The organism is Roseibium sediminicola (assembly GCF_023156505.1).
Lineage (GTDB): Bacteria > Pseudomonadota > Alphaproteobacteria > Rhizobiales > Stappiaceae > Roseibium > Roseibium sediminicola.
In genome coordinates, this window is the sequence record NZ_JALNMJ010000007.1 from 1 (window position 1) to 57,671 (window position 57,671).

The following is a 57,671-nucleotide window of genomic DNA, read 5'->3' on the forward strand; positions in this document are numbered from 1 at the left end:
GAATTCGCCACGGGCGGCGAATATACCGGTGTGACCGCGTTTGCGGACGATCCGGATGTCACTGATGTCGTTTCCTACGAAATCACCGGTGGAGATGACCGTTTCGAGATCGACCCGGATACAGGTGAGATCACGGTCAAATCCGGCTCTTCGTTTGATGCCGAGACGGAAAGCTCTGCCGACGTCCAGGTGACGGCGACCTCGACCGACGGCTCAACGTCAGTTGGCACCTTCACCATTACTATCGGCGACGAGAATGAATTCCCGATCGGCCCGGTTGCCGACGACGACGCCGCCGTCAATCATGTTTCCGAGTTTGCGACCGGCGGCGAATATACCGGCGTGACCGCGTTCGCGGACGATCCGGACGTGACCGACGTTGTTTCCTATGAAATCACCGGCGGCGACGACCGTTTCGAGATCGACCCGGATACCGGAGAAATCACGGTGAAGGCGGGTTCCAGCTTCGATGCGGAGACGGAAAGCTCTGCCGATGTTGAAGTGACGGCGACGTCGACCGATGGTTCGACCTCCGTCGGCACGTTCACCATTTGCATCACCGACGAGAACGAGTTCCCGATCGGCCCCGTGACCGACAGCGACACAACGACCAATGCGGTCTCGGAATTTGCTACGGGCGGGGAATATTCCGGCGTGACCGCGTTCGCGGACGACCCGGACGTGACCGACGTGGTTTCGTATGAAATCACCGGCGGCGACGATCGCTTCGAGATCGATCCGGACACAGGTGTCATCACCGTGAAAGCCGGCTCGGCCTTCGACCACGAGACCGATGACAGCGTCGACGTCCAGGTCACCGCGACATCCACCGACGGCTCAACGTCGACCGGCACCTTCTCGATCGACATTACCGACGGCAACGAACCGCCGGATCTGGTGATCTGTCTGGAAGATGGCCAACTCATCATCAACGGCAGCTTCGAGACCTACGACGGGCCTCACGGCGGCGGTGCAGGCACCGGCTGGTACGAGAACCCGAATTCCATCGACGGCTGGACCTATAACAATGTCGATGTCCACGAAGCCGGTCACAACAATTTTGGTGCGACTGACGGTGGCCATCACCTGGATCTCGCCGCGCGGACCAATGGCTGGATCTCGCAGCAGATCGAAGGCCAGCTCGATGGTCAGGTCTATCAGCTGTCCTTCGACATGAAATCGCGCGGCAGCGAAGGCCAGAGCGTTGCGGAGGTCTACTGGAACGGCGAGCTGATCGATACCATTGATCCGGCAACAACCGGCGACGGCTGGCAGACCTTCACATTCAATGTGGTCGGCGGCTCCGGCGACGGTTCCAACACGCTGACCTTCGTTGAAATTGGCTCCGACAACAATGGCGGCACGCTGATCGACAGCGTCGCGATGGTGCCTGACAACCGCATCGCGGTGGTCGAGGAATTCTATGGTGCGGAAATCGCGCCGATGCAGGTCTTTGACCCGGATGTCGGCGACACCCACACCTTCTCCCTCTCCGACGACCGGTTCGAAGTCGTGGTGTCCGGCGACAAATACGTCCTGAAACTCAAGGACGACCAGGCCTTTGATTACGAAACCGAAACCCAGGTGACCGTGGATGTGACCGTGACCGATTCCGGCGGTCTGTCTGATACGGAAACCGTTGTCATTGATGTGCTCGACATCGACGAGAATGTCGGCCCCGTCGGTCCTGTCATCGACAGCGACAACACACTCAACAGCGTCGCCGAGAACGGTGCGGGCGGCGAATATGTCGGCATCACGGCCTTTGCCGAGGATCCCGACAGCGGCGACACGGTGACGTATTCGATCACGGACGACCGCTTCGAGATAGACCCGGATACTGGCGTGCTCACCGTCAAGGATGGTGTCAGCTTTGACTATGAAGCCATTCAGAGCGTCGATGTCGAAGTCACAGCGACCTCCAGCGATGGCTCTACCTCGACGGGAACGTTCACGGTTAACATCACCGATGTGAACGAGGCACCGGATCTGGACTTCGATCCGGAGCTTGGCCCGGGCACGTCCGTGACCCTGACCTTCGTCTCGGAACAGGCAGGCTACAGCAACTCGCTCGGCGTCTTCTACATGGATGGCAACGGCAATCCGATCGGTGGCGAGATTGTCTGGGTGAACCAGAACGAACTCACTCCGGGCGACACCGCGACCATCTACCTGGAGGGCGTGGAGGCCAGTGAAATCGGCTATTTCATCATTCCGGACGGTGCCGACTACAACACTCTGGCCAGTGGCGATGAGGTGACGTTCCAGAAGGACGGCGACGGCAACTGGCAGGCGGTTCTGAACGGCACGCCGCTGACCGGCAAGGACGGCAATGTGTTCTTCTCCGGAGACGGTTCGCTCAATCCGGATGGTTATGACTACACCGTGGAAAGCGGCATCAGGATCGGCTTTGAAGATCTGGCCGGCGGCGGCGACGAAGACTTCGACGACGTCGTATTCGACCAGACCAGCCAGGAAACCGATGCCCATGCGGCGGTTTATGAAGAGCAGTTCGGTGCCGAGGTCGGCGGCCTGTCCGTATTCGATCCGGATGTCGGCGACACGCACACGTTCACCGTTTCCGACGACCGCTTCGAAGTCGTCGAGCTGAACGGCGAATATGTCCTCAAGCTGAAAGACGATCAGAAACTCGACTACGAGACCGAGACCCAGGTCACCGTCGACGTGACGGTGACGGATGCCGGCGGTCTGTCGGATACGGAAACCATTGTCATCGACGTTCTGGATGTCGATGAGAACGACGGGCCGGTCGGTCCGGTAAGCGACACGGACAGCGACCAGAATTTCGTCCAGGAAAATTCCGGTGGCGGCACGGTGGTCGGCGTGACGGCCTTCGCGGAAGATCCGGATGCGGGCGACACGGTGACCTATTCGATCACCGACGACCGCTTCGAGATCGATCCAGACACCGGCGTGATCACGGTCGCGAACGGCGCGGTGATCGACCAGGAGACGACGCCGCATATCGATATCGAAGTCACGGCGACCTCGAGCGACGGCTCCACCTCGACCGGCACCTTCCGTGTCGAGATTGGCGATGAAAACGAGTTCAGCATCGGTCCGGTCACGGATATCGACGGCGACCGGAATTTCGTCCAGGAGAACTCAGCTGGTGGCACGGTGGTCGGTGTGACGGCGTTTGCGAGCGATCCGGATGCGGGCGACACGGTGACATACTCAATCACCGACGACCGCTTCGAGATCGACCCGGATACCGGCGTGATCACCGTTGCGGACGGTGCCGTCATCGACCATGAGGCAACGCCCTTTATCGACATCGAGGTCACGGCAACCTCGACGGACGGCTCGACCTCGAGCGGAGCCTTCCGGATCACGGTGGGCGACGAATGCGAGTTCAGCATCGGTCCGGTCACCGACATCGATGCCACCGGCAATTCCATCTCGGAAACCGCGACCGGCGGCGAGCTGGCCGGGATCACGGCCTTCGCAACCGATCCGGATGCGAGTGACACGGTTACCTATCAGCTCAGCGGCGACGGCCGGTTCGAGATCGATGAGACAACCGGCGTCATCAAGGTGGCGGACGGTGCCAGCTTCGACGCGGAAACGGAGCCGTCGATCGACCTCACGGTCACGGCGACCTCGACCGACGGATCGTCTTCAAGCGCGACCTTCACGGTCGATGTTGTCGACGGCAACGAGGCGCCAGACCTGATCGTGCACCTGGAAAACGGTGCCAGGCAGTTCGTGGTCAATGGCAGCTTCGAGATCTTCGACGGCCCGCATGGCGGCGGAACCGGTACCGGCTGGTACCAGAACCCGAATTCCATCGACGGCTGGACCTACAACAATGTCGACGTCCACGAAGCCGGTCACAATAATTACGGTGCGACGGACGGTGGCCATCACCTGGATCTGGCAGCACGGACCAATGGCTGGGCGTCACAGCAGATCGAAGGTCAGCTGGACGGCCAGGTCTATCATCTGTCCTTCGACATGAAATCGCGTGGCGGCGCAGGCCAAAGCGTTGCGGAAGTCTATTGGAACGGCGAGTTGATCGGCACGATCGATCCGGCAACCACGGGCTCCGGCTGGCAGACCTATGACTTCGACATTGTCGGCGGCTCCGGCGACGGCTCCAACACGCTGACCTTTGTCGAGATCGGCTCCGACAACAACGGCGGCGCGCTGATTGACAGCGTCTCGATCGTCTCCGACAACCGCACCGCGGTGGTCGAGGAGTTTTACGGCGCGGATATCGCACCGCTGTCGGTAATCGATCCGGATGTCGGCGATACCCACACCTTCACGGTCTCCGACGATCGCTTCGAGGTGGTGGTTTCCGGCGACAAGTATCTGCTGAAACTCAAGGACGACCAGGCCTTCGACTACGAAACGGAGACTCAGGTCACCGTCGAGGTCACGGCGACCGATCAGGGCGGCCTGTCCGACACCGAGATCGTGGTCATCGACGTCATCGACATCGACGACACCAACACGCCGATCGGTCCGATCACGGATACCGACGCCACAGCCAACATGGTCGTTGAAAACGCGGCCGGCGGCACGGTGGTCGGCATCACCGCCTTCGCGGATGATCCGGACGCCGGTGACACTGTGACCTATTCGATCAACGACGACCGGTTCGATATAGATCCGGACACTGGTGTGATCACGGTCGCGGACGGCGCCGTCATCGATTATGAGGCAAATTCTCATATCTACGTTGACGTCACGGCGACCTCGACGGACGGCTCTTCGACCTCGAAGACCTTCCGGATCGACATCGACGACGAAAACGAGTGCAGCATCGGTCCGGTGACCGACAGCGACAACACGCTCAACAGCGTTGCCGAGAACGGTGCAGGCGGCGAATATGTCGGCATTACGGCCTTCGCGGAGGATCCCGACAGCGGCGATACCGTGACCTATTCGATCACGGACGATCGCTTCGAGATCGATCCCGATACCGGTGTGCTCAGCGTCAAGGATGGTGTCAGCTTCGACTATGAAGCCATTCAGAGCGTTGATGTCGAGGTCACAGCGACTTCCAGCGATGGTTCCACCTCGACGGGCACGTTCACGGTCAACATCACCGATGTGAATGAGGCACCGGATCTGGACTTCGATCCGGAGCTTGGCCCGGGCACGTCCGTGACGCTGACCTTTGTCGAGGAACAGGCCGGTTACAGCAACTCGCTCGGCGTCTTCTATATGGATGGCAACGGCAATCCGATCGGCGGCGAGATCGTCTGGGTCAACCAGAACGACCTTACCCCGGGCGACACCGCGACCATTTACCTGGAGGGTGTGGAATCGGCTGAAATCGGATATTTCATCATTCCGGACGGCGCCGACTACAACGCGCTGGCCAGTGGCGACCAGGTGACATTCCAGAAGGACGGCAATGGCAACTGGCAGGCAGTGCACAATGGCACACCGCTCACCGGCAAGGATGCCAATGTGTTCTTCTCCGGCGACGGCGCGCTCAACCCGAACGGCTACGACTATACGGTCGAGAGCGGCATCAGGATCGGCTTTGAAGACATTGCCGGCGGCGGAGACGAGGACTTCGACGATGTGGTCTTCGACCAGACCACCCAGGAGACCGATGCGCATGCGGCGGTCTACGAGGAACAGCTCGGCGCCGAGGTCGGTACGCTCTCGGTGTTCGATCCGGATGTCGGCGACACGCATACCTTCACCGTCTCCGACGACCGCTTTGAGGTGGTCGCGCAGAATGGCGAATACGTGCTCAAGCTGAAGGACGATCAGGCCCTCGACTACGAGACCGAAACCCAGGTCACGGTAGATGTGTCGGTGACGGACGTCGGCGGCCTGTCGGATACGGAAACCATTGTCATCGATGTTCTTGATGTCGAGCCGGAAGACGGTCACTCACCGCCGGACTTGATTGTTGGTGATGCATGCAACGATCACAACTACATCAAGAACGGTTCGTTTGAGGTGTTTGAATCCTCGGGCAAGGAAAGTGGTTCCGGTGACGCCATTTGGTATGGCGACGCCGATGTAGCCTACTGGAAAACAAGCTACACCGACATTCACAGCTCAGGCTGGGAAGGTCTCGGGACCACCGATGGCGATCACCGTCTTGATCTCGCCAACGACAAGAAAAACGGCAAGGCCTACCAGAAGATCGAGGATCTGGAAGAAGGAGATACCTATACCTTGTCTGTCGACATCAGGCACCGCGGCGAAGACGGTGATGCCGCTGTCGAGATTTACTGGAGCGGTAAACTTATCGATACCGTTGTTCCTCTCGAGCAAGGAGAAGGTTGGCACACCTACACTTACCAGGTAGTTGCGAGTGACAAATACGACAAGCTCGAGTTCAAGGAAGTTGGCGAGAGCAATTACAAGGGTACGCAGATCGACAACGTTTGCCTGACGGATGCTGAAGGTATCCACGTGACGGAAAACGTGGCAGGCGCCCAAATTGTTGAGCTTTCCGTGGTTGATCCCGATGTAGGAGACACCCACACCTTCAGTCTGACGGACAATCGGTTCGAGGTTGTCGAAGACGGCGCGGGCTATGTTCTGAAACTGAAGGACGGCATTTCGCTGGACTACGAAACAGAGCAATCCGTCACGTTGGACGTGACTGTTACAGACAGCACGGGTCTTTCGGACACTGAAACTGTAACGATAAAGGTCATTGATGTGGAGCCGGAAGACCCGGTCAACAACAATGCGCCGATCGGTCCGGTGCGCGACACGGACACCGCTCAGAACCTGGTGGCTGCGACAGCGGCAGCAGGCATGGTGGTCGGTCTGACGGCGTTTGCCCAGGATGCGGATGCCGGCGATACGGTGACCTATGCCATCGATGACGATCGCTTCGACATCGATGAGGATACGGGCGTCGTCACAGTCGCGGATGGGGCAGCGCTGATCCAGGGCGAAACCATCAACGTCACCATCACGGCGACGTCGAGCGATGGTTCTGAGTCCAGCGCGGTCTTCCCGATCGAGGTCGAATCCTGCGGTACGGACAATTCGCCGCCGGATCTGATTGTCGGTGCAGCGATCTACGAGCCGCCCAAGTCCGGTGGTCACTACGACGATCATCACGATGATCACCATGGCCATCACCACGACGGAAAGAAAGGAAGGCATGACCATGACGATGATGATGTCAAACCGCATGGTCATACCGACGACGAGGGTGGTTACTTCGTACCGGAAAACGAGGCCGGGGTGGAGCTTGTGCAGCTGTCCGTCGTCGATCCGGATGTCGGTGATACCCACACCTTCACGGTGTCCGACGAGCGGTTCGAGGTTGTCTCCGACGGCGACAATTACCTGCTGAAACTGAAAGACGACGCCGCGGTCGATTACGAAACCGAGCAGAGCATCACCCTGGACGTCACGGCGACGGACAGTGGCGGTCTCTCCGATACGGAGACGATCACGCTGGATGTCTTGGATGCGGATGAAAATGCCATTTGCGAAACCGGAACCCGCGGTGGCGACACGATCGTCGGTGGCGATTTCGGCGACGCGATCTATGGCCTCGGCGGAAACGACATTCTGCTTGGACAGGGTGGCAATGACAGTCTCCACGGCGGATCCGGCGACGATATCATTCGCGGCGGCACCGGCGACGACCTGATGGTTGGCGGAGACGGATCGGACCTGTTCACCTATATGCTCGGCGATGGCCACGATTCGGTCTATGGCGGTGCAGGCGGCAACTGGATCGACATTGTCGACCTGGCCAACGCACCGGACGGAACGGCACTCGGCGACTATGGAACCGACTGGTCGATCACCATGACCGAAGGATCGATCGAAGAAGTGAATGCCCTTGGCGGCGAGATCACCCTGTCGCAGGATGCCGGCGGTTATATCGAGCTTGCCGATGGCGGCCGGATCGATTTCTCCGACCTGGAAGGCATTCAGTACTAACCGGCTCGCCGGCAACACAAAAAAAAGGGCGGGTCCGACTGGGCCCGCCTTTTTTGTTGCCTTGGGGGCGTTACTGGATCGGGGGCAGAGGCTGGGTGTCGATCACCACGACGGGCTCTCCGACCGGTTCCGACGTTGCCACCTCGATCACGCCGGACTGGAACGGATCGTTTTCGGTCGGCCCGAGGCGCAGGTCCCAGGTGTTGAATTCCGGCATGATGCGCGGAATCGGGTCCGGACGTTCCTCGACAATCGAGAAATGTTGCGGGGCAAGGCGGCCAACATTGGCCAGAAGGAAAAAGTCGGCGATACGGGCATCATAGCGGGCACGGACATAATCGACCTGGCTGAGCAGCAGCTCGCGTTCCCCGTCCAGGACATCCAGAAGAGAGCGCTGGCCGCTGTCGAATTCCACCTGCAGGCCCTTGACCGCGCGGCGGTTGGCGTCGATGGCGCGCTGGCCGGCCTTGGCGCGCAGGCGCGAGGCGGCCCGTTGTTTCATCGCCCGGATCACGTTTTCCTTGATGATCTGCTGCGTGTCGTCCAGCTCGTATTCCGTTTGCGAGGCGGTGTATTTGGCGCGCTTGACCGAGGCGATGTTGCGCCCGCCGGTAAAGATCGGAGCGGTAACCCGGACACCGAAGCGGAAATCCTCTTCATCTCGGTTGCCGAGATTGCCGCGATAGCCGTTTTCCCATTCGCTTTCGAGGGTCACGCGCGGCAGCATGTCGCCGACCGCGGCGCGGGCCGCGTAGCGGGCGGCGCGGGCGTCATTGGTCGCCGCCCGGATGGACGGGTTGTTCTGATAGGCGACGGAGATGGCGTCGTCGAGGCCGGCGGGCTCTATCGATTTGGGGATCCCCGGCCAGCCGAGCTTGCCGGGTTTTTGTCCGGTCAGGCGCTCATAAAGCGCCTCGGAAGCTTCCAGGTCGCCCACCGCCTGGTCCTTGTTGCCTTGTGCTTCCGCCAGACGGGCCAGGGCCTGTTCGATGTCGGTGCGGGTGGCGTCACCCGATTTGTAGCGCGCGCGTGCGGCTTTGACTTCGCGATGCACCACGTTGGTGTAGTCTTTCAGGCGCGCAAGAATGCCCCGGTCGCGGACCACGCGGAGATAGGCATCGGCCGTGTTGAACAGCAGGGTCTGTTCGACACCGATCAACTGATTGCGGCCGGAATTCGCTTCTTCATGAGCCTGGTTCAGCCGGTTGACCCCGGCAAAGCCCTGGAACACGGTCTGGGACATGGAAATGCCGAGCTCGTGGAAGAAGGCGCGGTCGCTTGTGCCGCTGCGTGTCTTGAAGGCGTTGTGCTCGCCGAGATAGTTCCCGGTCACCGTGGGCAGAAACTCCGATCTTGCCGTCCAGATGCCCTGGTTGGTTGCCTGGTATTTCGACCGTTCCGCCTTGAGGCCCGGATTGATGGCGTAGGCTGCCGCCATGGCCTCTTCAAGGGACGTCGCGGATGCAGGCACACTGGCAATGCTCAAACTGATCAACGAGGCACCCGCCAGGAGCCTGGCAAGGCCGGTCCGGGCGATGTGCATCAGTTTGGTTGTGGCAAAGAAGGTTGTCATTGCAGCACCTGTTTGTTGTCTGCTCTTACGGTAAATTTTTATAGTTAATCAAAGGTAAGTTGATGGCAGGTTTTATGGTTAATATTTGTTAGTAATTACCAAGCGGAAGTTTGCGTTTTACTCGAATTGTGCGTTTACTGGTATTAATTACAAGGTGTAAAACTACAATGCGTCAAGACGTGCTCGTGGGGCTGTCAGCTTCCGGTCTGTTGTAAACCGGCCTGGTTCTTTTTTATCTGTGACGGCAGAAGATGTTTGCCGAACAGGAAACCCTGAACCTGCAGACAACCGGCCTCCTGCAGGAATTGCAGCTGCCGGTCCGTCTCGACACCTTCCGCGATGACCGGTATGCCGAAACTGTGGCCAAGAAGAATGGCCGAGCGCAGGATGGCCCTTGCATGCGGGTTGGTTTCCAGGGACTGCGTGAAGGCCCGGTCGACCTTGATCTTGTCAAAGGGGAAAGCCTGGAGCGTGTTCAGCGAAGAATAGCCCTTGCCGAAATCATCCATGGCCACCCGTACCCCCATCTTGTGCAGGGACTGGATGGTCTCGTGCACCCGTTCGTGGTCCTCGATCGGTGTCGATTCGGTGAGTTCGATCTCAAGCCGATCGGCTGGCAGACCGGTTTTGATGAGAACAGTGGACACCAGGCCGGCGAAATCGCTGCGCGAAAACTGCAGCGGCGAGGCGTTCACGGCCAGGGTCAGTGGTTCCGCCCATGTGGCGGCTTCGACGCAGGCCGCCTCCAGAACCCAGTTGCCGATGTCGAGAATGATGCCGGATCTTTCCGCGATCGGGATGAAATCCTCCGGGGCAATCGGTCCCTTTTCCGCATGCCGCCAGCGAACCAGGGCTTCGTAACCGATCAGATCGCCGGTCCTGGCGAGATTTTGTTTTTGGAAGACCAGGCTCAGCTGGTTCTCCAGTGCGGCGTTGCGCAGGTCGGAGGCCAGACTGGCTTCCCAGCGGTTGGATTCCTCCATGCCGGTCACATAAGGCTGGATGAGATTGCCGCCGATGGATTTTGCCTGTTTTGCCGCGAGATTGGCACGTTGCACGAGCTTGGTCAGGTCGCTACCGTCCCTGGGGAACACTGCCAGGCCGATGCTGGAGCGGATGGAGAGGCGGTAGGAGCGCCATTGGATCGGCCGGCGGGCAAGAGACCGGACCAGCCGCGCGAATTCGACCGCTTCGTCGATCGAGTCGAGCGCGGGATTGATGACCAGGAATTCATCGCCGTAGAAGCGGCAGATCAGAACCTTGTCGTTGAGATTGTATTTCAGCGTTTCCGCCATGCTGCACAGAACCGTGTCGCCGACCTCGTATCCATGCAGGTCGTTGATGGCTTTGAACTGATCGAGGCTGATCAGGACGACGGCGCAGGCCTTGCGCTCGTGATCCGCCGATTTCAAAAGATCCGCGGCGACTTTCTGCACATAGTGCCGGTTGGGCAAGTGAGTCAGCGAATCCTGAAGCGACAAATGCTGATAGGCCCGGCGGGCCGATTCCTTTTTGTGTTTTTCGAGCCGGACGCCCGATGCGGCAAAGGCAGTGGTCAGGCCGAAGATCGTCAGGGCAATCGCAATCATCTGGCCTTCGGACAACAGGCCGGCATTAGGCTGACGGCTGAAGTGTCCGGCGGCGTCGTCTGGCATGGCGGTAGACAGGTGCAAAGTGAGCACCGACAGAAACAAAAACAGTGTCGCGCTGACGGTCGCGCGCCGTGATCTGAGCTGCGGTACGAAGCTGAGCGCAATGGCGCCGAGGCACGCGCTTAACAGCAGCGACCAGAGGCTCACGGTGCTGAAAGATCCCGCCAGGCCCGCGCGCTCGTGCGCAGCCGATGTGATCGCGCCCATTGCGGCGACTGTCAGACCGAAAAGGACACCGCCGAATTCAGGCGCGAGCCGGATGTTGCGCCTTGTTGACAGGGAAAAGCCCGCCAGGACACCGGCAAAGGCCACTGCGAGCGCGAGCAGCGCGGTCAGGAGCTGAAAGCTTTCATTGACGGCGGAAACGCGAGCCCCGAGCGCGACAAGATGCGCCGCCCAAATGGCACTGGACCCGACCATGGCGGACCAGACAAGCCAGATGAACCGTGTTGCACTGGCATCACGGTAAGCTTTTGACAAAAGAGAAAGAGAAAACGCGCTTCCGCCCAGGCACAGTGTGGCTGCGAGCACAAGAAGGGCAAAGTTATGCTCAGTAGTCAGACTTGCCGCAACTCGTTCCATAAAAGCCCCCGCCAACGGATGCTTCTATTAGAGCGTAAAAACCATAACAAACAGTATTTCTCCGGAATGGTTTGGTGATTGTTCTTGGGGGTGCTCAGTATTGTAGTTAATGCGCATGCTCGAAGTAAGCAATCAAGCTTGAGCACTGTTATTTTTTACCCTGCTGGTAAATAATTCTATGTCGGTTCCACTGTCATGCCGAACGCGCAGCTCCCGGTTCGATGATTCCCAGGTCATAGAGAGCCGCGAATCCGTTCATGCCACATGAATCACCAAAGGCAACTGGTCTCAATCAGCCCAGCGCTCCGCAAGCGGGGGCGCTGCCGATTTGAGTTGCGGCACCGTCATTTTTGACAATATTTTTTTCAACAGGCGGTAGAGTGATTTTTGCTGAAAAATCAAGGGGCAAGCGCTTCGTTTTCGCGATTTGCAGCCTATATGTGCCGTTGAGGAAGGCATTTTGATAAAATTCTAAAGATTTTTTTATCGATACGGCATTTAATTTGCCTTCAAAACAGGTCGGCCGCGCCGGGAGGGATCCTTCCGGTGCTCGAAAAACAGGTGCCGACCTCGCTAAATAGCGTGCGGGACAATGCAATTTGCACATTCACACATCAGGAGACTGGGTGCATCCCGCGATGTCATCGAAAGCCAAATCCACACGTGTCGACAACGCTTATGAGCGCTTGAAATCTGAAATCCTGAAGGGCGACCTTCCGCCCGGGTTTCAGGCGCCGGAGCCGGATATTGCCAACCGGCTGGGTATGAGCCGGACGCCTGTGCGCGAAGCGCTGATCCGCCTTGAAGCCGATGGGCTGGTCGGGCTTGTGCCGCGGCGTGGCGCCAAGGTGTTGCCCATGTCGCGCAAGGACATCTGTGAGATCTATCAGATCCTGTCGGCCCTGGAAGCGCTTGCTGCGCGTTCGGCGGCGACCAAGCGCGGCGGTGACGCGGTCGATGGTGTTCGGGAGCTGCTGGACCGCGCGGATGAGGCGCTGGACAAATGCGATATCGAAGCCTGGGCCGTGTTCGACGACCGTTTTCACAGATGGGTTGCCAGCGTCAGCGGCAATGCCCGCCTCGAGGCCGAAGTTGCCGGTTTTCTGGATCAGGCCTACCGGGCGAGCAACGTTTTGCTGCGCCTCAACAAGGCGCCGGCCTCCAATGCCGCGGATCACCGCCGTCTTGTTGACGCCATTGAAGCCGGTGACGGGGATGCTGCTGCGGAAATTGCGAGGGTGCACCGCTTGACCGGCCTGACGCGGATGAAGGCGGTGCTCGAAAGCTGCGGTCTGTCGCACGTCTAGATGTGGAGCCTCAACAGGGACCCGGACAACCTATTGAGGCTCCACATCTAGGTCTCGTTCTTAAGCCGGGGCCGGCCCCGTGGACTGGCCGATGATCAGTTCCGCATCGAGATGCAGGGATGTCGGCTCGGCTGCCGGGTTGGCGATCATGTTGAGCAGCAGCTCCGCCGCCTTTTGTCCCGCATAGCGTACGGAAGAGCGGGTGCAGGTGAAAATCGGCACTTCGCCGCTGTTGGGTAAAAACGACAGCGCGTCGTCATGGGTGATGATCGAGACGTCCTTGCCGGTCCTGAGGCCGCACTGGCCGACAGCCCTTGCGACGCCGATCGCCGAAATCATGGAAGAGACCAGGAAGGCGGTTGGCGGCGTGTCGCGCCGGAGCATTTCCATGGCGCTGTCGCAGCCATAGGGTTCGGTCATGTCGGCGCAGCGCATCAGCTCCGGGTCGGGCGCTAGTCCACGGGCGGCGAGCGCTTCCTCGAACCCTTTGCGCCGCCGGCGGGCAAAGTCCATATGTTCCAGCCCGTTCAGGAGAGCGATGCGCGTGTGGCCCAGATCCAGCAGCAGGTTGGTCGCCCGCTCGAACGCCCGGCGATTGTTCATGTCGATCCAGGACGTTTCGCTCTCGGCGCCCGGAATGCGGCCGTGCACCACAAAGGGCAGTTTCAGTTCCTTCAAGAGCTTGTGCCGGTGCTCGTCATTGGCCGGTCCGTGAATGATTACGCCGTCGGCCTTCTTGCGCGACGAGATCTGCCGGTAGGCGTCTTCCTCATGATCGTCATCGACCACGGAGATGATCATGTCATAGCCATGGTTGGAGTAGGTTTCGCCGGCCCCGGCGATGAACTCCAGGAAGATCGGGTTCATCATCTCGTGAATGGACCGCGGTATGACATGGCCGATTGCCATGGCGCGGCCGGTCGCCAGACGGCGGGCCTGGCTGTTGGGGGCGTAGCCGAGTTTTTCGGCCATCTCGCTGACGCGGCGGCGGGTTTCCTCGCTGACCTCGGGGTAGCCGTTCAGCGCCCGGCTGACGGTTGTCTGCGACAGGTTCAGCCGTTGCGACAGTTCTTTCAGGTTCACACCGTTGCTCATTCTGCCCAAAACGCTTTGAAAGCGTCCCTCCCAACAGGCTGTTATTGAAACGCAACAATAATTGGCGAGTTGCGTGCTTGACAAGACCGAAGCCTGACGACATGGTTAGGGCGAAATCCAAAGCGGTTTGGATGACCGGTTCCGGTAGAATTGCAGATTGCAGCCCTGGGGTGGGTATTGCTGCCGGACAGCGAGTTGTGCCACTTTAGATGGAGTGTCCCAGCATAGGGACAATCTGGGAGGATAGACATGAAATCACGTTTGATGGCCTGTGCCGCTGGTTTGGCGCTGGGCGTCGGCTTCAGCATGAGCACCGCTCTTGCGGCCGACCTGAAATTCGCTCCGGGCGAAGGCCCGTTCAACTGGGACAGCTACAACAGCTGGGCGGAAAGCGCGCCCGACCTCAAGGGTCAGACCGTGACCATTGCCGGTCCGTGGCTGCAGCCGGAAGACGGCTATTTCCGCAATGTCCTCGCCTATTTTTCCGAAGCCACCGGCGCGGAAGTGATCTACACCGGGTCCGATTCCTTCGAACAGCAGATCGTCATTGACGCCGAAGCCGGCGCGGCGCCGAACATCGCCGTGTTCCCGCAGCCGGGCCTGGCATCGGACATGGCCGCGCGCGGCCTGCTGCAGCCGCTGCCCGACGGCATGGCCGACTGGGTTGCCAACAATTACGGCGCCGGCGACAGCTGGGTCGATCTCGGTACCTATAAGGACAAGGACGGCAACGACCAGCTGTTCGGTTTCTTCTACAACGTCAACGTCAAGAGCCTGGTCTGGTACGTGCCGGAAAACTTCGAGGATGCCGGTTACGAAGTGCCGGCCACCATGGAAGACCTGAAGGCACTCACCGAGCAGATCGTGGCCGATGGCGAAACGCCTTGGTGTATTGGTCTCGGATCGGGCGCCGCCACCGGTTGGCCGGCAACCGACTGGGTCGAAGACCTGATGCTGCGCACGCAGCCGGCCGACGTCTATGACCAGTGGACCAAGAACGAGATCCCGTTCGACGATCCGCGCGTTGTCGCGGCGATCGAGGAATTCGGCTGGTTCGCACGCGACGATGCCAAGGTGGCCGGCGGTGCCGGCGCGGTGGCCTCGACCGACTTCCGCGACAGCCCGAAAGGCCTGTTCTCCTCGCCGCCGCAATGCTACCTGCACCGCCAGGCGTCCTTCGTCCCGGCCTTCTTCCCGGACGGCGTGGAATTCGGCACGGATGTCGACTTCTTCTACTTCCCGGCCTATGCCGAGAAGGATCTTGGCAGCCCGGTCCTGGGCGGCGGCACACTGATGGCGATCACCAACCCGTCCGACGCGACCAACGAGTTGATGAAGTTCTTCGAACTGCCGATCGCGCATGAAGTGATGATGGCGCAGACCGGCTTCCTGACACCGCACAAGGGTGTCAACCCGCAGGCCTACAAGGACGACACGCTGCGCGGTCAGGGCGAGATCCTCGTCAATGCCAGCACCTTCCGCTTCGACGGTTCCGACCTGATGCCGGGCGGCGTCGGTGCAGGCACCTTCTGGACCGGCATGGTCGACTACACCGGCGGCAAGGACGCCAAGGCAGTCGCCAGCGAGATCCAGAAAAGCTGGGACGCGCTTAAATAAGTTCCTCCAGGCGGCCGGGCTCCTTCGGGAGACCGGCCGTTTTTCTGAAGGACCGACGCACGCGTCCAAGACCAAAAATACGTCCAAATCAAAGTTCCTCGAAATAAGGGCGCGCCCGGCCTACGGACGGCCTGATAATCAATCGGGAGGGAACGGTCATGCTTACGGACAACCCGGCCTTATTGGGGCTTGTGACCATCGTTATCGGCGTTGGCGCCTGCCTCGGGTATTTCTTCTTTTCAAATGTCGTCCTGGACAAGGTGATCTTTCCGGCCACCGGTCCGAACGCGGGACGGAACATCAACCGCGCCAACATGGTGCGCCCGTGGCTGTTCCTGTTTCCGGCGATCTTCGCGCTGTCGCTTTATCTCGCCTATCCGGTGGTCGAGACCCTGCGCCTGTCGCTGACCGACCGGTCGCTGGACGGCGCCTTTGTCGGCTTCGAGAACTACCGCAAGATGATGGCGGAATCGAAGTTCTGGGAAGCCGTGCGCAACAACATGCTCTGGCTGATTGTCGTGCCGGCGGCCTCCACCGCCTTCGGGCTTCTGGTGGCGCAGCTGACCGACCGGATCAGGTGGGGCAACCTGGCCAAATCCCTGATCTTCATGCCGATGGCGATTTCATTCGTCGGCGCATCGGTGATCTTCAAGCTGATCTATGACACCCGCCCGGCGGACCAGAATCAGATCGGCGTCTTGAATGCGGTCTGGCTGAAATTCGACGGCGGCATCGGCTCGGTGCTGATGCTGCAGGTGCTGCCGACGTTGATGTATCTGGCCTTTGCCGCCATCGTTGCGTATGTCGCCTGGCTGTTCGTCAAGGATATCGTTGCCAAGGGGCAGGACCGCTCGGTCTGGCTTTTGCCGCTGCGCCTGCTTGTCGGCGTCGCGGGCGTCTGGCTGGTCTGGCTTTCCGTCAGTTCGGCGGTCGGCGTCTGGATCACCGAGCTGCCCTATGGCGAACCGCAGACCTGGCTGACCCTGTCCTTCTGGAACAACTTCTTCCTGATGGTCGTGCTGATCTGGATCCAGACAGGCTTTGCCATGGTGATCCTGTCGGCTGCCCTGCGCGGCATTCCGGAGGAAACCATCGAGGCGGCGATCATCGACGGGGCCAATCCGTTCCAGATCTTCTTCAAGATCAAGGTGCCGCAGATCATGGGCACGATCGTGGTCGTCTGGACGACAATCACGCTGACCGTGCTCAAGGTGTTCGACATCGTCTTTGCCATGACCAACGGCCAGTGGGAAACCCAGGTCCTGGCCAACTACATGTACGACAAGCTCTTCCGCGCCAATGACTGGGGCATCGGGTCCGCCAGCGCGATCGTCATCATGCTGCTGGTGACGCCGATCCTGGTCTGGAACGTCTACAACGCCCGGAAGGAGATGAAATAATGGCCAGCATCGCAGGCAAGAAGTCCGGGCTCACCTGGGCCGTTCACATCTCCGTCGCGGCCTTGGTGCTGCTGTGGCTGTTTCCAACCGTCGGCCTGTTCGTGTCGTCGTTCCGCTCCGCCGACCAGATCTCCAGCTCGGGCTGGTGGGCGGCGCTGTTCCCCTCGGAACAGAACGAGGTCTACCGCACCGCCGACCCCGGCGATAAGCGGGTGGCCGATGGCGACATATTCGTGGTCACCGGCAATATCTTCGAAGGAGCGCCGCGCGACATCAAGGCCTGGGGCGTGTCCTCGCGCGATGTCGCCGCCTATCAGCCTGGCGAGACCGCCGAACTAAAGGACGGCGAAAGCGTGACCTTGCAGCCGGACGGCAACTATGTCTGGCGCGGCAATGACAAACAGATCTCCGGCCGCGGCCAGCGCATTTTCATCACCGCGACCGTGCCTCCGGAATTCTCGCTGGAAAACTACACGACCATCCTGTTTTCCGGCTCCGGCCAGGACAACATGGCCAAGGCGTTCTTCAACACGCTGACCGTGACCATCCCGGCGACGATCATCCCGATCGTGATCGCGGCCTTTGCCGCCTATGCACTGGCCTGGATGGAATTTCCGGGGCGGGCGCTTCTGATCGCCGCCGTGGTCGCGCTCCTGGTGGTGCCGCTGCAACTGGCGCTGATCCCGCTCCTTCGGCTGCATCTGGGCATCGGCATCGGCAAGGGCTATCTCGGCGTCTGGCTGGCCCATACGGCCTTCGGCATGCCGCTCGCGATCTACCTGCTTCGAAACTACATGGTCGGCCTGCCACGGGACATCATCGAAAACGCCAAGGTCGACGGGGCGACGGATTTCCAGATCTTCACGAGGATCATCCTGCCGCTCAGTTTCCCGGCGCTGGCATCCTTCGCGATCTTCCAGTTCCTGTGGACCTGGAACGACCTGCTTGTGGCCAAGGTGTTCCTGATCGATGCCACCGGCTCGACCACCGTCATGACCAACCAGATCGTGGAGCTGCTCGGAACACGCGGCGGCAACTGGGAAATCCTGGCAACGGCCGCCTTCGTCTCGATCGCGGTGCCGCTCGCCGTGTTCTTCCTGATGCAACGCTATCTGGTGCGCGGGCTACTCGCGGGATCGGTCAAATAACATGAACAAGATCAAAAATTGGGAGCAGCCGGCATGACGTCCCTGTCCTTGAAAAATGTCAGCAAGTCCTACGGGACCGTCGAAGTTCTGCGCGATATCAACCTGGACATCGAGCAAGGCGAGCTGATCGTCTTCGTCGGGCCTTCGGGCTGCGGAAAATCGACCCTTCTGCGCATGATCGCCGGTCTTGAAAAGATCACCGGCGGCGAGCTTGAAATCGACGGCATGGTGGTCAACGACGTGCCGCCGGCGCAGCGCGGCATCGCCATGGTGTTCCAGTCCTATGCGCTTTATCCGCATATGACGGTCTACGACAACATGGCCTTCGCGCTGAAGCTCGCGGGCAAATCCAGGGACGAGATCGACAAGGCGGTGCGCGCCGCCGCCGACCGACTGCAGCTCGGTCCTTATCTTGACCGGCTGCCGAAGGCGCTTTCCGGGGGGCAGCGCCAGCGTGTCGCCATTGGCCGCTCGATTGTCCGCGATCCGAAAGTGTTCCTGTTCGACGAACCGCTCTCCAACCTCGACGCGGCCTTGCGTGTTGCCACCCGGATCGAGATTGCGCAGCTGAAAGAGAGCATGCCGGAAAGCACGATGATCTACGTCACCCACGACCAGGTGGAGGCGATGACGCTCGCCAGCCGCATCGTAGTGCTGCATGGCGGCGACGTGGAACAGTTCGGCGCACCACTGGAGCTCTATGAACGCCCGGCCAACACGTTCGTTGCCCAGTTCATCGGTTCTCCGGCGATGAACCTTCTGGAAGCCAAGGTCAGTGCCACGGGTAGCCAGACCTCGGTCGTCATGTCCGATGGTGGTCACGCGGATGTGCCTATCGCTTCCGTCGACAGCGACAAGGACAAGACGGTCAAGCTCGGCGTACGACCTGAGGACCTTACGGTCACGGACAGCGACGACTATCTGGTGTCCGCCAATGTCGATATCGTGGAAGCGCTCGGCGAGACGACGGTGCTCTATTTCATGGCCCAGAACGGCGATCCGGGCCTGATCGCAAAGCTGCCGGGCATTCACCAGATCAGCCGGGGCACTACTGTCCGCCTGACGGCCGCGGCGGAAAAGCTGCATCTGTTCGACGGCAACGGGAAATCGTTCCTGTACCGGTGAAGGGAGCGTCGCGTTTGGTCCTGAGACCTATTTGCTTTCGGGGGTCATGGGATAGGTGAGACCCCACCCTTGGCGATGGTCCACATCTTTGTGAGACCCCCACCCCTAACCCCTCCCCACAAGGGGGAGGGGGATCAGGCCCTGCCAAGTCCTGCACTTTTTCCGTGGACAAGGGACACGGATCCTGCCGCTTGTTCGTAGGTACGCTATCGGCGTCTCCCTCCCCCTTGTGGGTAGGGAACAAGGGTGGGGGTGTACAGCCTCGTCGACATTTCGACCGTCGAAGGTGTCCACCATGTCTCCGAACACCCGTCCACTTTGTCCCAGGTCTATCCAAAGGGCAGGGATTAGACGTGGGGTTTCTCGCGCCATTGCCGGATACACATTGACGGCGTGAAAATCAGTGCTGGTGCCCGGCGTGGCTATGCTGCGTGGCGTTTTCGGCTTCGACCTGGACTGTCATGTCGAGATGGCCGACGTCGAATTCCAGTTCGATCTTAAAGCTGTCGCCTTTTTCAAAGTCCTGTTTCAGACCGGTGAGGCGCAGGGCGAGACCGTTGGGGGCAAGGACCAGTTCCTTGCCCGGCTTGACCGGCATGACGGGCAGCGCGACATAGTCCGCTTCGCCGTTCTTCAGCTGGAAACCAACCAACTCGACAGTGTCGGCAATCTCTGTCTCGGCGCCGAGAAACTTCACGTCCTTGTCCGAGCCGTTGTTGATCTCGACAAACAGCAGCGCTTCTTTTTCGGACGTCGCCCGGATCCAGGCATGCAGGGCGGTAACCCCATGAGCGCTGGCCGTGTGATCCGTGTGCTCATCATCGTGGCCGTCTTTGTCGTAACGTTCCTCGTGTGTGTGTTCTTCCGATGTTTTTTGTGTGTCGGAAGCCCAGGCAGGCTGGGCGAACAGAAACAGGGCGGACAGGAAAAGAACAGCAGCACGCATGGGGCACCTATGTGTGAGAGGATCAGGCGCGCAGATCTGTAATGATATTACGTGACATCGCCATGAAGGCGGGCAGAAGCGCCAGCAGGACCGTCAGGCTGACGAATCCCGCGATCAGATGGAATTCGGGCCAGTCGAGCGTCGCCCGGACCAGAATGTCGGTGCGCGCCGTGACCACGTCCGAGATGACGCGCACGGCGATCCAGCCAATCGCAAGACCTGTCAGGGATCCGGCGACGATCAGGGTGGCGGCATAGGTCCAGACCACGGCAAAGACAAAACGTCCGGGTGCGCCGAGGGCGCGCAGCAATGCCAGGCGCCGGGCAAACAGGCGCGCCAGCACGATCAGGCCCGTGAGCACGCCTGCGGTGACCAGAACCTGGGTGAGGATGGCCATCACTGACATCACCTGGCGGACATCGCCCATCAGGGAATGCAGCTGGGCGAGCACGGCGCCGGGGAAGAAGGCCATCATGTCGTCTCGGGTGAAGTCCGAGCGCAAAGCATAATTCGCCCAGAGCGCCTCGGCGCGCACCAGAACGGCCGGGGTCCCGGGAAAGAAGTCCGGGTCGAAAGGCGGACCGATCTGGCTGCTGCGGTCCGGGGCGTGGCCGTTGACGAGGCCATGGACTTCCCAGACGACTTCGACCGGCACCAGAATGGCCCGGTCCCAGGGGCTGCCGGTCGGCGGCATCCTGCCGACAATGGTGAGCTCCGTACCGGCATGGGCGTCTTCTTCCGCTGCATCTCCGACACCATGGGCCGGTTCGAACTGTGCGCCGAGCGCCAGATCCACGGACGAACCGGCCACGGCTTCGCCGCTGACGGCGAACAGCCTTCCTTCCGCGAGGCCGCCGGACAGATGGCGGATGAACTCTGCCGTGGTGCCGACGACGGGAGAGTCGCGATAGCTGTCGCCGAAGGCGATCGGCGCCGCCAGGTCGACGCTTTCATGGGTGGCGATGTCATTGAAAGCCTCGCCGCTCAGCAACGGGACGTCGCTCGGCTGCAGATAGACGGCGGCGAACATCATGGTGATCTCGCTGCCGGGCGCGGCGACGATCAGGTCGAACTTGTCGGCGGCGCGGGCCGTGCCTTTCCGAAGGCCCCGTTCCTGGGCAATCAGGCCGACGCCGATGCCGACGGAGACGGCGATCAATAGCACGAAGGTCAGATTGGTCCAGCGAAAGCGCCACAGCAGGGCGCCGACCAGCGCCTGCGGACGGAAGCCCCACAGGACGACCATGCCGACCAGAAAAGTCGGCAGGAGCAGCAGGGCAAGCCAAAGGCTGTCCTGGGCCAGCGGCGACAGCGATTGCCAGTTATTCGTGATGAGATCAGGCAAGGGCAGCCTCGCTCAAGAGGCGGCCGTCGGCGATATCGATGACCCGGTCCATCTGCTCCAGCAGGTGCAGGTCATGGCTTACGGCGATCAGGGTCTTTTGCTCCGAGCGGGTCAGGTCAATGAGATCCGCGATCAGGGCATTCGCGGTGTCCCGGTCAAGGCTGGCTGTCGGTTCGTCCGCCAGGATGATGGCCGGATCATGGGCGAGGGCACGGGCAATCGCTGTGCGCTGGCGTTCGCCGCCTGAAAAACTGTCGACCGTGCGCCTGTCCTTTGGAACGCGCAGCCTCTCCAGGAAGCCTTCGGCGGTCTTGCGGATCGAACGGCGTTTGTCTGCGCCGTTGAAGGCGGTCGCCAGGGTGGCGTTGCCGAGGGCACTGAGTTCCTCGAACAGGAGGAAATCCTGAAAGATCATGCCGATGGTTTCGCGGCGAAAACGTGCACGGGCGCCGTCGCCCAGGTGGGCGAGATCGGTTCCGCCCCAGTCAATTTTGCCGGACATCGTGGATTGCAGGCCTGCAAGCGCATAAAGGAAGGTTGATTTGCCTGCACCTGAGGGACCGCGCAGGCCGATGACATCGCCGGGGGCGGCGGAGAATGTCGGGCAGGTCAACAGCAGGCGGCCGTTCGGGGCGCGAACCGACAGGCTCTCAACGTGGAGGGGCAGGGACATGTGGTTGGTCACGCCAGTCCATAAACAGCATCAACAAGGCGTACCCGGCTGACGAAGCCGGTGTCCGGGTCCTTTAAGGTGCCGAGTTCAAGAATGCCGCTCGTCTCGATTTTCCGGTTGAAGGAAATCACTTCCACGGTGCGTTTGGTGTAGATCGCGAGAATGTCCTCGGGCCACTCCGCTTCGGTTTCGCAGAACGGACAGACGGCCATGGGTTTCTTGGTCAGCACGAAAAAACTGATCTCCGCCTTCAGCGGCGGTGCCATGAAGCCATCAACGGCGATACGGTGGCCTGCCAGGGACTTGGCAAGCTCGGAAAAACTCCTGTCCTTGTTGTAAAGCTCGCGCAGTTTGAGCGGGCCATCGGCGGCCTTGGCAGTGCTGGTCAGGCTGAAGCCTGTCGTAAGGCCGAGGCCGAGCCCGGAGAAAAGTAATTGCCTGCGGTCCATGGTTCTGTCCAGGTTGGTGACGGTTTCATCCGGTAACTGAATAGCGCTGCCAGATGACAGAAAAGAGAAGGGCCCACTCGAGAGCAGGCCCTTCAACCCAAGGCGCGAACGCTGCTTATTCAGCGGTCGCGGCGTGGTGCATGACGTGGAAGACGAAGTTCTGTTCCACGGTACCGTTCAACAGGTGGGCGAACGGGCCTTTGGCATAGATCGCAACGTCTTCACCGGAGTGGGTTTCGGAGGACATCGGGATCAGGGCCTGCTGGACATAGTCCAGGTCGGTGGCTTCTTCCTGGGTCAGGGCCGGGCGGGTGCCGGTCCAGTCCTGGTCTTCGGTCAGGATAGAGCCGGACCCGTTCAGATACCCAACCGTGGTGTAGGGCTTGTTGTCGGCAGCCGTGTTCGGCTCGTCCAGCGCCTCGATGCCGGCCGGGTTGATCTTCATGGACAGGCCCAGAATGTCGGAGCCGCGGCCCGCATAACCCTGGAACGCGATCGCATGTTCGTGGTCGGCGGTGACGATGATCAGGGTGTCTTCGTCATTGGTCAGCTCGTCGGCCTTGGCGACGGCTTCGGCGAAGGCGACACCGTCGCGCACGACGCGGGCCAGGTTGCCGTCGTGGTTGGCGTGGTCGACGCGGCCTGCTTCAACGGTCAGGAAAAAGCCTTGCTCGTTGTTCTGCAACGCCTTGATGGCAGCTTCGGTCATCTCGGCGAGGCTCGGCTCACCGGTGCGGTCGGCTTCGTACTTCATGTGCGAGGATTCGAACAGACCGACCAGCGGAGTGCCGTCCAGCTTGGCTGCCTCGAACGATGCGTCGTCAAAGACGTATTGTACGCCAGCAGCTTTTGCCTCTTCGATGAGGTTCTTGCCGTCTGTACGCTTGCCACCCTTGCCTTCTTCGTCGGTGACATCGGTCGGGATGAAGTGGCGGCGGCCGCCCCCGAGAGCAACGTCAACGCGGCCGGCTTTGACGGCCTCGATCATCTGGGTGGCGATGTCCGGGACCTGGCAACCTTCCGGCAGCTTGCTGTTGTCTTCGAAATTTCGGTCAGCGGAATGCGCGTAGGCCGAAGCCGGGGTCGCGTGGGTCAGACGAGCGGTGGAGATGACGCCGACGGCCTTGCCCATCGCCGTGTAGATTTCAGCGGCATTGGCAACAGTCGCGCCTTCGACCTGCGAGCAGTCACCGCGGTTCAGCGTTTCGTCGACGCCGATCACGCCGGCCTTGGTTTTGACGCCGGAATGCATGGCGGTGCCCGTACCGGCCGAATCCGGTGTCTGGGCGTTGACGTTGTAGGTCTTGGCCAATGCCAGGTGCGGAAACGTCTCGTGATGCAGGACGTGTTCGTCGCCGTAATTGCCGTTCTGCTGGCCGTCGAACAGGCGGGTGGCGTAGTTGGTGCCGACGCCGTTGCCGTCCGCGATCAGGATGATCACGTTCTTGGCCTTGTTGGTGTTCGGCTGGACGGCGGCTTTTGCTTCGAGCTGAGCCTGGGCGGCGGTGAACCAGTCGTTGTCCTGCTGCGGCAGGGCGTCCTGGGCAAAGGCGACGGAGCCGGTCAGGGCGAGCGCCAGCGTGGAACTAATGATCGTTTTCATGACATCTCCCGAGAGTGTGGGGGGAACCCGGGAGTTACTTAAGAATCGTGGATGACAAATGATTGACAGTTAGATGACGAAGTGTATTTGTAATTATATTACATAACGCTAGCGATCTTGTCTTTTATGTGCCGGCAAAATTTCTGGCCATGACTGTAGTTGCTGAACATCAGTCCTTTTTGAAATTACCCGACTAATCATTCGCCCCGGACTTCTCCTGGAAACCGGTATTTCCGGACGAAAAAGAAAATTGCTGCGCCTCTGGCGTGTATGCGACTGATGGCGGACTGCCACCTCCTTTCCGCAAACTGTCATATCATTTTCATATGAGCGTCGAATAAGGTTCATATGAAAATGATTTAACCGGGCTTCGAAGTCAGGCTTTTTCGAGTCAACATGATGCCCTTGAAAATCCCGGCTTCGGCCACAGCCGAACCGGGCGGGATAATGTCGGATACCTAAAACATGCTTGGGCAGATAGATATTTCAAAACGTCAGGCCGAAATTGCGGACCTGGTGCAAAAAGCCGGTTTCGCGTCCGTGGAAGAACTGGCGGAGCGGTTCGAAGTGACCACCCAGACCATTCGCCGGGATGTGAACGGGCTGTGCGAACTCGGCATCCTGCGCCGCACCCATGGCGGGGTCGAGCCGCCGGCGCCGGCCTCCAACATTCACTATTCCACCCGGCAGATCCTCAATCTTCCCGAAAAGCAGCTGATTGCCAAACTGGTTGCCGGTCATGTCGACAACAATCAGTCGCTCGCTTTTTCCATCGGCACGACCCCGGAAATCGTCATGCAGGCGTTGACCGGCCATGACAGGCTGGCGGTGTTCACCAACAATTTGAACGTCGCCTTCTCCGCTTCCGGCAACCCGTCCTTCCAGGTCACCATTGCGGGTGGCCGGCTGCGACACGGCGACCGAGACGTGCTGGGATCCGCGGCGCAGGCATTCTTCGCCAACTACAAGGTCGATATCGGGATTTTCGGCGTGGCCGGTGTCGATGAGGACGGCACTCTGCTCGACTTCCACGAGGATGAAGTCGCCGCGCGCCAGTCGATCCTGGCCAATTGCCGCAAGTCCTACCTGGTGCTCGATCACAGCAAGTTCGGGCGCAGTGCCCATGTGCGCGGCGGCCAGCTCGCCGATGTCGACGGGATCTTCACGGACCGGCCGGTGCCGAAAGACTATCTGGCGGTGCTTGAGGGGGCCAAAACCGAGGTCTTTGTGGCGGACGAGGGGGACAGGGTGTGAAAGCCGACGCGTTCCCAGCCAACTCAGGCAAGCCGATCCAGCTCGAGACCGTCTCACGCCTTTGGGGCGAGACGACTGCCGTCGATGCCCTGTCGATCGACATTCCGGCCGGTTCCTTCACGGCCCTGCTTGGCCCCTCCGGCTGTGGCAAATCGACGACGTTGCGGATGATTGCCGGGCTGGAAAGCGTCAGTTCGGGAAGGATCCTGATCGGCGGCGAGGATGTCACCGGACGGCCGTCGTCGAAACGCGACCTGTCGATGGTGTTCCAGTCCTATGCCCTGTTTCCGCATTTGAGCGTGGCGGAGAACATCATCTTCGGGCTGAAAGTGCGCCGGGTGGCGCGCGGGGACCGGGACCAGCGCCTCAAAAAGGTGGCAGACCTTCTGGGTCTCAGCCAGCTGCTCGACCGCAAGCCTGGGCAATTGTCCGGCGGCCAGCAGCAACGTGTCGCGCTCGGCCGGGCGATCATCGGCGAAAAGCCGATCTGCCTGATGGACGAGCCGCTCTCCAACCTGGACGCCAAGCTGCGCCATGAAATGCGTGTCGAGATCCGCGCCCTGCAGCAGCAGCTCGGCTTCACCATGGTTTATGTCACCCACGACCAGGTGGAAGCGATCACCATGGCCGACCAGGTGGTGCTATTGAACAAGGGCCGGCTGGAGCAGGCAGCACCGCCACGCGAGCTTTACGAAAAGCCGGCCAACCCGTTCACGGCCCGTTTTATCGGAACGCCGCCGATGAACCTGTTTCCGGCCAACGCCTTCAAGAAACTCTCGACCGCGCCCGATTTCCAGCTCGGTGTCCGCCCCGAGGCCATTCACCCTCACGATGGTGGGCCGCTCGTGGCGGATATCCGGACCGTCGAGTATCTGGGTGCTGACATTCTGGCGGATTGCGTCGTGGCCGGAACGTCCTTTCAGGTGCGCCTACCAACCGCAAAACCGGTGGCGCCCGGAGAGCGGATCGAGCTTGGGTTCGAGCCGGATGCCCTTCATGTCTTCGATGCCGATTCCGGCCGTCGCCGGGATGATCTTGTTGCCGAATTCGGAACGCTTTTGCGCTCCTGACCAGCTGTGCGTGCCCGCGCAGACCAGCCGCTTTCATGCGGATGTTCAAACCTTAGGGATGAAACTGATGTTGAAGTCCACTTTTCTGAAAGCCGTTGCCGCGACGGCGCTTTCCTTTAGCACCTGGGCCTCTGCTCAGGCCGTTGATCTGCAATTCTATTTTCCGGTCGCCGTGGGCGGCAAGGCTGCCGAGACCATCCAGGAACTGACGGACGCCTATGTTGCCCAGAACCCGGATGTGACCATCGACGCGGTCTATGCCGGTTCCTACCAGGACACCGTTGCCAAGGCGATCACCGCCTCGCGCGGCGGCAACCCGCCCCAGCTTTCCGTGATCCTGTCGGTCGACATGTTCACGCTGATCGATGAAGACCTGATCATCCCGTTCGATGACTTCCTCACCACCGAGGAAGACAAGAAATGGGTTGATGGCTTCTACCCGGCCTTCATGGAAAACAGCCAGACCGGCGGCAAGACCTACGGTATTCCGTTCCAGCGCTCCACGCCGGTTCTCTACTGGAACAAGGAAGCTTTCGAAGCCGCCGGCCTCGATCCGGACGTGGCTCCGGCCACCTGGGCTGAAATGGTCGAGTTCGGCAAGAAATTGACCAAGAAGGACGCCAGCGGCAACGTCACCCAATGGGGCGTACGCATCCCGTCCTCCGGCTTCCCCTACTGGCTGTTCCAGGGCCTCGCGATCGAAAACGGCGCGACCCTGGCCAATGCCGAGGGCAACAAGACTCATTTCGACGATCCGAAAGTGGTCGAGGCCCTGCAGTATCTTGTGGACCTCTCCACCAAGGACGAGGTCATGGCACCGGGCATCATCGAATGGGGCGCAACCCCGAAAGCCTTCTTCGAAGGCCAGACCGCGATGATGTGGACTTCCACCGGCAACCTGACCAACGTGCGGGACAATGCTCCGTTCAAGTTCGGGGTCGCCATGCTGCCGAAGAAGGAACAGCGCGGAGCTCCGACCGGCGGCGGCAATTTCTACCTGTTCAAGGGCGCGTCTGAAGAGCAGAGCAAGGCGGCCGTCAAGTTCGTGCAGTGGATCACCGCACCGGAACAGTCCGCCAAATGGACCATTGCCACCGGCTATGTCGCTCCGCGCGCCGAGACCTGGGAAACCGAGACGATGAAGGCCTATACCGCCGACTTCGCTCCGGCCCTCGTTGCCCGCGATCAGCTGGAATTCGCGAAAGCCGAGCTCTCCACCTATCAGAACCAGCGCGTCACCGGCATTTTCAACGATGCCCTGGCCGCGGCCATCACCGGCAAGAAAGACGCCGCAACGGCCCTGAAGGAAGCTCAGAAACAGGCTGACGAGATCCTGGCGGAATACCGCTAGGATCTCTCAAAGGACGGCGCGCCGGCATCCCACCCCGACGCGCCGTCTTTTCCCATTTGGTGCCCAGAACAACATCAAACCGGCAAACGTGACACGCATGCGGGATTTCACATTCAAACGCGACTGGATTTATGGCTGGCTGCTGCTGTTGCCGGCACTGGTGTTCCTGTTTGCCTTCACCCACATCCCGGCGGTTACGACGTTCCTGAACAGCTTCTTCTCGACGCCGCGCGGGCGCCGTCCGGCCAAGTTCATCGGCGTTGACAATTACGAGCGCATGCTTGGCGATCCGGTGTTCTGGAAGGTGCTCTGGAACAATCTCTGGTACGCGCTTGGCACAATCCCGGTGTCCGTGGGCCTTGCCATCGTGATGGCACTCTGGGTCAACGAGAAGCTGACCGGGCGCAGTTTTGTGCGCATGGCCTATTTCACGCCGACCGTGTTGCCGCTGATCGCCGTCGCCAATATCTGGATGTTCTTCTATACGCCCGGCTTCGGCCTGGTCGACCAGATCACCGGCGCCCTTTTTGGCTGGCCGGCGTCCAATTATCTCGGCAATCCGGACACGGCGCTGAACGCAATCATCGTGGTGACCATCTGGAAGGAAGCCGGGTTCTTCATGATCTTTTATCTGGCTGCCTTGCAGGCAATCCCTGTAACGCTGAAGGAGGCCGCGCAGATCGAAGGCGCCGGGCGCTGGACGATCTTCTGGCGGATCACCTTTCCGCTTTTGATGCCGACAACCCTGTTCGTCTGTGTCAACGCGGTGATCAATTCCTTCCGCCTGGTCGATCATATCTTCATCCTGACCGACGGCGGGCCGGACAACGCCTCCGCGCTGCTCCTGTTCTACATTTACGAAGTGGCGTTCCGCTTCTGGGAAACCGCCTATGGCGCGACGCTGACCGTCGCCCTCCTGGTGCTCCTGTCGTTGCTTGCGATCGGCCAGTTCTTCTTCTTTGACCGCAAGGTGCATTACAAATGACCGGCACCGGCTTCGATCTCGACCGCCTCCTGAACACGCTCGCGGCCTGGGCGCTGGCGCTTTTGTGGGTGCTGCCGCTCGCCTATGCGGTCTGGACCGCGTTTCACCCGGCCGCCTTTGAAGCCCGCTTCGAGTTGCTTGCGCCGCTGACGCTGGACAATTTTGAAAAAGCTTCGAACGCGGCGCCGTTCGCACGCTATTTCCTGAACACGTTCCTGCTGGTGAGCCTGATCCTGGCCGGGCAGTTCTTTCTGTGCACACTGGCTGCCTTTGCCTTTGCCAGGTTCGAATTTCCAGGCCGAACTTTCCTCTTTACGCTGGTGCTTTTGCAGCTCCTGGTGATGCCGGACATCCTGATGGTCGAGAACTATCAGACCATGCGGCTCCTCAATCTGGTCGACACGATCCCGGCGATCGCGCTGCCCTATATCGCCTCTGGCTTCGGTATTTTTCTGCTGCGACAGACCTTCATGACCATTCCGCGCGAACTGGATGAAGCCGCGCGCGTTGAAGGCGCAAGCTTCCTGGGCGTCTTGTGGAAAGTCTATATCCCGCTCGCCAAGCCGACCTACCTGGCCTACGGCCTCGTTTCGGTCAGCCACCACTGGAACAATTTCCTGTGGCCGCTGATCGTCACCAATTCGGTCGACACCCGGCCGGTGACCGTCGGCCTCAGCATCTTCTCGGCGATCGACAGCGGCGTCGAATGGTCGGTGATCAACGCGGCCACGCTGATGACCTCCGGGCCGCTCCTGATCGCGTTCTTGCTGTTCCAGCGGCAGTTCGTGCAGAGCTTCATGCGGGCCGGTATAAAATAGCCGGAAAAAATTCTGAAAATCCGCAAATCCCCGGATTTCGAGGGATCTTGGAACCCGTCGTGGCTGGTCAAACCGCTTTGGCGGCCGAATTGCGTCTTTGGTCCGGTTTCTCATCTGAAATAAACTATGCTAATGGATTTAAATCCCGGATTTCTGCGGGGTTTCCGCCTTAAGTTTTTCCGGTCCGCAAGCCTCAGGAGCCCCCCGTGTCGACACAGTTTCTAGCCATTGGAGAATGCATGGTCGAAATGGCGCCGACAGGCGAGGGCACTTTCGCCATGGGCTTTGCCGGCGACACGCTGAATACGGCCTGGTACGCGCGCAAGTGTCTGCCGGCGAGCTGGACCGTCGGCTATTGCACGGCCGTCGGGGACGACAAGGTGTCCGACCAGATGCTGGCCTTTCTGGAGGGCGCGGGCATCGAGACATCCGCCATCCAGAAACGAGATGACCGTACCGTCGGGCTCTACATGATTCAGCTGAAGGACGGCGAACGCAGTTTTGCCTATTGGCGGTCGCAATCGGCGGCCCGTTGCCTGGCGTCCGACCGGGCGCATCTGGACAACGTGCTGGGCCGGGCCGGTCTCATTTATTTCAGCGGCATCACCCTGGCGATCCTGCCGGCCGAAGACCGGACCGCATTTCTGGAGGCCTTGCACAAGGCGCGAGCGGGTGGTGCCAAAGTGGCGTTCGATCCCAACTTGAGGCCGCGCCTGTGGGAGGATGCCGAGACCATGCGCGCGTGCGTCACCAAGGCAGCGGGCCTGTGCGATTTTGTCATGCCTTCCTTCGAGGATGAGTTGGCGCATTTTTCCGATCCGACGCCGGATGCAAGCGCCGACCGGTATCTGGCCGCCGGCGCGGGCATGGTGGTGGTCAAGAACGGGCCGGAACAGGTCATCTGTGCCACGGAGGACCAACGTCAGTCATTCCAGCCAAAACCTGTCAGCGGCATAGTCGATACGACGGCGGCAGGTGACAGTTTCAATGCCGCCTTTCTGGCCGAGTATCTGGTCACGGGTGATATAGTCGCCAGCGTGGATGCGGGCGCAGGTCTTGCAGGGCGGGTGATCCAGCATCGGGGGGCGCTCGTGGATGTCCTGGAACCTGCATAGGTCGCGCGGCCGGCGAGGCGGGACGCGGCTTCGCGGTCGTCGCCTCCGAGGTCAAGGAACTGGCCGAGCAGACCTCCAAGGCGACGGACGAGATTTCCGGCCGGATCACCGGCATTCAGACCTCGGTCAAGGATGCCGCCGGCGCGATCGAACACATTGCGGAAAAGGTTTCCGAGATCAAGACGCTGACCAGTTCGGTCGCCGGGGCCATCGAGGAACAGCGCGCCGCCAACCAGGAAATCGCCCGCTCGGCTCGTTCGGCCAGCGACAGCACCGGGGAAGCCGCGAATTCCATGTCGACGGTTTCCGGGGCGGTGATGCAGACGTCCGACGAAGCCGGTGCGGTGAACAACGCGTCCACCCTGGTCTCGGAAGCTAGCGACAATCTCGCCGTCGAAGTCGAGAAATTCCTGGCGGACGTGACCAGGGATGTCGAAGACCGCCGCCGGGCATCGCGCAAGGCGATTTCCGAGGATGTCACGATCACTTTCGCAACCGGGGCACGGCGTACGGCCCAGCTGATCGACGTCAGTATTTCCGGCGCGCAGATCCTGGACATGCACGACATTCCGGTCGGTGAGAAGATGACGCTCAATTTCCTCGATGGAACGGTGCTGCACGGCACGGTCGTCCGCGAAACCGGATCAGGCTGCGGCGTGGAATTCGCCGAACGGCTGCCGGACGATCACATCCTGATCGCCGCCTGACGGGCACCGGCAAACAGCTGATGGACGAAGGGCGCCCTCGGGCGCCCTTTTCTTGTGACATTGCTTTTCCGTCTTCACCCCGGCCAAGCGAAGTGTGAGCCGGGACCGGGTAGCCACAGGTTCTGCCGGGAACAGTGCATTCCCCTCCGCAAGGCCCTGGCTCCCCGGTCCCGGATCTTCGCTACGCTCCGTCCGGGATGACGAGAGGAGACGTTAGGTGCGAAAAAAGCGCTGGTTGACGCCCTTTTCATGGCAGGCGTGACGCGGGAAGGTCAGTCCAGTGTCACGTTGTATTCGGCCTTCAGGGCCGCGACCTTGTCGGCGTTTTCGGCCATCCAGCTGTTGAAATCCTCGATCAGGGCCGGCTTGGTGGTGGTGCTGAGATAGTAGAAGTCGCGGGTGTGTTTGAGGTCCGGGTCGAAGGTCAGAGCGCCCGCTTCGCCCATCTGGTCCAGCTGGTGCTGGATCACCGAGACATTGGCATAGGCGGCATCGATACGCCCGGCCAGGACCTGCTTGACCAGGCCGTCCAGAGCGCCGAGTTCGGAGAGTTCCACCGCGCCGGAATTGATTTCGTCGAGCCACGCCCAGGGTGTGAAACCGCGCACGGTGCCGAGTTTCTTGACAGAGCCCATGCCCTTGCCGACCTGCTCCGGCTTGACCGAGACGCCGTCGATATACTCGACCACGGCCTCGGAATAGGTGACGTTCTTGCCGTCCTTCAGGTCGGAGGACCAATAGGCATTGTCCGGATATTTGAGATCCACCTCACCGTCCACGAGCATGGACATCAGCCGCTTGATCGGAAAGGCCTTGTAGGTGACGGTGTGGCCGCGGTCCCCGGCCCAGGCATCCAGCACCGCTCGGCCGAAGCCGGAATATTCTCCGTTTTCGAACGTGTAATGCGGGTAGTAGGTCAGGTCTTCGACGCCGATGAGCACCTCATCGGCCAGTGCCGTGACCGGCGTCAAAGCCAGGGTTGCGGCGATTGTGACCTGCCTGGTGTATTTCTTTACGTGGACAAGTAAATCGTAAGCCATATTCACCTCATGTGTGAGTCGTGAGCGACTGACGTGGAAGCCTATGGGGCTCTCCATGAGGAAATATTAATGGAATAGCGCGTTTTTGGCTTTATTGTCTTGATTTGTTTGAAGCAATTTCAAAAATTATAGTTGTTGTTTTGTGAAATGTGCTGTTAGGTCTTGTGAAAAGTAGTTAGAGGCACGTTTAGAGTTTCGGTGTCGTCATCCCGGCCAAGCGAAGCGCGAGCCGGGACCGGGGAGCCACCCAGTCTCGCAAATTGCCCTGGTGTGGTGAATTTTAAATTCGCCTCATTGTTGCAGCGACCATCGAAGCGAATTTCAAATTCACCACACTAGAAACATATGCTTGCTAGTCACCCTTTTGAATCTGAAGCTCGTTCCGAGTGTGCTGGGAAATAAGACGAACTTCAGATTCGGGTGACTAGGGTCTCGGCTCACCGGTCCCGGATCTTCGCTGCGCTCGTCCGGGATGATGACACCGATAGGAAGAAAGGCTGGCAGGGGACTGTCAGCCTTTTCTCTGTACCTCACCCCGCATCCCGCTGGGCGATCCAGTCGTGATCCGGGTGGTTCTGGAAGCGCCACTTGCGCATGGGGCCGGCCATGACGTTGAGATAATACATCTCGTAGCCATAGGGCGCGCCGCAGGGGTGGTGGCCCTTGGGCACCAGGACGACGTCGCCGTCGGCGACCGCCATGGTCTCATCCAGTTCGCCGTCCTCGGTAAAGACCCGCTGGAAGCCGAAACCCTGTTTCGGGTTCAGGCGGTGATAGTAGGTCTCTTCCAGATAGGTCATGTCCGGGAAATTGTCTTCATCGTGCCGGTGCGGCGGATAGGACGACCAGTTGCCCTGGGGGGTGAAGACCTCGGTCACCAGCAGGCTGTCGGCAATGTCGCTTTCCTCCATGGCGATCGGATGAATGTAGCGGGTATTGGCGCCCTTGCCACGTTCCACAAGTCCGATATCGGTGATTACCCGGGCTTCATGATTGCCCTTGCCCGGCGCCGTACAGACAGCAAGCACACAGTCGGTCGTTGCCGTCGCGGACCAGTTCGAGCCGTTGGGCACATAGACACAATGCGGTTTCTTGCGTTCAAAGACGCTCATGCGGTCGCCGAGCTCGCCAAAGCTCTTATCGGCGCCCGAGATCATCGCCTTGCCCTCGACCAGAACCAGGATGACTTCCGTGTCGCCAGTCTCTTCAGCGGCACTTTCGCCCGCACTCAGGTGATAGAGGCCGAAGCCGACATAGCCCCAATGCGCGCTTTGCGGCGTGATATCATGCACCTTACCGGAGGTGCCGGACGGTTTGACCAGGAGTTTGCTCATGTCAGGTCCACTTCCTTTGCAAGCTGTTTCAGGGTTTTCAGACCCAGGCTCTGATACTGGAACGGATTGCGGACCTCCGGGTCCTGTTCCGCCTCGATGACGATCCAGCCCTGGTAGCCCGTCTCCTTCAGGATCTTCAAAAGCGGGGCGAAATCAATGCCGCCTTCGTCATCGCCCGGCACGGTGAAGACACCGGCGCGCACACCGTCCATGAAGGACTTCCTGCTGTCGCGGATCTCTTTCATCACCGCCGGGCGGACATTCTTGGCGTGGAAGTGTTTTACACGGTCCGCGTATTTTTGCAGAACCGGCGCCGGGTCCTGGCCGTTGCTGCCGAAGTAACAATGACCGGTGTCGAAAAGCAGCTTGGTGGCCGGTCCGGTCGCCGCCATGAGGGCGTCGATTTCCGCCGGTGTCTCGACGACCGTACCCATGTGATGGTGATAGACGAGGTCGATGCCCTGCTCGGTGCAGAAGGCCGCCAGTTCCTCGACCTTGGCGCCGAAGTCCTTCATTTCCTCCGCCGACAGGACCGGGCTGCCATTGATGTCGGTGTCAGAGCCCTGGATGGTGTTGGAGGTCTCGCAGGCGATGCAGACTTTGCAGCCATTGTGTTTGAGTTTGTCGAGATGCGGCTGGATGGCCCGCTTCTCGTCCTCGACCGACTGGGCCAGAAGATTGAGGGAGTACCAGCCGGAAATGAATTTCAGGCCGTGGCTGCCGAGAAGCTGTTTCAGCGCTTCCGGCTCATCGGGCCAGCGGTGGCCGTTCTCGATACCGTCAAAGCCGATGTCTGACGCTTCCTTCAGGATCTGCTGCGTCGGAATATGCGCGCCGAGGCTCTGGTCGTCGTCATTGGCCCAGGCAATCGGGTTGGTGCCGTAAAGGATCATGGCTGTTGTCCTGTGACGCTCCTGGGAGCGTCTGTTGTTGCAAACTAAATCCGGACCTCATCCCGAGGCCCTTCCTAAATCGTCATTGCCGGGCTTGACCCGGCAATCCATTCCGTTGCCGTGCCACAAGCGAGGCTCTGCGTCGTGGTCGTGAACGGCTTGGATCCCCCGATCCCGCCGAGGGCAGGCCCATGGTCAAGCCATGGGATCACGTCGTGTGGAGTGGAGGTGGGTCACGTTATTTCTGTCGCCTCAATCCACCAGGTTCTGGTGCTTCCGGCCGGCGAGGAACTTCTCGCGGGCCGCGTTGATGCTCGTCCGGTCTGAGACTTCCGGTACCGCCACATCCCACCAATGGCCGCCGCCATTCTCGCCCGGTCCGTGCATCGGGTCCGTGTCGATGACGATTACCGTCGGGATGGCCCTGTCCTTCGAGGCCCGGATCTGCGCTTCCAGGTCGGCAATGTCCTTTGCCTTGACCGCATGGGCCCCCATGGCCGCCGCATGGGCGACGAAGTCGATCTCCGGCTGGGCCTCGACATTGCAGTATTGATAAAGGTTGTTGAACTGGGTGCCGCCGGTGCCCATCTGCAGCCGGTTGATGCAGCCGAAGCCGCGGTTGTCGGTCAGAACCACCGTGAACGGCACCCGGCGCATCACCGCCGTCGCCAGTTCGGAATTCGCCATCATGTAGGAGCCGTCGCCGACGAAGCAGACGACGTCCCGCTCCGGCTGGGCCAGCTTCAGCCCCATGGCTCCGGCGATTTCGTAGCCCATGCAGGAAAAGCCGTACTCCATGTGATAGCCGCCCTGAGGCGCCTGCCACAGCAGCTTCAGCGCACCTGGCATGGTGCCTGCGGCACACATGGCGATGGTCTTGTCGGAAGAAGTCCGCTGCACCGCGCCGATCACCTCGGCATCGAGCGGCAGGTAGTCTTCCGGCACATTCTTGCGGGCGCTGCAATGGGCGTCGACCTTGGCCAGCCAGTCGAGACGGGCCTGAGGATCGAAGGCATCCGCCTTGTGACCGCCAAGGGTGGTGGAAAGCCTTTCCAGCGAGACCTTGGCGTCGCCGACAACCCCGACCGCGCCGTGCTTGCCGGCGTCATAGGGTTGGACGTTGATGGAAACGAGCCTGCGGCCCGGGGCCTTGAAGAGCGCCCAGGATCCGGTTGTGAAGTCCTGGAAGCGGGTGCCGACGCCGATGATGAGATCGGCGGCCTCTGCCAGGTTATTTGCGCTCTCCGCGCCGTCGACGCCGGCGGCGCCGAAATTCATCGGATGGGCCTGGGCGAGCGCCGCCTTGCCGGCCTGGGTCTCGATCACCGGGATACCGTGTTTCGTTGCGAAGTCGGCGAGTGTTTCCTCGGCCTGGGAATAGATCGCCCCGCCGCCGCACAGCAGCACCGGCTTCTTCGCATTTCTGATCAGCTCGGCAACATCGGCAATCTCGCGCGCATCCGGCTCGGGCCGGCGGATGCGCCAGACCTTCGGCTCGAAGAAGCTTTCCGGATAATCAAACGCCTCGGCCTGGGTGTCCTGGCAGAAGGAGAGCGTCACGGGACCGCAATTGGCCGGGTCGGTCATCACCCGGAAAGCGCGTGGCAGCGCGGTCAGGAGATGTTCGGGCCGGGAGATCCGGTCGAAATAGCGCGACACCGGCCGGAAACAGTCATTGGCCGAGACCGTGCCGTCGTCGAAATCCTCCACCTGCTGCAGCACCGGGTCCGGCGCGCGGCCCGCAAAGACATCGCCGGGGATCAGCAGCACCGGCAGGCGGTTGACATGGGCAAGGGCGGCGGCGGTGACCATGTTGGTCGCGCCCGGTCCGATGGAAGAGGTGACCGCCATGGCGCGGCTGCGCTTCTTTGCCTTGGCATAGGCAATCGCGGTATGGGCCATGGTCTGCTCGTTCTGGCCGCGCCAGGTCGGCAGGGCGTTGCCGGCCTGTTCCAGGGCTTCGCCGAGCCCGGCGACATTGCCGTGGCCGAAGATCGCCCAGACGCCGTCGATGAAGCGCTCGCCGTCCTCGCCCATCTGCGCGGAAAGGTAGCGGACCATCGCCTGGGCCGCTGTCAAACGGATCGTTGAGGTCATGCGGGTATTCCTTGCGGTTCGTTGAGGCGCGCTTCCGCGCGGGCATTGTCCCAGATGTGGCAAAGGCGCCGGTACCTGCCGACCATGTCGGCGACAGCCGCCTCGTCCGTCAATTCCCCGGCCAGCCATTTGCGGGCCGCGTCGGCGAAAATCGTGCGGCCAACTGCAAAACCCTTGACCAGCGGGAAGCGCGCGGCTTCGGCGAAGCTTGCGGCCAGCTCGTCTTCCGGCGCGTCGAGGCCGAGCACGACAATACCGCGGGTGTATGGGTCGTTGTCGGTGATGGCGCTGCAGGCCTTGTCCCAGGCGGCGGCGGAGGTCATCGGCTCCAGCTTCCACCAGTCCGGATAGATGCCGATCTCGTAGATGCGCCGGATGATGTCCGCGGTGGTGTTGTCGTCAACCGGCCCGACCTTGGAGGGGATGACCTCCAGCAGCATTTCCAGGCGGTGACGCCGGCAGGCGGCAAAAAGGCGCGTGAGCACGTCTTCCTGGTCGACCCGGATGTCGTCCGGATCGTCCGGGTGGTAGAAGCAGAGCACCTTGACCACATGTTCCGCCGGCCATTCGGCCAGGCCGCCGAAATCGGCTCCGATTTCGGGTTCCAGTGACAGTGGCCGGGAGGCTGGCCACTCCACGGGGTGTCCGATCCAGAGGCCGGTTCCGGCGGCCCGATAAAGCGCCTCGCGGCCAAGCCGGCTGTCGCACAGGATGCCGTGGCCCGGCTGTCCGTCCGCGACTTTCAGCGCAGCATTGAGGCAAAGATTCTTGAACGGGCCGATGCGCGCGCGATCGGCACCCGCATCTGCGGCCATCTGTTCCAACTGGATGCGGTGGTCGAAGGCGAAGACCCGCATGGTCGACCAGTCACCTCCATGCAGGCGTGACCGGTTGGTGGACCAGTGGATCTGCTCCAGATCCGCGTCCTTCCGCAGGGCCTTGTCCCTGACGCCGCGCTTCAGGAAGAACTGCAGCTCCTCCCAGCTCGGGTAGGCCGGGGTGCAGCCGTGACGTGAGACGGCGAAAGCGCCGCAGGCATTGGCATAAGTCAGGCTGGTGACCCAGTCCTCGCCTGTGATCCAGCCTCTCAGGAGCCCGGACATGAAACCGTCGCCGGCGCCGAGCACGTTGAAGACCTCGATTGGGAAACCCGGGCCGGAGACGCCATCGTCCAGGCTGTCGGGGATCTCCGCTTCGAAGGCGACGGCGCCCATCGGACCGCGTTTGCAGACCAGCGTCGCGGCAGAGACCTTGCGCACGTTCTTGAGGGCTTCGACCGTGTCGGTGGTGCCGCCGGCAATGTGGAATTCTTCCTCGGTGCCGACGATCAGGTCGAACAGGTGCAGCGTGGATTGCAGCTTGGCGGTGACCGCATCGGAGGCGATGAAGCGGTTCTCGCCGTCGCCATGGCCGGACAGGCCCCAGAGGTTGGGGCGGTAATCAATGTCGAGCGCCGTCTTGCCGCCGTTCTCGCGGGCAAGATGCAGAGCCTTGAGGACGGCGGTCTCCGTCTGCGGATGGCTCAGATGGGTGCCGGTGGCCACCACCGCCCTGGCGGAGGCGATGAAGGCGGGGTCGATGTCGTCTTCGCACAGCGCCATGTCGGCGCAGTTCTCGCGATAGAAAATCAGCGGGAACTGTTCCTGGTCGCGGATGCCGAGAAGCACGAGCGCGGTCAGGCGCTCCTTGTCGGTGACGACGCCACTTGTGTCGACGCCGTGCCGCTCCAGTTCCTCGCGGATGAAGCGACCCATATGCTCGTCACCGACCCGGGTGATCAGGCCGGATTTGAGGCCGAGACGAGCCGTGCCGGTGGCCATGTTGGTGGGCGAGCCGCCAATATACTTGTTGAAGGAATTCATGTCCTCCAGGCGGCCGCCCACCTGGGCGCCGTAGAGATCGACCGAGGAGCGGCCGATGGTGATGACATCGAGTTTCGTCACGTGCACATTCCGTCTTGTTGCCTGACCCGTCAGATGGTTCCGCCGAGGGAGCCTTCCAGTTCGGCCAGTTCCTGGCCGCCGGCCATCAGGTCCTGCAGTTCCTCCGCATTGATCTCGCCGCGCTCCGCCGTGCCGAGGGTCTTGCCGCGGTTGAGCACCGTGAAGCGGTCGCCGACGGCCATGGCATGGCGTACATTGTGCGTGATGAAGACAACGCCGATGCCCTTCTTGCGGACCTTGTCGATCGTTGCCAGCACGTTGGAGGTCTGGCGGACGCCAAGGGCCGAAGTCGGTTCGTCGAGGATCAGCACCTTGGCGCCGAAATAGACCGCCCGGGAAATGGCAACCGTCTGTCGTTCGCCGCCGGACAGCGTGCCGACCGCCTGGTCGGGGGAGCGCAGGCGAATGCCCATCTTGGCCATCTCGGTCATGGTGATCTCGTTGGCTTCGGAAAAGTCGAAGAACTTGAACGGTCCAACGCGCTTCTGGGGCTCGCGGCCCATCCAGAAATTCCGGGTGACCGACATCAGCGGGATCATTGCCAGGTCCTGGTAGACTGTGGCGATGCCGGCTTCCATGGCCGCGCGCGGCGAGTTGAAGTTCACCTCCTTGCCTTCCATCAGGATCTTGCCGGCGGTCTGCTTGTGCACGCCCGACATGGTCTTGATGAAGGTGGACTTGCCGGCGCCGTTGTCTCCCAGAAGGCAGTGGCACTCGCCAGCCTTGACCGAGACCGAGACGCCATTGAGGGCAATCACCGGGCCGAAGTGTTTTTCGATGTCGACGAGTTCGATCAATGGAGCGGTCATGTCAGCGTTCTCCCGTGATCATGCGGCGGATATAGGTGTTGAGGATCACGGCGAGCAGCAGGATCACGCCGAGGAAGACCCGGAAGAGGGAGCTTTCCACGCCGGCGAAGAACAGGCCCTGCTGGACGACGCCGAAGATCAGCGCGCCAAGCGCGGCGCCGATGACCGAGCCGTAGCCGCCTGTGAGCAGAGCACCGCCGATGACCACGGAAATGATCGCTTCGAATTCTTTCAGCATGCCGCGGTCTGCGGCGGCGGAGCCGAATTCCATCACCTGGCAAGTCGCCAGGACCGTGGCGCAGAACGCGGACAGCATGAACATCAGGATCTTGACCCGGTTGACCGGGACCCCGACATAGCGCGCCGCCTGGGCATCGCCGCCCGCTGCGAAGATCCAGTTGCCGAAACGGGTGCGGGTCAGCAGGATGTGGCCGATGACGATCAGGACGATCGCCCAGATCATCAGCATCGGTACGCCCTCGACGACCGGTTGTCCGGCCCTGGGGCCGGCGACGAACTTGCCGACAATGCCGAGATCGGCGAGCCAGACGAACAGGCCGGAAAACACCTTGCCCCCGAACAGCCAGGCGATCGGATCGCCTTCGGCGACGTCCTTGACACCACCGATGATGGTCTTGCGGGTGGTGGCGATGGCAATGAAGATCGTCAGGCCGCGCAGGATGTAGAGAAAGGCAAGGGTGACGATGAAGGAGGGCAGGCCTGTCTTGATGACCAGGTATCCGTTGAGCGCGCCGATTGCGAGAGCGATCGCGAAAGCGGTGAGGATGGCCACCCAGATCGGGAATCCCCATTGAACACTCATCAAGGCTATGACGATGCCGGAGAAGCCGATCATGGAACCGACCGAAAGGTCGAACTCGCCGGCGATCATCAGCAGGCAGGCACCGACGGCGATGATGGCGAACTGAGCGGAAACGTTGCCCCAGTTGAGGATGCCTTCCGGGGCGAACATGCCGCTGTCTCGGGCGATGCCCAGAAAAAACATGAAGACGAGGACGACACCGCAAATCGCGCCCAGTTCCGGGCGGATCAGGGCCTTGCGCACGGCCGACATTTCGCGGACGCGTTCATCTTTTTCAGGGGCGGCTGTGGTGTGTGGCTCAGCCATAGGTTTCCTCCTGCATGCCGGACTGGCCGGCTGCCGTTGAAGCTCTGTCGCTTCCCTGCGGCCCGGCCGCAGAAATTGTTCCGGATGTGAGCGCTCACCTCAAGGGAACGCAGTGTTTTCTAAAAGGGAGAGGCAGCAAGCCGCCTCTCCAAAGTGCCGCAAGGGCTGTCGGATGTGGGCTGCACCGGCCCTTAGCGGTATTCGCCTGCGTATTTCTCAACGAGGGCGATGTTCGCCTTGGTGACGAAACCCGGGCCGGAGTTGATGGAGTTGCCCGGAACCACGCCATAGCGGGCGAGGTTCGTCAGGATCACCACCGGCAGATAGCCCTGGAGGTAAGGCTGCTGGTCGATGGCGAAGGCGATCACGTCGGACTTGATGCCTTCGGCGATTTCACCGGAGAGATCGAAGGTGCCGAAGTGAATGGTGCCGGACTTGCCAAGTTCTTCCAGGGCGGCAAGCGTCGGGTGCGCGGAGGTCGGGCCGAGGGTCAGGACGCCGTTGGTGTCCGGGTTGCCCTGGAGGTAGGCCATGACCTTGGACTTGATTTCCTGCGGGTCCTGACCGCTGTCGATCATCTGGCTGCCGAGTTCGACGCCGAGTGCATCGGCATAACCCTGGCAGCGCTCAACGGAAGCCGGGTTGGTGATGTAGTGGTTCACGCAAAGGAACTTGGTCACGCCGGCGGCCTTCGCCTTTTCGCCCGCGCCCTTGCCGGCGTCGTATTCCGGCTGACCGACATGCATAAGCGCGCCGAGCTGCTTGGACTGCTCCTGGGTGCCGGAGTTGATGGTGATCACCGGGATGCCCTTGGCGACCGCGTTGGAGAGCGGGCCGGAAAGAACGTCGTAGTCGGCGATGGTGGCGATGATGCCGTCCGGATTGGACGCGGACGCCTGTTCGATGATGCGGGCCATGTCGGCCAGGTCACCGGTCGGCGGGTTGCGGTATTCCACTTCGACGCCCATCTGGTCGCCGGCAATGGCAATCGCATTCTTGATGGTGTTCCACCAGCTGTCGCTGTCCGGTGCGTGGCTGACAAGCACGAAACGCTCGCCATCGGCGGAAGCCGGTACAGACAGACCGGTGAAGGCAACGGCGGCTGCCGCCATTGCGATAAGTGTCTTCTTCATGGTGTTCCTCCCAGAACGTTGCCGCGGGCCTAACATCTATCCCACCCGCGTCATCAGAAGTCTCGTCGGCTCCGACAGGTCCGGAGCTGCGTTTGGAATTTAAATTCCATTTCTTATTTAATGCAACAGATTTTTTCCAAAAAAGTCAGGTTCCGTTGCGCTGCGCCCCGACGGAGACCGCGAGCGCAATGGCCAGTGACAGGCTTGCGGACAGGGCCCGGAAGGCGCCGACATCCAGTTCGGAGACCAGCAACTGGATGGCCTTGAGACGCGCCAGCGGACTGGTGACGACATCGGTTATCGCGACAATGTCCGCTCCCGTGGCGCGGGCCTTTGTGGCCATGTCGATGGTCATTTCCGTGTAAGGCGCGAAGGTCACCGCGATCACAGCATCATTGGGCCGGATCAGGTGTTCCATGTTGATATTGGCGATGCCAGAGTGAAGAACGGCTGGAACATCCATCTTTTCGAAGGCATAGGCGAGATAGGAGGTCACCGGAAAAGCCCGGCGGAAGCCGATCATGTGAATGGTTTCCGCACGTGCCAGCACGTCGACCGCCTGTTGCAGGGCAATCGGGTCGACCGTTGTCAGCAGGTTTTCCAAGGAACTGCGGCCGACCTCGACGAATTCGGCCAGCAGGGCGGAGGGCGATTCGTTGCCGAGTTCCCGAAGCTTGGCGAGGCGGGTGCTGTAATCCGGCCATTTCTGCGAATAATCGGAGCGGAACAGCTTCTGCATTTGCGAATAGCCGGAAAAACCCATTTCCTGGCAGAACCGCATCACGGCGGACGGCTGCACATCCGCGCCTTCCGCGAGCTCGGCTACGGTCGAGACCGCCACCCGGTCCGGATTGGCGGCTATGAAATTGGCAAACTGCTTCAGCCGTTTCGGCAGCCTGTCCGCAGTCGACCCGAGGCGCTTGAAGAAGGCGTCGATCGTGTCGGGCGGGGTCTGGTCCGGTCCAATCTCGGTCATGTGTTCTTCTTTTCTGACTTGACTCATTCAGTTGAAAATGATTTTGGAATTTTTATTCTAAATTGGCAAGCGGTAGTGACTCGCGTTGCCGCAATGCTATCCGGGAGGAAACATCATGGCCGTCTCAGTCGCCCTGCTCGGGGCCGGACGCATCGGCAAGGTCCACGCCAAGGCCATTGGTGCCGCACCCGGCGCAAGGCTCGTTGCCGTCGCCGACGCCTTTCCGGAGGCCGCCGAGGCCATTGCCGAAGGCTATGGCGCCCGCGTCAGCTCCATTGACGAAATCGCTGCCGCCGACGATGTCGACGCCGTGATCATCTGCACGCCGACGGACACGCACGCGGACCTGATCGAACAATTCGCCCGCGCCGGCAAGGCGGTCTTCTGCGAAAAGCCGGTGGATCTGTCGCTTGAGCGCGTCAAGGCCTGCCTGAAGACGGTCGAGGAGCTCGGTGCGACCCTGATGCTCGGCTTCAACCGCCGTTTCGATCCGCATTTCAAGGCGGTGCGCGAGGCCATCGATGCCGGCCGCATCGGCGAGGTCGAGATGGTCCAGATCACCTCCCGCGATCCGGGCGCGCCGCCGCCGGCCTATATCAAGGTCTCCGGCGGCATCTTCCGCGACATGACCATCCATGATTTCGACATGGCGCGGTTCCTGCTCGGCGAGGAGGTCACCACGGTCTATGCGACGGCTTCGGTTCTGGTCGATCCGGAAATCGGCAAACTCGGCGACTATGACAGCGCTTCGGTTGTGCTGACCACGGCGTCCGGCAAGCAGTGTTCGATTTCAAATTCACGCCGGGCAACCTACGGCTATGACCAGCGCATCGAGGTGCATGGCTCCAAGGGCGTCGTTTCTGCGGAAAACCAGCGAGCCGTGTCGATCGAGGTCGCGACGGAAGCGGGCTATCAGCGCCCGCCGCTGCATGACTTCTTCATGACCCGCTACACGGAAGCTTATGCAGCCGAAATCACGGCCTTCGTCGAGGCGATCGAAAAGGGCACTGCGCCGTCGCCAAGCGGCGAGGACGGCATGAAGGCCCTGGCGCTGGCGGAAGCGGCGCTGAAGTCGGTGGCCGAACGCCGTGCCGTCGGTATGGACGAGATCTGAGGGACAACCAGGTTCCCCTATTTCCGTCATGACCGGGCTTGACCCGGTCATCCATGCCGTGACCGTGCCACAGTCAAGACCGAACAGGTGGACGCGCAACGGCATGGATCCCATGGTCAGGCCATGGGATGACGATCAAACAAGATCGAAGAGCTGCGGATCCGGGAAAACCCGCAGCGGCTGATTGAACAGCCCGCCTGTGCGTTGACAGCAACTCGCGTAGCAGCAGCAAACCATTCGGGAGGACCGGGACATGGAAAGCCTCGGCATTGGACTGATCGGCACCGGCTTCATGGGCAAATGCCATGCGCTTGCCTATGGCTCGGTCAAGGCGGTGTTCGGCGATGTGCCGGCAACGCGGCTTGAAGTGCTGTGCGACGTGCCGGGGGAGAAGGCGGCGGGTTTTGCCGACCAGTTCGGCTTCGCCCGGGGCACCAGCGACTGGAGGGATCTCATTTCCGATCCGAAGGTTGACATCGTCTGCATCACCACCCCGAACAAGGTGCATAAGGAGATGGCGCTCGCGGCGCTCGAGGCCGGCAAGCATGTGCATCTGGAAAAGCCGATGGCGCTGACCCTGGGCGATGCCCGCGAGATGCTGAGCGTTGCGCAAAAGACCGGTGTGAAGACCATAGTCGGCTACAATTACCTGCACAATCCGGCGATTGCCCATGCGCGCAAACTGATCGCGGACGGCGCCATCGGCAGGGTCGTGCATTTCCGTGGCATGGTCGACGAGGATTATCAGGCCGATCCGGAACTCGCCTGGACCTGGCGGGCGACCAAGGCCGATGCGGGTCTCGGCACGCTCGGCGATCTCGGCTGTCATCTGGTGTCGCTGGCAACGGCCATGGTCGGTCCGGTCGAAAGCCTGATCGCGGAAACGAAAACCGTGCATGAGACAAGGCCGATGGGCGACGGGTCAAGCGAACGGCGACCGGTCGAGAATGAGGATATTGCCTCGGCGCTGCTGACCTTTGAGAAGGGTGTACACGGCGTGATTTCAACCTCGCGCAGTGCCTGGGGCCGCAAGAGCTATATCGGCTTCGAGGTCCATGGCACCGAGGGCATGATCATCTTTGACCAGGAGCGCATGAACGAGCTGCGTCTCTATCAGAACCGCGGCCCGCTCGCCGAGCAGGGGTTCAAGACATTGCTATCCGGCCCGGCCCATCCGCCCTATGGCCAGTTCGTGCCGGCAGCTGGCCACCAGCTCGGCTTCAACGATCTGAAGGTGATCGAGGTGCATGAATTCCTGCGCGCGATCGCCGAGGACCGGCAAGCCGTGCCGTCCTTCAGGGAAGCGCTGCATTTCGAAGCGGTGATCCATGCAATCGCCGAGAGCAGCGAGCGTGGTCAGCGGGTAAAGGTCGGCTGAGCTCAGCCCTATCTGTTCACTAAGCGTGAACACTCCGATCCGGCCGGACGGTCTTTAACACCCCGCCTGATCCCCTATAAGCTAAGGACAGTCAATCGGTTGGCATCGCCCACGCGGCGATGTCCGCCGCAGGGGCATTTTTTGCAAAGCGGGGGCATCTTGGCCAAGGTTCTTGTTCTTTTCGCGCATCCGAGACCGGACACGTCCGAGGTGAACCAGCCGCTGTTCCAAACCGCACAGGCGGTCGAGGGCGTCTCGGCAATCGATCTTTACGCCGAGTATCCGGATTTCGGCATCGACATTGATCGGGAACAGGCCCGGCTGGTGGCACATGACGTGATTGTCTTCCAGCATCCTCTCTACTGGTATTCGGCGCCGGCCATCATGAAGGAATGGCAGGACCTGGTGCTGGAACACGGCTTTGCCTACGGCCTTCACGGCAAGGCGCTGCAGGGCAAGATCTTCCTGAACGCGATCACGACCGGCGCCAGGCCGGAGGCCTACTCGACGGAGGGCATGAACCACGCCGAGCTGCGCAGCCTGCTTGGGCCGTTCGAGAAAACCGCCGATCTCTGCGGCATGCGCTATCTGGCACCCTTCGTGATGTTCGGGGCCGGCAGGGCGCGGGAAGAAGACCGCGTGACTGTGCATCGCAACGCCTATGACGATCTCCTGAAGGCGCTCGTCGCCGACCGGTTCGATCTGGACAAGGCCTCAAAAGCGGCGCTCCTTACCGATGTGCTCGATGATTTCATTCTCAAGGGGGAGGCGGTCTGATGGCCCTGCTCAGCGAAGCCTTCGTCTATCTGTGCGCCGCGGTGATTGCGGTGCCGATCGCCAACCGCCTCGGTCTCGGCTCGGTGCTCGGGTATCTGATCGCTGGCGTCGTCATCGGCCCGGTCATCGGCATTGTCGGATCGGAAGCCACCGACGTGCAGCATTTTGCCGAATTCGGTGTGGTGATGATGCTGTTCCTGGTCGGTCTGGAACTCCAGCCGGCGATGCTCTGGAAGATGCGCCAGCAACTGATCGGGCTGGGCGGTCTGCAGGTGCTCGGCACCACAGCCGTCTTTTCCGGCATCGCGCTGGCCTTCGGGCTCCATTGGCAAAGCGCCGTCGCGCTCGGCATGATCCTGGCGCTGTCCTCGACCGCAATCGTGCTTCAGACGCTGAACGAAAAGGGCTGGCTGAAGACACAGGGCGGGCAGAGCTCCTTCTCGGTGCTCTTGACCCAGGACATCGCCGTCATCCCGATGCTGGCAGTTCTGCCCTTGCTCGCGGTCGGGCATGGTGGCGGCGACCAAGGCTCGGAGGGGCATGGTGAGGCCGCTGCCCATGGCGGCGAGGCCCTGGCGGCGCTGCCGGGCTGGGCGCAGGCGCTGGTGATCCTGGCGGTGATCGCCGCGATTATCCTGGCTGGACGGCATCTGTTGCGGCCGGTGTTCCGGTTCATCGCCGAGGCGCGCCTTCGGGAAATTTTCACGGCGACCGCACTCCTTCTGGTGATCGGCATCGCGCTCCTGATGGATTTTGTCGGCCTGTCACCTGCACTCGGCACGTTCCTCGCAGGCGTGGTGCTTTCCGACAGCGATTACCGGCACGAGTTGGAGGCCGATATCGAACCGTTCAAGGGGCTGCTGCTCGGCCTGTTCTTTTTGACCGTCGGGGCGGGCATTGATTTTGGCCTTCTGTTCGGTGCGCCGCTGACCATCTTCGGCCTTGCCATCGGCTTGATGGCGGTGAAATTCTGTGTGCTGTTCGCGCTTGGTGCCCTGTTCAGGCTGCAGGGCGCGGACCGCTGGCTGTTCGCACTGGGGCTTGCCCAGGCCGGTGAATTCGCCTTCGTCTTGTTCGGCTTTGCAAGCAGCAGCGGGGCACTGGAACAGAGCCTTTTGCAAACCATGACCCTGGTCGTGGCGATTTCGATGCTGCTGACGCCGGCTCTGTTCATTTTTTATGAAAAGGTGGTCGCGCCGCGCGCCGTTGCAAAGTCGGACCGGGAACCGGACACGGTTGACAAGCGCGGCCGGGTGGTGGTGGCCGGCATGGGCCGGTTCGGCCAGATCGTCTCGCGCATGCTGCTTACCAGCGGTTATGACGTCGTCATCCTGGACCATGATCCGCAGACCATCGACAATCTCGCGCGGATCGGCATCCGCACCTTTTATGGCGATGCCACAAGGCCGGACCTCTTGCACGGGGCGGGTCTCGACCAGGCCGATCTTTTCATCGCGGCGATCGACGACCGGGAAAAACAGACGCTGATGGTCGAGCATGTCGCAAGGACCTATCCGAAGGTAAAGATACTGGCCCGGGCGCGTGACCGGCATCATATCTACGAACTTGAGAATGCCGGGGCGCATTACGCGGAGCGAGAGGTGTTCGAGGGGGCACTGGCCCTCGGACGGCGGGCCTTTGCCGAGCTTGGCCGCCATCCGTTCCGGGCCCGTACGAAAGCACAGGAGTTCCGCAAGCACGACCTCGCGATGCTCGACAATCTCCGTGAGAACTACAATGACGGTGGTGTCGACAAATCCTATATCGACGCCATGCGCGCCCAATCCGATACGTTGTTCGAGATCATGCGGGTCGATCGGGGCGACGAACGCCATGAACGCACCGAGCGCGGCTGGAATCCGCCGCCCAAGGGAGACGCGACCTTGTGAAGTGGGGAGGTTCCTCGATATTCTAAGCCGGAATGCGGTTACTTGCCGGTAACCGCTGCCTTTTGCCGATGGTTGCCGGCTCCTATATGGCAGGGCAAGACAGGACACCGGTTCCGGCACCCAAGATGATGGCCGGAGACAAGGAATTCATATGACGTCTCAAGACAGCCAGAGCCTCGACGACAGCGTGCTGCAGATCGATATCGTTTCCGACGTCGTCTGCCCCTGGTGCATCGTCGGCTTCAAACAGCTGGAACAGGCCATCGGCGAGACCGGGGTTTCGGCGGCGATCAAGTGGCATCCCTTCGAACTCAATCCGGACATGGAAGAGGGCGGTGAAAACCTGCGTGAGCACATCATGCGCAAATACGGTTCGACCGCAGAACAGTCCCAGGCCGCGCGGGACCGCCTGACGGCGATCGGCGCGGATCTCGGCTTCGACTTCCGCTTTACCGACGACATGCGCATGGTCAACACGTTCAAGGCGCATCAGCTGATCCACTGGGCCGGCCCCGCAGGCAAGGAACATCCGTTGAAAATGGCGCTGTTTCAGGCCTATTTCCGTGATGGCAAAGATCTGAACGACCCCGCTGTGCTGGCCGACGTTGCCGAGAGTATCGGCCTCGACCGGGCCGAGGCCCTTAAGGTGCTGGAGGACGGGCGCTATGCCGATGCGATCCGCCAGGAAGAGGCCTTCTGGACCCAGAACGGCATTCAAGGCGTCCCGGCCGTCATCTTCGAACGCCGGCATCTGATCACCGGCGCGCAAGGCGCGGAGAACTATGCATCGATCATCCGCCAGCTGGTGGACGGCGAGGCGGCATAGCGGTCTTCCCTGGGGTGCCCCACCCAAAAGCGTCATCCTGAGGAGCCGCTTCGGCGGCGTCTCGAAGGATCGGCTGCTTGCTCCGGAGTGCTTACCGATCCTTCGAGACGGGCCGTTGGCCCTCCTCAGGATGACGCTGAATTTGGGGAAGCGCTGTCTTTGTTGATGGCTTCACAGCTTTTCAAACAACACCCCAGCCGCCTCGATCCGGCCGGCAGGTGTTTCGGCAGCCTCCGCGCCGTAGTTGGTCCAGATCCTGAAACCGTCCGTGTCACGGCAGCGGACGCCTCCCGAAAGCTCGCGCGTGGCGATGCCGGCTTCTTCGCAGAGGGGCCGGTAGATCCTTTGCAAGGCGGTCGCATCGCCCCAGCCGCCGACATAGATCAGGTGATCCTGGCGGACGACGGCCGGCTCACCGGTCTCCAGCTTAAGCACCACGTCCGCCGCGGTTTCCAGTTCCTCGCGATAACCCGAGAAGGCACCGCCGCCGGTGAGGGCCATCGGCATGTCCGGGCGCAGGCTTTCCACCCTGGAGACAGTGACCTCCAGGCCCGGCATGTCCGGCGGTAATGGCACGGGGACGACCATGTCGGCGTTGCGCGCCGCCGTGCGTGGACCGAGCACCACAGGCGCATTGGCCTCGGCCAGCGCCTGTTTCAGATCCTGGGGCATGTAGATCAGGCCCGGCGCGGCGACGATGCGATAACCGGTAAAGTCGCGGGTTTCGCCGCGCACGATGTCGACGGAGACGCCAATCTTGCGCAGGGCCTTGTAGGTGTCGAAGACCAGCTGGAAATAGGACAGGCCGGCGCCATGCGGCTGGGTGGTCCAGGCAAAGTCGGCCTCATAGTCAAAGATCAGCGCGACCGGCGCTTGCGGCGCGGAGACATCCGGCGCGTTGCGGAGTTCGTCGGCGACCTGGCGCGCCTCGATCAGGGCCGGGGCGTCGGCATTGTCCGGGCGCAGCATGCCGGCATGCATCTGTTCCTGGGCAAAGGGTGCCTGGCGCCAGCGGAAATAACAGACGGCCTCCGCGCCATGGGCATAGGCTTCCCAGGCCCAGAGGCGCATCATGCCGGGAAGCGGCGCCGGATTGTAGGGCGCCCAGTTCACCGGGCCGGGCTGTTGTTCCATCACCCACCAGCGGCCCCTGCCGACGGCCCGGTAGAGATCGTGATGGAACGCCTGGAAATCCGGGTCGCCCTGGCGCATGAAGGTGCGTTTGTGGGCATCGTCGGCACCGACACGGTCCTCCAGAAAGCCGAGCGGGTAGCTGTCCCAGGTGGCGATGTCGAGATCGTCGCCGACCTTGAAATGATCGAAATCGGTGATCCGCCCCATATAGTTGTGGCTGATCGGCGCGTCGGAATGGGCGCGTATGATGTTGACCTGACGCTTGTTGAAGTGGACGACCTGGTCGGAGGAGAACCGGCGGAAAGCCAACGTGTGCGACGGGTTCGGCTCGGTCACCGTCAGGTTGGGCAGGTCGATGTCGTCGAAGGACAGATAGTCCATCGACCAGAAGACATTGCCCCAGGCGCGGTTCAGCGCCTCGACGGTGCCGTAGCGCGCCTTCAGCCACAGCCGGAAGGCGTCCCGGGCGGCCTCCGAATAGGAAATGATCGTGTCGTGGCAGCCATATTCATTGTCGGTCTGCCAGGCGGCCACATGCGGGTTCTTGCCGTAGCGCTCGGCGATGAGCGTCACGATCCGGTCGCTTTCTTGGCGGTAGCCCTCATGGGAAAAACAATAGTGGCGGCGCGAGCCGAACTTGCGCGGATGACCATTGACATCGACCGCGACCATGTCCGGGTGCCTGTCGATCATCCAGCGAGGCGGCGTCGCGGTCGGCGTGCCCAGCACCACCTTGAGGCCGGTCTGTCCGAGGACCTCGATGGCGCGGTCGAGCCAGTCGAAGCGGAGATCGCCGGGGCTTGGTTCCAGGCGTGACCAGGCGAATTCGCCGATCCGGATCCAGGTCAGCCCGGCTTCCGCCATCCGCCTGGCATCGGCCTCCCAGATCTCCTCGGGCCAGTGTTCCGGATAATAGCAGGTGCCAAGGGTGCGTTTCATGACGTGTGCTCACTGATGTTTTGGTCGGCAAACGGCACATTCACCGACGTGCCCTGCCACACATTCCGTGTCATCCCCGCGGAAGCAAAGAACCAGGACCCTTCATAGGTCCTTTGAAATCTTGCTGTTTGCCGTTGCCTAGAAGTCCTGGGTTCCGGATCTTCGCTGCGCTCCGTCCGGGATGACAATTGTTTGCTACAGCACCACCCGGTGCTCGAGCTGGCCTCGGGCGCTGGCGTCCGCGGAATAGGTTTTGCCTTCATCTTCGCCGTCGAGGCCTTCCGCGGCTGTTGTGGCGTAGAGGGTTGCCAGCTCGGCGCCGCCGAAAGCGGGGCAGGAGACCTGCTTGGCCGGGAAGGAGATTGCCTCGACGAAGCTGCCGTCGGGGGCGTAGCGGGCCACGCGGTTGGCGCCCCACTGGGCATTCCAGAGATGGCCTTCGCTGTCGATGACAGCTCCGTCCGGCTTGAGGTCCTCCGGGCCGAGATCGACGAAAAGTTCGGGGTCCCCGGCCGGCCAGCCATCGGCATCCAGGGCGACCTTCTGGATCGTCTGCCTGGCGGTATCGGAAAAGCAGGCCGTGCTGCCGTCTGGCGCAAAGCAGATGGCGTTGGAAATGGTGATGTCACCGTAGAGCTTGCGCAGTTCGCCCTTGTAATAGCGGTAGATGGCGCCGGCGCCGGGCTCTGCCTGGATGCCCATCGTGCCGATCCAGAAGCCGCCTTTCGGATCGGCGCGGCCGTCATTGGAGCGGGTGATCGCTTTGTCCGCTTCCAGGTCACAGAGTTTTTGGGATTCCTCCGTTTCGAGGTCGAACAGGAACAGCTGGGTCTGGCTGGCGATCAGCAGCTCGTTGCGGCTGACCCAGCCGGCCGCGGACACATATTCATCGAATTGCCAGCTGCGTGGTGCACCGTTTTCCCGGCTGAGTAGTTGCCTGTTCAAGATGTCGAACCAGAACAGTTGGCTGCGCTCCGGGTGCCACAGCGGGCCTTCGCCAAGGGTGCATTGGCGGTCGTCGAAAAGCGTGCTCATCGGCCTCAAGCCTCCTTTGCAACAGCCGCGTCATAGGCGGCGACAATCGTGTTGGCCCTGTCGCGGATCTCGGCGACGGAAAAGCCGGGTTTGTAGAGCGCCGTACCGATGCCGAATCCCGCGGCGCCGACCTTGATCCAGTCGCCGAAATTGTCCGGCCCGGCGCCGCCAACCGCATAAGTGGCGGTGCCTTTCGGCAGAACGGCGAGCATTGCCTTCAAGCCGTCGGGTCCGATCAGCGAGGCGGGAAAGAATTTCAGCCCGTCGGCGCCATTGCGCAGGGCGGTGAAACATTCCGTCGGTGTCATCACGCCCGGAAAGGAAGACATGCCACAGATCTTGGTGGCGCGGATGACATCCGGATTGCAGTCGGGCGAAACGATCAGCGTGCCGCCCGCGGCCTTGACCTCGGTGACCTGCTCGGGCTCCAACACCGTGCCGGCGCCAATTTCGGCGCGGTCTGAAAACGTCTCCGCCATCACCTTGATGCTTGTCAGCGGATCCGGCGAATTGAGCGGAACCTCAATGTGGGTGATGCCGGCCTCGATCAGGCAGTCGGTGACAGGCAGGGCCTCGTCCGGGGTGAGCCCCCGAAGAATGGCAATCAGGTTGCGGCTCATGAAGACACCTTTGAAAGGCGGGAAAAGGCAAGGGCAAGGCCCTTCAGGGTGATGGTTCCGGCGTCGAGCAGCCTGGCGTCATGGCCCAGGCAATTCAGCGCGGTCCGGTAGCTCTTTGCGATGCCGTCGCTGCCGAGCAGCGTCACGTCGCTCAGGTCAAGGACGTCCCTGACGGCGGCGAGCTCCGCGCCGATCAGGATGCCCGACAGCCGGCCGCTGGCCTGTTCAGGTGTAAGGCCGGCGATCAAGCCTCCGGCGCGCACGCCGAAGAGCTCCGCGGCAAAGCGCGTCGGTTTATCGAGCAGGCGCGTGACCGCTGCCTCATAGGCTGCTCCGTCGAGGGCGTCCGCCGACAGGCCGTGGCGCAGCACGGACTGGCTGGAATAAAGCGCGTAGCTCTCCCCCGTCATGAAGGTTTGGAACCGCTCGATATTGCCGTTTTCAAGAGCAACCCACTTGGTGTGGGTGCCCGGCAGGCACAGCGTTCCGCTGTAATCCGGGTTATCGGCCAGGAAGCCGGCGATCTGGGTTTCCTCGCCGCGCATAACGTCCGGCGGGGACATCTGCTTGATGCCGGGCAGGATGCGAACGTCAAGCCGCGGGTCGGTTGTCTCGACGCGGGTCGCATCCTCAACCGAAGGCGGCGTGCACGGCACCGTTTTGTAGGGCGCTTCGGCCCAGCCCTGGCGCGAGCCGGCCATGCCGCAGACAATCACAGGTCTCTTGCCGCCCGCCGGCAGCAGATCCGCGACCAGTTCGAGGAGCGCCGGTTCGAAGTCCTGGCGGGAAAGCTTGCCCATGCCCTTTTCGGACTGGCGATGGGCCAGCGTCCTGCCGGCATCGTCTTGCGCCCAGACGCGCAGATTGGTCGTTCCCCAATCCACCGCGATCCAGTCCATGTCGGTCTCTGAAGTCATCCCGTCACCACGACCCCGCCATCGACGACCAGGGATTGGCCGGTCATCGCCTTGCTTGCCTTGGAGGCGAGGAACAGGACCGGATCGACCATGTCCTCAGGCGCAAGTTCGTCCTTGAGGCACTGTCGGTCGATATGGGCGGCAAGCCCTTCCGGCGTCACCCACATGTCCTTCTGCTTCTGGGTCAGGACCCAGCCCGGTGCGATCGCGTTGACGCGGATCCGGTCCGGGCCGAATTCGCGGGCGAGGCTGCGGGTCATGCCGTTGATGCCGGAATTCGCCGTGGTGTAGGCCGCGTAACCGGCATTGCCCATCATGTAGGAAATCGAGGTGAAGTTGACGATTGAGCCGCCGCCATTGGCACGCATGCCGGCAATGACGTGCTGGCAGGCGAAGAAATAGGCCTTCAGGTTGATCGCCTGGGACCAGTCCCAGAAGGCCTCGTCGACGTCTTCGGTGGCATGGCGCTTGTCATTGGCGGCATTGTTGACCAGGACGGTGATAGCGCCATGGGTTTCCGCAGCCTTGTCCATTGCGCCTTTAAGTGCGGTCATGTCGGTAATGTCGCAGGGCAGGAACAGCGGACGGTGGCCGTGTTTCTGTTCCATCTCTTCGCAGAAGGCGGCCGCGTCCGAGCGCTGGACAAAGGCGACCTTTGCCCCCTGCGCGAGGAAGCCTTCGGTCAGGGACGCACCGATGCCGGAGCCCCCGCCGGTAATGAAAACCGAAGCGTACCTGAGATCCGGAAAAGTCGCGTACATGGCACTTCCTTAATGCGTTGGGCGGCACGAGCCGAAAATGATTTTACCTGAGGGGCGCTCCTCAGATGCGGTGACCTTCCAGCACCCAGACGGTTTCCGGAAACCGCCACGGCAAGGTGACGCCGTGGGACATGAGATACTGTCCGCTGGTCTGAAGGTCCTGGGTTTTGAGAAGCGGCGTTCCGCGTGACAGGCGGGGGGCGTCGTCCCGATTGGCGAGTGTTAGCCTGTATGTGGCGGCCGGGTCCAGACCCGTCAGACGGACAGGATGTGGAAGGATCTGGTCGGACGGCCTGGTCAGCGCGGCGAAGACAGCGAAGCGGCTGCCGTCCTCGGCAAGCTGCTGTTCGGCGATCACCGCCGGGTCGGAACTGTCCAGGCGCAGGATGTCGGCGCGCATCATCCAGCCGCGATTGTCCTTCCACCAGCTGGTGACCTTCTGCAGGATTTCAGCTTCTTCGCCGGTCAGCTCGCGCGGATCCATCTCGAAGCCCATATGCCGCTGGGCGGCGGTCCAGGCGCGTATTCGGATGTCGAGGGTCCGGCCGGATGTGTGGCAATGACGCGGCCCGACATGAGAACCTGTGACAGAGGCCGGCAGGAACAGGGCGGCATCATGCTGGATACGCTGGCGTTCCAGAGCGTCGTTGCTGTCGGAGAGCCAGACCCTCTGGGTGCGTTCGAGAATGCCGAAATCGATGCGGCCGCCGCCGGAAGAACAGCTCTCGATTTCGACCTGCGGGAATTCGGCGCGCAGCTGGTCGAGAAGTCGGTAAAGACCTTCGGTCTGAGCTGCCTCGACCACGGGCAGCACCCGGTTGTGGTCCCACTTGATGTAGCCGATGTCGTTATCTTTCAGAACCGCCGCGATCTGGGCATGAAGGTAAGCGCGGACGTCCTCGCGCGCCATGTTGAGCACCAGCTGCTGCCGGCCGCGGATCTGGTCGGCTGGTCCAAGCACCCAGTCGGGATGCGCCCGGTAAAGCTCGCTGTTCTCATTGACCATTTCCGGCTCGAACCAGATGCCGAATTCAAGGCCGAGGGATTTGACGTGGTCGATCAGCGGGGTGAGGCCGTCCGGGTATTTGCGGGCATCGATGACCCAGTCGCCGAGAGACGATGTGTCGTCGTCGCGCCGGCCGAACCAGCCGTCATCGAGTACAAAACGTTCAGCGCCGAGTCCGGCCGCGCGGGACGCGATCTCCTTCAGTTCGTCGATCTTGTGATCGAAATAGACCGCTTCCCAGCAATTGTAATGTACCGGGCGCGGTGCACGCGCACCCTCGATAATGCTGTCACGCAGGTGGCGCTGGAACCGAACTGCGGTGCCGTTGAGGCCGTCCTGGGAATAGGTGGCATAAAGCGGCGCGGTGACAAAGTGGCAGCCGGCGGCCTCGGATCCCGAGGCATGGCCGAACTGGACCTGACGGCGGCCGTCGGCCAGCTCCTCGGCGACCATCCGATGCCCGCCGGACCAGCCGTAATGGAAGGCATAGGCCTCGCCTTGGGTATTGGTGGTGGCCCTGTTGCAGACGATCAGACCCGGGAAATGGGCATGGTCCGTGCGGCCCGTGCGGTTGTCGCGCACCCGGGCGCCCGGCGCGAAGGGCAGGCGATTGGTCAGGAATTCCGCGCACCAGCGGCCGGAGAATTCGATCATCTCACCGGTATGGGCCGGAACGGGCAGAACAGGCGCCGCCAGCCAGTCGACCTGGATGACATCCGCGCTTTCCAGCCGGGTCTGCAGCTTCAGAAGCGAGGTCCCGGGCGTCAGTGTGAGGTCGAAGACGAGGGTCAGGTTGAGGGTCTTGTCGGCAAAGACGAGCGTCAGGCCATGCTCTGAAGCTGCCTCGCTTTCTAGACGGAAGGCGGGCGCAAGCGGGTTGCCGTCCCGGCTTCTGGCTGCCAGTCCGGCCTGGCCGGAAAAGGTCTGCGAGGCTTCCGGGCAAAGGCTGATGGCGGCGTTTTCATCGACCATGCCGCCGGTGACATCCAGCTTCGCGGCTGCCGAAAGCGTCTCTGTGGACTCGCCCGTAGGAAGGGCGGGACCCCAGTAGACGGCTTCCGGCAACCTGTTGTCGAAGCTGGCCAGCACCAGGCTCTGGTGCCTGTCACCGAGATGCCAGGTTTTCACAGGCTGGCTGATCACTTCACGGCTCCCAGCGTCAGTCCGGCGATGAAGTGCCGCTGCATCAGGAAGAACATGGCAACCGGCGGCAGCGCGGCGACGATCGAACCGGCGCTCATCAGGTGATAGGCGGCGCGGTACTGGGCATTGAAGGAGGTGATGCCCGCGGTGACTGGCTGGCTTTCAACGCCCTGGGTCAGGACCACGGCCCAGAAATAGTCGTTCCAGATGAAGGTGAAGATCAGCACAGAGAGAGCGGCAATGGCCGGTTTCATCAGCGGCAGCACCACGTACCAGAAGATCTTCCATTCCGCGATGCCTTCCACGCGGGCCGCCTCGATCAGCTCGAAGGGCAGGGCGCGGATGAAATTGCGCATGAAGAGGGTGCAGAAGCCGGTCTGGAAGGCGATGTGGAACAGCACCAGGCCGGTGATGGTGTTGTAAAGGCCCATCTGCAGGGTCAGGTCGCGCACCGGCACCATCAGGATCTGGAACGGCACGAAATTGCCGGCCACGAACATGAAGAAGAGCCAGATATTCGCCTTGAACTTGTAGATGCCGAGGGCAAAGCCGGTCATGCAGGACAGGGCCACGGCACCGATCACGGTTGGAATGGTGATCTTGAACGAGTTCAGGAGATATTGCGGCATGTCCGAACCGGTGAAGACCAGCGCATAGTTTGTGAAGCCCTCGAAGGAGGACGGCCAGCCCCAGTAGTTGGCGTTGGCGAAATCCGCGTCCGGCTTGACGGAGAAGATCGCAACCGCGATCAGCGGTAGCAGCCACAGGATCAGCGCCAGAGGCAGGAGGGCCTGATAGGTGACCTGCCAGGAGCGGGAGGTGCGTTCGATCGGTGTCGGAAACATCTATGCCTCCTCCCTCGGTGCGAGGCCGGCCTGCAGCTTTTTTGTCAGGCTCGCGCGGATGGTGTCGTAGGACATTTCAAGGCGGTGGCGGATTTCATCTTCCGGAGCGTCCCAGTCCAGCCTGACCCAGCTCTTGTGGAAATAGGGCGCGCGGCGGGCCACCCCCGCGTCGATCAGCATGGCGGCCGTTTCGATGTCGCGGCACTT

Annotated in this window: 44 protein-coding genes and 1 pseudogene (1 of these 45 running past the window's edge); 19 read left to right on the top strand and 26 right to left on the bottom strand. The window is 61.4% G+C overall.

Annotated features, from left to right (window positions below):
* Positions 1-30 precede the first annotated feature (30 nt).
* The gene (locus M0H32_RS11575; protein ID WP_248154061.1) at positions 31-7,911 is read left to right on the top strand and encodes a cadherin domain-containing protein; all 7,881 of its coding nucleotides are present in this window, start codon (positions 31-33) and stop codon (positions 7,909-7,911) included.
* 70 nt (positions 7,912-7,981) lie between these two features.
* Here the strand turns inward: M0H32_RS11575 and M0H32_RS11580 are convergent, their stop codons facing one another.
* From M0H32_RS11580 to M0H32_RS11590, 3 genes are all read right to left on the bottom strand, one after another.
* Complete coding sequence (locus tag M0H32_RS11580; RefSeq protein ID WP_248154063.1) at positions 7,982-9,484, bottom strand: TolC family outer membrane protein; 1,503 nt, start codon at positions 9,482-9,484, stop codon at positions 7,982-7,984.
* Positions 9,485-9,678: 194 nt separating this feature from the next.
* On the bottom strand, positions 9,679-11,556 hold the full coding sequence (locus M0H32_RS11585; protein ID WP_248154065.1) for a putative bifunctional diguanylate cyclase/phosphodiesterase: 1,878 nt from the start codon (positions 11,554-11,556) through the stop codon (positions 9,679-9,681).
* Positions 11,557-12,010: 454 nt separating this feature from the next.
* Positions 12,011-12,325 carry a hypothetical protein gene (locus M0H32_RS11590; protein WP_248154067.1) on the bottom strand — a complete coding sequence of 105 codons (315 nt, stop codon included), beginning with the start codon at positions 12,323-12,325 and terminating at the stop codon, positions 12,011-12,013.
* A 31-nt stretch (positions 12,326-12,356) separates the two neighbouring features.
* On the opposite strand from M0H32_RS11590, the gene M0H32_RS11595 reads away from it, so the two are divergent.
* A complete protein-coding gene (locus tag M0H32_RS11595; RefSeq protein ID WP_248154069.1) occupies positions 12,357-13,025 on the top strand; it encodes a GntR family transcriptional regulator in 669 nt (222 codons plus the stop codon).
* Positions 13,026-13,085: 60 nt separating this feature from the next.
* Here the strand turns inward: M0H32_RS11595 and M0H32_RS11600 are convergent, their stop codons facing one another.
* Positions 13,086-14,108 carry a LacI family DNA-binding transcriptional regulator gene (locus M0H32_RS11600; RefSeq protein ID WP_248154071.1) on the bottom strand — a complete coding sequence of 341 codons (1,023 nt, stop codon included), beginning with the start codon at positions 14,106-14,108 and terminating at the stop codon, positions 13,086-13,088.
* Between the two features lie 261 nt (positions 14,109-14,369).
* Between M0H32_RS11600 and M0H32_RS11605 the strand changes: the two genes are divergently transcribed.
* From M0H32_RS11605 to M0H32_RS11620, 4 genes are all read left to right on the top strand, one after another.
* A complete protein-coding gene (locus M0H32_RS11605; protein WP_248154073.1) occupies positions 14,370-15,737 on the top strand; it encodes an ABC transporter substrate-binding protein in 1,368 nt (455 codons plus the stop codon).
* Between the two features lie 158 nt (positions 15,738-15,895).
* Positions 15,896-17,137, top strand: coding sequence for a carbohydrate ABC transporter permease (locus M0H32_RS11610; RefSeq protein ID WP_248154074.1), 1,242 nt, complete (start codon positions 15,896-15,898; stop codon positions 17,135-17,137).
* Positions 17,137-18,285 (top strand): carbohydrate ABC transporter permease, encoded by a 1,149-nt coding sequence (locus M0H32_RS11615; RefSeq protein ID WP_248154076.1) that lies wholly within the window; start codon positions 17,137-17,139, stop codon positions 18,283-18,285. The genes M0H32_RS11610 and M0H32_RS11615 overlap by 1 nt, the downstream gene beginning before the upstream one ends.
* Before the next feature lie 33 nt (positions 18,286-18,318).
* A complete protein-coding gene (locus M0H32_RS11620; RefSeq protein ID WP_248154077.1) occupies positions 18,319-19,410 on the top strand; it encodes an ABC transporter ATP-binding protein in 1,092 nt (363 codons plus the stop codon).
* A 400-nt stretch (positions 19,411-19,810) separates the two neighbouring features.
* On the opposite strand, the gene M0H32_RS11625 is transcribed toward M0H32_RS11620, so the two are convergent.
* From M0H32_RS11625 to M0H32_RS11645, 5 genes are all read right to left on the bottom strand, one after another.
* The gene (locus M0H32_RS11625) at positions 19,811-20,356 is read right to left on the bottom strand and encodes a copper chaperone PCu(A)C (RefSeq protein WP_248154079.1); all 546 of its coding nucleotides are present in this window, start codon (positions 20,354-20,356) and stop codon (positions 19,811-19,813) included.
* 22 nt (positions 20,357-20,378) lie between these two features.
* Complete coding sequence (locus M0H32_RS11630; protein WP_248154081.1) at positions 20,379-21,701, bottom strand: ABC transporter permease family protein; 1,323 nt, start codon at positions 21,699-21,701, stop codon at positions 20,379-20,381.
* On the bottom strand, positions 21,694-22,374 hold the full coding sequence (locus M0H32_RS11635) for an ABC transporter ATP-binding protein (protein WP_248154083.1): 681 nt from the start codon (positions 22,372-22,374) through the stop codon (positions 21,694-21,696). The genes M0H32_RS11630 and M0H32_RS11635 overlap by 8 nt, the downstream gene beginning before the upstream one ends.
* An 8-nt stretch (positions 22,375-22,382) precedes the next feature.
* Positions 22,383-22,823: a hypothetical protein gene (locus M0H32_RS11640; RefSeq protein WP_248154084.1), complete on the bottom strand. Its 441-nt coding sequence runs from the start codon at positions 22,821-22,823 to the stop codon at positions 22,383-22,385.
* 115 nt (positions 22,824-22,938) lie between these two features.
* The gene (locus M0H32_RS11645) at positions 22,939-24,426 is read right to left on the bottom strand and encodes an alkaline phosphatase (protein WP_248154086.1); all 1,488 of its coding nucleotides are present in this window, start codon (positions 24,424-24,426) and stop codon (positions 22,939-22,941) included.
* A gap of 465 nt (positions 24,427-24,891) precedes the next feature.
* Between M0H32_RS11645 and M0H32_RS11650 the strand changes: the two genes are divergently transcribed.
* The 8 genes and pseudogenes from M0H32_RS11650 (at position 24,892) to M0H32_RS11685 (ending at position 31,726) form a co-directional block, all read left to right on the top strand.
* Positions 24,892-25,680, top strand: a complete 789-nt coding sequence (locus M0H32_RS11650) for a DeoR/GlpR family DNA-binding transcription regulator (RefSeq protein ID WP_248154087.1) — start codon at positions 24,892-24,894, stop codon at positions 25,678-25,680.
* Complete coding sequence (locus M0H32_RS11655) at positions 25,677-26,750, top strand: ABC transporter ATP-binding protein (protein ID WP_248154089.1); 1,074 nt, start codon at positions 25,677-25,679, stop codon at positions 26,748-26,750. Before M0H32_RS11650 ends, M0H32_RS11655 begins: the two co-directional genes overlap by 4 nt.
* A 67-nt stretch (positions 26,751-26,817) precedes the next feature.
* Positions 26,818-28,101 carry an ABC transporter substrate-binding protein gene (locus M0H32_RS11660; RefSeq protein WP_248154091.1) on the top strand — a complete coding sequence of 428 codons (1,284 nt, stop codon included), beginning with the start codon at positions 26,818-26,820 and terminating at the stop codon, positions 28,099-28,101.
* A gap of 97 nt (positions 28,102-28,198) precedes the next feature.
* Positions 28,199-29,086 carry a carbohydrate ABC transporter permease gene (locus M0H32_RS11665; protein ID WP_248154092.1) on the top strand — a complete coding sequence of 296 codons (888 nt, stop codon included), beginning with the start codon at positions 28,199-28,201 and terminating at the stop codon, positions 29,084-29,086.
* Positions 29,083-29,904 carry a carbohydrate ABC transporter permease gene (locus tag M0H32_RS11670; RefSeq protein WP_248154094.1) on the top strand — a complete coding sequence of 274 codons (822 nt, stop codon included), beginning with the start codon at positions 29,083-29,085 and terminating at the stop codon, positions 29,902-29,904. The genes M0H32_RS11665 and M0H32_RS11670 overlap by 4 nt, the downstream gene beginning before the upstream one ends.
* Positions 29,905-30,110: 206 nt before the next feature.
* On the top strand, positions 30,111-31,019 hold the full coding sequence (locus M0H32_RS11675) for a sugar kinase (protein WP_248154096.1): 909 nt from the start codon (positions 30,111-30,113) through the stop codon (positions 31,017-31,019).
* A gap of 59 nt (positions 31,020-31,078) precedes the next feature.
* Positions 31,079-31,288 (top strand): annotated as a pseudogene (locus M0H32_RS11680) (methyl-accepting chemotaxis protein); the annotation flags it as partial.
* 24 nt (positions 31,289-31,312) lie between these two features.
* Positions 31,313-31,726: a PilZ domain-containing protein gene (locus M0H32_RS11685; protein ID WP_248154098.1), complete on the top strand. Its 414-nt coding sequence runs from the start codon at positions 31,313-31,315 to the stop codon at positions 31,724-31,726.
* A 272-nt stretch (positions 31,727-31,998) separates the two neighbouring features.
* On the opposite strand, the gene M0H32_RS11690 is transcribed toward M0H32_RS11685, so the two are convergent.
* The 9 genes from M0H32_RS11690 to M0H32_RS11730 form a co-directional block, all read right to left on the bottom strand.
* On the bottom strand, positions 31,999-32,766 hold the full coding sequence (locus M0H32_RS11690; RefSeq protein WP_248154099.1) for a substrate-binding periplasmic protein: 768 nt from the start codon (positions 32,764-32,766) through the stop codon (positions 31,999-32,001).
* 530 nt (positions 32,767-33,296) lie between these two features.
* Positions 33,297-34,100 (bottom strand): 5-deoxy-glucuronate isomerase, encoded by an 804-nt coding sequence (iolB, locus tag M0H32_RS11695; RefSeq protein ID WP_248154101.1) that lies wholly within the window; start codon positions 34,098-34,100, stop codon positions 33,297-33,299.
* Complete coding sequence (iolE, locus tag M0H32_RS11700) at positions 34,097-34,993, bottom strand: myo-inosose-2 dehydratase (RefSeq protein WP_248154103.1); 897 nt, start codon at positions 34,991-34,993, stop codon at positions 34,097-34,099. Before iolE ends, iolB begins: the two co-directional genes overlap by 4 nt.
* 252 nt (positions 34,994-35,245) lie before the next feature.
* Complete coding sequence (gene iolD, locus M0H32_RS11705) at positions 35,246-37,090, bottom strand: 3D-(3,5/4)-trihydroxycyclohexane-1,2-dione acylhydrolase (decyclizing) (protein ID WP_248154105.1); 1,845 nt, start codon at positions 37,088-37,090, stop codon at positions 35,246-35,248.
* On the bottom strand, positions 37,087-39,033 hold the full coding sequence (locus M0H32_RS11710) for a bifunctional 5-dehydro-2-deoxygluconokinase/5-dehydro-2-deoxyphosphogluconate aldolase (protein ID WP_248154107.1): 1,947 nt from the start codon (positions 39,031-39,033) through the stop codon (positions 37,087-37,089). Before M0H32_RS11710 ends, iolD begins: the two co-directional genes overlap by 4 nt.
* A 29-nt stretch (positions 39,034-39,062) precedes the next feature.
* Positions 39,063-39,842, bottom strand: coding sequence for an ATP-binding cassette domain-containing protein (locus tag M0H32_RS11715; RefSeq protein WP_248154109.1), 780 nt, complete (start codon positions 39,840-39,842; stop codon positions 39,063-39,065).
* A 1-nt stretch (position 39,843) separates the two neighbouring features.
* Positions 39,844-40,971: an ABC transporter permease gene (locus M0H32_RS11720; RefSeq protein ID WP_248154111.1), complete on the bottom strand. Its 1,128-nt coding sequence runs from the start codon at positions 40,969-40,971 to the stop codon at positions 39,844-39,846.
* Positions 40,972-41,162: 191 nt separating this feature from the next.
* Positions 41,163-42,104 (bottom strand): sugar ABC transporter substrate-binding protein, encoded by a 942-nt coding sequence (locus M0H32_RS11725; protein WP_248154113.1) that lies wholly within the window; start codon positions 42,102-42,104, stop codon positions 41,163-41,165.
* Between the two features lie 145 nt (positions 42,105-42,249).
* Positions 42,250-43,080 carry a MurR/RpiR family transcriptional regulator gene (locus M0H32_RS11730; RefSeq protein ID WP_248154115.1) on the bottom strand — a complete coding sequence of 277 codons (831 nt, stop codon included), beginning with the start codon at positions 43,078-43,080 and terminating at the stop codon, positions 42,250-42,252.
* A gap of 115 nt (positions 43,081-43,195) precedes the next feature.
* Between M0H32_RS11730 and iolG the strand changes: the two genes are divergently transcribed.
* The 5 genes from iolG (at position 43,196) to M0H32_RS11755 (ending at position 49,064) form a co-directional block, all read left to right on the top strand.
* A complete protein-coding gene (gene iolG / locus M0H32_RS11735) occupies positions 43,196-44,194 on the top strand; it encodes an inositol 2-dehydrogenase (protein ID WP_248154117.1) in 999 nt (332 codons plus the stop codon).
* 253 nt (positions 44,195-44,447) lie between these two features.
* The gene (locus M0H32_RS11740; protein WP_248154119.1) at positions 44,448-45,572 is read left to right on the top strand and encodes a Gfo/Idh/MocA family protein; all 1,125 of its coding nucleotides are present in this window, start codon (positions 44,448-44,450) and stop codon (positions 45,570-45,572) included.
* 159 nt (positions 45,573-45,731) lie between these two features.
* Positions 45,732-46,349 carry an NAD(P)H-dependent oxidoreductase gene (locus tag M0H32_RS11745; RefSeq protein ID WP_248154121.1) on the top strand — a complete coding sequence of 206 codons (618 nt, stop codon included), beginning with the start codon at positions 45,732-45,734 and terminating at the stop codon, positions 46,347-46,349.
* Positions 46,349-48,238 (top strand): monovalent cation:proton antiporter-2 (CPA2) family protein, encoded by a 1,890-nt coding sequence (locus M0H32_RS11750; RefSeq protein WP_248154123.1) that lies wholly within the window; start codon positions 46,349-46,351, stop codon positions 48,236-48,238. Before M0H32_RS11745 ends, M0H32_RS11750 begins: the two co-directional genes overlap by 1 nt.
* 151 nt (positions 48,239-48,389) lie before the next feature.
* Complete coding sequence (locus M0H32_RS11755) at positions 48,390-49,064, top strand: DsbA family oxidoreductase (RefSeq protein WP_248154125.1); 675 nt, start codon at positions 48,390-48,392, stop codon at positions 49,062-49,064.
* 171 nt (positions 49,065-49,235) lie between these two features.
* Here M0H32_RS11755 and M0H32_RS11760 read toward each other — a convergent pair whose 3' ends face one another.
* The 8 genes from M0H32_RS11760 to M0H32_RS11795 all read right to left on the bottom strand — a co-directional run.
* Positions 49,236-51,137, bottom strand: a complete 1,902-nt coding sequence (locus M0H32_RS11760) for a beta-galactosidase (protein ID WP_248154127.1) — start codon at positions 51,135-51,137, stop codon at positions 49,236-49,238.
* Positions 51,138-51,332: 195 nt separating this feature from the next.
* Positions 51,333-52,172, bottom strand: coding sequence for an SMP-30/gluconolactonase/LRE family protein (locus tag M0H32_RS11765; RefSeq protein ID WP_248154129.1), 840 nt, complete (start codon positions 52,170-52,172; stop codon positions 51,333-51,335).
* A 5-nt stretch (positions 52,173-52,177) separates the two neighbouring features.
* The gene (locus M0H32_RS11770; RefSeq protein ID WP_248154131.1) at positions 52,178-52,792 is read right to left on the bottom strand and encodes a 2-dehydro-3-deoxy-6-phosphogalactonate aldolase; all 615 of its coding nucleotides are present in this window, start codon (positions 52,790-52,792) and stop codon (positions 52,178-52,180) included.
* Positions 52,789-53,709, bottom strand: coding sequence for a 2-dehydro-3-deoxygalactonokinase (locus tag M0H32_RS11775; RefSeq protein WP_248154132.1), 921 nt, complete (start codon positions 53,707-53,709; stop codon positions 52,789-52,791). The genes M0H32_RS11770 and M0H32_RS11775 overlap by 4 nt, the downstream gene beginning before the upstream one ends.
* Entirely contained in the window at positions 53,706-54,470 is a 765-nt protein-coding gene (locus tag M0H32_RS11780; protein ID WP_248154134.1) for an SDR family NAD(P)-dependent oxidoreductase, read from the bottom strand. Before M0H32_RS11780 ends, M0H32_RS11775 begins: the two co-directional genes overlap by 4 nt.
* 61 nt (positions 54,471-54,531) lie before the next feature.
* Positions 54,532-56,619 carry an alpha-galactosidase gene (locus M0H32_RS11785; protein WP_248154136.1) on the bottom strand — a complete coding sequence of 696 codons (2,088 nt, stop codon included), beginning with the start codon at positions 56,617-56,619 and terminating at the stop codon, positions 54,532-54,534.
* Complete coding sequence (locus M0H32_RS11790) at positions 56,616-57,464, bottom strand: carbohydrate ABC transporter permease (RefSeq protein ID WP_248154138.1); 849 nt, start codon at positions 57,462-57,464, stop codon at positions 56,616-56,618. The genes M0H32_RS11785 and M0H32_RS11790 overlap by 4 nt, the downstream gene beginning before the upstream one ends.
* Positions 57,465-57,671: the 3' portion of an MmcQ/YjbR family DNA-binding protein gene (locus tag M0H32_RS11795; protein ID WP_248154139.1), read on the bottom strand. Its footprint extends 147 nt past the window's final position; 207 of the gene's 354 nt are visible here — the last part of the coding sequence; its start codon lies off the right edge, out of view — the gene reads right to left on this strand; the stop codon is at positions 57,465-57,467. It lies immediately after the preceding gene.

Bases quoted from the DNA above. Each gene is read 5' to 3' on its own strand.
- M0H32_RS11580 (WP_248154063.1), bottom strand. From the start codon at position 9,484: ATGACAACCTTCTTTGCCACAACCAAACTGATGCACATCGCCCGGACC.
- M0H32_RS11585 (WP_248154065.1), bottom strand. From the start codon at position 11,556: ATGGTCGGGTCCAGTGCCATTTGGGCGGCGCATCTTGTCGCGCTCGGG.
- M0H32_RS11590 (WP_248154067.1), bottom strand. From the start codon at position 12,325: ATGTGCAAATTGCATTGTCCCGCACGCTATTTAGCGAGGTCGGCACCT.
- M0H32_RS11595 (WP_248154069.1), top strand. From the start codon at position 12,357: ATGTCATCGAAAGCCAAATCCACACGTGTCGACAACGCTTATGAGCGC.
- M0H32_RS11605 (WP_248154073.1), top strand. From the start codon at position 14,370: ATGAAATCACGTTTGATGGCCTGTGCCGCTGGTTTGGCGCTGGGCGTC.
- M0H32_RS11610 (WP_248154074.1), top strand. From the start codon at position 15,896: ATGCTTACGGACAACCCGGCCTTATTGGGGCTTGTGACCATCGTTATC.
- M0H32_RS11615 (WP_248154076.1), top strand. From the start codon at position 17,137: ATGGCCAGCATCGCAGGCAAGAAGTCCGGGCTCACCTGGGCCGTTCAC.
- M0H32_RS11620 (WP_248154077.1), top strand. From the start codon at position 18,319: ATGACGTCCCTGTCCTTGAAAAATGTCAGCAAGTCCTACGGGACCGTC.
- M0H32_RS11625 (WP_248154079.1), bottom strand. From the start codon at position 20,356: ATGCGTGCTGCTGTTCTTTTCCTGTCCGCCCTGTTTCTGTTCGCCCAG.
- M0H32_RS11635 (WP_248154083.1), bottom strand. From the start codon at position 22,374: ATGTCCCTGCCCCTCCACGTTGAGAGCCTGTCGGTTCGCGCCCCGAAC.
- M0H32_RS11640 (WP_248154084.1), bottom strand. From the start codon at position 22,823: ATGGACCGCAGGCAATTACTTTTCTCCGGGCTCGGCCTCGGCCTTACG.
- M0H32_RS11645 (WP_248154086.1), bottom strand. From the start codon at position 24,426: ATGAAAACGATCATTAGTTCCACGCTGGCGCTCGCCCTGACCGGCTCC.
- M0H32_RS11650 (WP_248154087.1), top strand. From the start codon at position 24,892: ATGCTTGGGCAGATAGATATTTCAAAACGTCAGGCCGAAATTGCGGAC.
- M0H32_RS11660 (WP_248154091.1), top strand. From the start codon at position 26,818: ATGTTGAAGTCCACTTTTCTGAAAGCCGTTGCCGCGACGGCGCTTTCC.
- M0H32_RS11665 (WP_248154092.1), top strand. From the start codon at position 28,199: ATGCGGGATTTCACATTCAAACGCGACTGGATTTATGGCTGGCTGCTG.
- M0H32_RS11670 (WP_248154094.1), top strand. From the start codon at position 29,083: ATGACCGGCACCGGCTTCGATCTCGACCGCCTCCTGAACACGCTCGCG.
- M0H32_RS11685 (WP_248154098.1), top strand. From the start codon at position 31,313: ATGTCGACGGTTTCCGGGGCGGTGATGCAGACGTCCGACGAAGCCGGT.
- M0H32_RS11690 (WP_248154099.1), bottom strand. From the start codon at position 32,766: ATGGCTTACGATTTACTTGTCCACGTAAAGAAATACACCAGGCAGGTC.
- iolB (WP_248154101.1), bottom strand. From the start codon at position 34,100: ATGAGCAAACTCCTGGTCAAACCGTCCGGCACCTCCGGTAAGGTGCAT.
- iolE (WP_248154103.1), bottom strand. From the start codon at position 34,993: ATGATCCTTTACGGCACCAACCCGATTGCCTGGGCCAATGACGACGAC.
- iolD (WP_248154105.1), bottom strand. From the start codon at position 37,090: ATGACCTCAACGATCCGTTTGACAGCGGCCCAGGCGATGGTCCGCTAC.
- M0H32_RS11715 (WP_248154109.1), bottom strand. From the start codon at position 39,842: ATGACCGCTCCATTGATCGAACTCGTCGACATCGAAAAACACTTCGGC.
- M0H32_RS11720 (WP_248154111.1), bottom strand. From the start codon at position 40,971: ATGGCTGAGCCACACACCACAGCCGCCCCTGAAAAAGATGAACGCGTC.
- M0H32_RS11725 (WP_248154113.1), bottom strand. From the start codon at position 42,104: ATGAAGAAGACACTTATCGCAATGGCGGCAGCCGCCGTTGCCTTCACC.
- M0H32_RS11730 (WP_248154115.1), bottom strand. From the start codon at position 43,080: ATGACCGAGATTGGACCGGACCAGACCCCGCCCGACACGATCGACGCC.
- iolG (WP_248154117.1), top strand. From the start codon at position 43,196: ATGGCCGTCTCAGTCGCCCTGCTCGGGGCCGGACGCATCGGCAAGGTC.
- M0H32_RS11740 (WP_248154119.1), top strand. From the start codon at position 44,448: ATGGAAAGCCTCGGCATTGGACTGATCGGCACCGGCTTCATGGGCAAA.
- M0H32_RS11750 (WP_248154123.1), top strand. From the start codon at position 46,349: ATGGCCCTGCTCAGCGAAGCCTTCGTCTATCTGTGCGCCGCGGTGATT.
- M0H32_RS11755 (WP_248154125.1), top strand. From the start codon at position 48,390: ATGACGTCTCAAGACAGCCAGAGCCTCGACGACAGCGTGCTGCAGATC.
- M0H32_RS11760 (WP_248154127.1), bottom strand. From the start codon at position 51,137: ATGAAACGCACCCTTGGCACCTGCTATTATCCGGAACACTGGCCCGAG.
- M0H32_RS11765 (WP_248154129.1), bottom strand. From the start codon at position 52,172: ATGAGCACGCTTTTCGACGACCGCCAATGCACCCTTGGCGAAGGCCCG.
- M0H32_RS11770 (WP_248154131.1), bottom strand. From the start codon at position 52,792: ATGAGCCGCAACCTGATTGCCATTCTTCGGGGGCTCACCCCGGACGAG.
- M0H32_RS11775 (WP_248154132.1), bottom strand. From the start codon at position 53,709: ATGACTTCAGAGACCGACATGGACTGGATCGCGGTGGATTGGGGAACG.
- M0H32_RS11780 (WP_248154134.1), bottom strand. From the start codon at position 54,470: ATGTACGCGACTTTTCCGGATCTCAGGTACGCTTCGGTTTTCATTACC.
- M0H32_RS11790 (WP_248154138.1), bottom strand. From the start codon at position 57,464: ATGTTTCCGACACCGATCGAACGCACCTCCCGCTCCTGGCAGGTCACC.